This window comes from Jatrophihabitans sp. (genome assembly GCF_036389215.1).
Lineage (GTDB): Bacteria > Actinomycetota > Actinomycetes > Mycobacteriales > Jatrophihabitantaceae > Jatrophihabitans_A.
Genome location: NZ_DASVQG010000224.1, coordinates 1 through 40,402, shown reverse-complemented (window position 1 = coordinate 40,402; position 40,402 = coordinate 1). Strand labels below are relative to the sequence as shown.

Below are 40,402 nucleotides of genomic sequence, written 5' to 3'. Positions count from 1 at the left end.
TGGCGCCCTTGGACGCACCGTGCGTCAGCCAATGAGCCAGGAGCTCCTCGTGACCGTAGTCGACCATCAGCACGACAAAAGGACCGCGTCGCGGCCGACCGGAGTCGCCTGGCGGCGCCCCATCGGCCTTGTAACCGCCGGGGTGATCGGTCTGGCCGCACTGTCCGCCTGCGGTTCACCCTCTCCTGCCCAGCCCTCGTCGCCGTCCCCGGTCTCCTCGGCTGCCTCCGCCGCCGGCGGTGGCATGAATTCGACGATGCCCACGCCGTCGGGCTCTTCGACGGCTGCCGCCGCGCAGCCGTCTGCTGCAGCCGCGGTCATCACGATAAACAAATTTGCCTACAGTGTCCCGTCGTCCGTCAGGCCGGGCGCCACCGTCACCGTGCTGAACAAGGACGGCGAGGCCCATACGGTCACGGCGGATTCCGGTGAAGCCTTCGACGACAAGGCAAGCCCGGGTGCCAGTACCAGCTTCACGGCCCCGATGAAGCCCGGCAGCTATCCGTTCCACTGCACGTATCACTCCAACATGCACGGCGTGCTGGTCGTCACGTGACCGGGAGCTGGCGGGCCGGAGATACTCCGCGGCTCATTGATCCCGCGCTGCTGGTGCTGCGCTGACGGCTACCCGCACAGCAGGCAATCCATCCCGGCCAGCGTGGCGAATCACTGACACGTGTCACCCAATGCCGAGCAACTCGCCCGGTTAACGTCCCGGAGGAAGATCGTTATGAAGAAGTCCCTGCTCCTGTTCGCACCGGCGGTCGCCCTGGGCGCCGCAGCCCTGGCGATGCCCGGTGCGGCCTCAGCCGCCGACGGCACGCACTACCAGGCCGACCTGAACGCCCTGAATCATTCCTCGGCCTCAGGCAGCGTGATGATCTCGCTGAACGGCTCGCAGGCGACCATCACCGAGAACGTGTCGGGCCTGGCAGACAAGTTCGGTGGCAACCCCTACCCGCACGTGCAGCACATCCACATCGGCGCCAAGGGCACCTGCCCGACCGCTGACGCCGACGCAAACGGTGACGATGTGGTCAGCACCACCGAAGGCGCTTCCTTCTACGGCGGCATCGGCGCGACGCTGTCGAAGTCGGGTGACAGCAGCCCGGCCGCCGGGACCACCCTGACCGTCGCCCCGTCGGGTGCCTCGTTCAACTACTCCCGCACGATCACGCTGGACTCCAAGACGATGGCGTCGCTCAAGGGCGGTACCGCGGTGGTCGTGGTGCACGGGCTGGACCCGGCCACCCTGAGCAAGAAGGCACAGGCCGCCAAGAGCGACCTGGTTCCGTCGCTGCCGCTGGCCGCTACCTCACCTGCGCTGTGCGGGACGCTCGTCGCCTCGCAGATGTCATCGATGCCCGGCGGCGGCTCCGACACCGGTGGTGGCAGCACCTCCGGCATCGAGGACCAGGCCGTGCTCGGTTTCGGGGGGGCTCTACTCGCGGCCGGCCTGGGTGCCGGTGCGCTGGCGATGCGTCGCCGGACCGCGTCCGAGAGCTGATCGAGCGCGGCTAGCGGTATCTGATGTCTGATATCGCACCGCACGCTCGCCGCGGCAGGTTGTTCGCTGCCGCGGCGAGCGTGCTCGTGCTTGCCGGCGTCGCGCTGCTGGTGGCGGGCCTGCGCGCCCAGCGGCAGCCGCCGCAACCACCCGCCGCCGCGGCCATCCCGTACGCCGGCTCGCAGCAGCCCACCTCCCAGCCGGCGGCCAAGTCGCCCGCCAAGTCCAGCCGACCGGCCGGTGCCTCGCCGAAGGCGGCGACCAAACCGGTCACCGGTCCGGTGCTGAGCAGGTCGGTGCCGGTCCGGCTGGAGGTACCACAGCTCGGCATCAACTCTGATCTGCTGCAGCTGGGTCTCAATGCCGATCAAAGCCTGCAGGTGCCGCCGCTGGGCAAGAACTCGCCCGCCGGTTGGTACAAGTACTCCCCCACCCCGGGTCAGCTGGGGCCCTCGGTCCTGCTCGGCCATGTGGATTCCGCCGAGTACGGCCCCGGTGTCTTCTTCAAGCTCGGCGCGCTCCGACCGGGCAGCACGGTGAGCGTCACCCGGGCCGATCGGACAACGGCGGTGTTCCGGGTGGACCGGGTGGTGTCCTACTCCAAGGACGACTTCCCCACCCTCGAGGTCTACGGCAACACCGACAGCGCGCAGCTGCGGCTCATCACCTGCGGCGGCAAGTTCGATTCCAACTCGGGCCATTACGAGAGCAACATCGTCGCCTTCGCCACCCTGGTATCCAGCCAGCCGGCCTAGCCGCACTCGGCATCCGGCAGAAACGAGCACCCTTATGAAGACACGGCAAACGGCCATCGGTCTCAGCGCCCTGGCACTGATGCTCACCGGGTGCGCGTCCGGCGGAGGATCCAGCATGGTGGCTGCTGGTGGCGCGAGCGGGTCGTCGGCCCCGGGGCCCGCTATGGCCGGCATGTCTATGGCGCCGGGCCAGACAATGGCGGGCATGTCTATGGCGCCGGGCCAGACGATGGCGGGCATGTCGATGGCGCCGGGTCAGACGATGGTGCCTGGTCAGACCACGGCCGGCAGGTCCGTGGCACCCGCCGGCAGCACACCGTCGAAGGCGGCCCTCATGATCTGTTCCGACGACATCCAGGACCAGGTCGCGACGGTGCTGAAGCTGAACGCGCCGGCGCCGGTGCGATCGAGCTGGCAGGACCAGCTCTACACCTGCACGTACACGCTGCCGATGGGGACCATGATCCTGTCGGTCAAGCAGTCAGCCAGCAAGCCGGCCGCTCGCGGGTACTTCCTGGGCCTGCGTCCCGGGTTGGGCAGCACCGAGCCCCTGCTGGGACTGGGCGAGCAGGCCTACGCGACCAAGACCGGAGTCGCCGTCGTGCTCAAGGACGACATGACACTGCGGGTCGACACCACCAGGCTGCCCGTGGTGTTCGGCACCCAGCAGCAACGGCGCACCGACCTCGCCTACGAGATCGCATCCGCCGTCCTGGGCTGCTGGACCGGCCACGAATAGCGTGACCACCAGATGGTGGCGCGGGCAGTCCTCGTCCTCGGCTCGCTATGTTCCTGCCCTGCCATGTCATGATCTCCCGGTGGCCGCCGAATCGTGGATGCCCCAGCAGCTGGCCAAGCACTCCTCCGGTCCGCAGGCCCCGACGGGTCCGCAGGCCCCGACGAGCCCGCAGGCCCTGACGAGAGAGCCGGGCTGCCCCAAGCACATGGTGTTCGGGCCGTGCGGCGGGGTGCGCGCGGACCTGTCATGCGAGATGGCCCCGCACCGGTGCCCGTTCACCGAGCGGTCGGCCCCACCTGGCTGGCCGGAGCCGGATCAGGCGGCCGCGCCGGCCAGCGCGCTGCTGGACGCCCTGCGATCCCGGCCGGTGGTGGTCACCGACCTGACGCTGCCGGCCTACGACGCCGAGGCGGTAGCCCGGATCACCGCGGTGCTGGCCGGTTCATGTGACGCGCTGCTGGTCGGTGAGCACCAGAACCGCCCGGACTTTCCCCCGACGTTGATGGCCAGCCTGATCCGGCAGGCCGGCGGCACCGGATGGCTGACCCTGACCTGTCGGGACCGCAATCGGCTGGTCCTGGAACAGGAGCTGATCGGGCTGCGGACCGCCGGCGCCGACGGGGTGCTGTGCGTGACCGGTGACGGCCGTGCCGAGGGCGTCCGGCCAGGCGTCCCCCAGGTGTTCGACCTGGACGGCACCCGGCTGGCGGGGCTCGCGGCCTCGTTGGGGCTCCCGGTGGCGGTACCCGAGGCCCCCGCCGCGCCGCCGCGCTGGTTGCGGCCGGCGCGGTTGCTGCAGAAGCAGCGCGCCGGTGCTCAGCTGGCCTTCCTCAACCACGCCGGCAGTGCGGCCGAGCTGGCCGGATTCGTCCGGGCCAGCCGCGATGCCGGGGTCACGATCGCGCTTATCGCGGGGGTTGCCGTGTACACCGACCCCCGCTCGGCGCACGTCCTGCAGAACTTTCCCGGCCTGCACCTCGATCCGGAGCCGGTAGCACGGGTGCTTGCCGCCGCCGACCCGGTCGCGGCCGGAATCGAGGCCGCGGTCACCGAGGCCCATCAACTGCTCGCCATCGACGGCATCGACGGGGTCAACCTGTCGGGGCTTGCCTCCGGGCGCGGCGAATACCAGGCCGCCGAGGTGAAGGCCAAGATCGGGAGTCGGATACGGTCGCAGCTATGACCGACGCCGAGGCGATGGCCGACGAATTCGACACCATGGCGGCCTGGACCGCTGACGCGGTCGCCGAACTGGGCCAGAGCCACGCGATACCGGCGGCCTGCCGAGGCAGCGGAAGCCCGGCCGCCCTGGAGTGGCTGGCCGGCGAGTTGCGACTGCGCCCCGGGATGCGCCTGCTCGACTGCGGGGCCGGGGTGGGCGGGCCGGCCGAACTGGCCGCGCAACGGTTCGGAGTGGCGCCGGTGCTGGCCGAGCCGATGATCCATGCCTGCCGCGCGTCGGCCCGGCTGTTCGGCCGCCCGGTGGTGGTGGCCGGCGGGGAGCGATTGCCTTTTCGAAGCGGGGTGTTCGAGGCCGTCTGGAGCCTGGGCGTGCTGTGCACCGTGGCGGATCAGGCGGCCCTGCTGGCCGAGCTGCGTCGGGTCGCCGGACCGGCAGCGCTGGTCGGTCTGCTGGTGTTCCTGCGCACCGTGCCGCGGCTTCCCGAGCAACCCGAGGGCAATCACTTCCTCACTGCCGACGAGCTGGACGGCCTGCTGGCGAAGAGCGGGCTCGCGGTCCTCAAGCATGCCGAACTGGCCGGGTTCGCCGCACCCGAACCGGACTGGCAGGCGGCGGCCGATCGCGTCGAGGCGAGGATCGAGCGCGTGCACGGCAGCGACCACCGCTGGCAGAGCGCCCAGCACCAGGAGAAGATCATCGGTCAGCTGATATCGGAGCAGCTGGTGGCCGGCCGGCTGCTCGTCCTCGAACCGGTGGGCTGAGCCCGAGGCCTCGACCGCCTCCCTGGAAACCACCCGCCCGGCAGCTACCGCCCTGGCGCCGGCAGTGGCTGGGTGAGCGGCGGCCACCGAACGCCGTCCAGTGCCGACCGGAACGAGGCAACGGTGCTGCCCAATTCCAGCGGCGAGGCGCCGGCCAGCACGTCGCGCATCAGCGCCGAGGCCACCACCACCCCGTCCGCGCGATGGCTCACCTCCACCGCCTGGTCCGGCGAGGAGATGCCGAACCCGACCAGCACCGGCAGGCTGGTGTGGCTCCGGATGGCATCCACCGTGCGCTGCACGGTGTCCGATACCGCGTCGCGAAGCCCGGTCACCCCCATGTTGCTGACCGCATAGACGAATCCGCTGCTCAACTCGGCGATCCGGCTGACCCGGTGCGCCCTGGTGGAGGGCGCCACCAGCAGGATGAGTTCGATCTCAGCCGCCTGGGCCGCCGACAGCAACGGCTCGATCTCATCGACGGGAGTGTCGGGCACGATCAATCCGGAGATCCCCGAGGCTGAGAGCTTGTGGCAGAACGCCTCGTTGCCGTGCCGGCCGACGATGTTGCTGTAGGTCATCACGATCAGTGGAACCCCGCAGTCCAGGGCAGCGACCTCGTCGAGCAGCTCGGCGGTACGGACGCCACGGGCCAGCGCCTGGCCGGAGGCCGCCTGGATGACCGGGCCGTCCAGCATCGGATCGGAGAACGGCAGGCCGATCTCGATCGCGTCGGCGCCGTTGTCCGCGCATGCCCGGACGTAGGCAGTCCAGTCCGGGGTGATCCCCGCGGTCACGAACGGCACCAGCGACTTGCCGCCGGCCTCGCGCCGCCGGCGCAGTGCCGCTTCCACCGCGTTCGCGGGGAGTTCCGGCCGGCTCATGCGAGCAGGGTCATCAGCTGGCCGGCGTCCTTGTCGCCGCGGCCGGACAGGGTCATCAGAACCGTCGAGCCGGGTGCCAGGTCACCCGATCCGGCAGCCTGGATGATCCAGGCCAGCGCGTGGGCGGACTCCAGCGCGGCGAGGATGCCCTCCATGCGGGCCAGGGTGATCACCGCCTCGACCACCTGCTCGTCGGTCGCGGTGGTGTACTCCACCCGGCCGGACAGGCCGAGGCTCGCATGTTCGGGACCCACACCGGGATAGTCCAGGCCCGCCGAGATGGAATGCGCCTCCTTCACCTGGCCATCCTCGTCCTGCAGGACCTGGGAGTAGAAACCGTGCAGGATTCCCGGCGAGCCATCGGTCATCGCCGCTCCCCCGGCCGCCTCGACACCCACCATCCGGGCGGAGGTGTCGACGAACCCGGCGAAGGTGCCGGCGGCATTCGAGCCACCGCCCACGCAGGCCACCACCACGTCCGGCACCCCGCGCCGCAGCAGGCCGGCGCACTGGCGACGGGCCTCGGTTCCGATGACGCTCTGGAACTCCCGGACCATCCAGGGATAGGGATGCGGGCCCATCACCGAGCCGAGGCAGTAGTAGGCCTCGTCCACCTGGGACACCCATTGCCGCAGGGCCTCACTGCAGGCGTCCTTCAGCGTGCGGCTGCCGCTGGTCACCGGGACGACCTTCGCGCCCAGCAGTTCCATCCGGAACACGTTCAGTTGCTGGCGCTGGGTGTCGACCTCACCCATGTAGACCGTGACATCGAGGCCGAGCAACGCTCCGGCGGTGGCGGTGGCGACGCCGTGCTGGCCGGCCCCGGTCTCGGCGAGCAGCCGCCGCTTGCCCATCCGCTGTGCCAACAACGCCTGGCCGATCACATTGTTGATCTTGTGCGAGCCGGTGTGGGTCAGGTCCTCCCGCTTGAGCAGCAGGTTGATGCCCAACTCCTGCGACAGCCTGGTCGCCGGGGTCACCGGGGTGGGACGCCCGGCGTAGACCTCCAGGGTCTGGGCGACGGTGCGTTCGAAGCTCGGGTCCTTGCGGGCGTCCCGATAGGCCGCCTCCAGCTCCTCGCAGGCGGGGATCAGCGCCTCGGGAACGTAGCGACCGCCGAAGTTCCCGAACCGGCCGAGGGCGCCCGGATCGCTCATGACCGACCGATCGGGCGCGAGCAGTGTCGAGGAGTTCCGCAGTTCGGCGGTGGTGCCGGGACGCTCCTCGGGCGAGATGTCCATGTAATCACCGGATTCTGGCTGATGCGGTAGCAGTAGGACTGGCTTGTCGAAGGCCACCCTACCAGCTGGGCAGCCCAGACTCTTCTAGAAGTGTTGCATCAGCAGCCACAGGCTTGACCATGCGCTCCAGGACGCCCGGTACTAGGGTGGCCTGCGCGGCGGAGAGGCCGCGGACGGATGGAGGGCGCGGTGCCCAGGGCTGGGGACGCGAAGTACCGGCAGATCGGGCAGGACCTGGCTGCCCGGATCGGCCGCGGCGAGTTCAAGCCCGGCACGCCGCTGCCATCGCAGGCGTTGCTGAGCAAGGAGTACGGCGTCACCCTGATGACCTTCCGGCAGGCTCTGAGCCTGCTGGAGGGTGACGGCCTGATCGCGCAACTGCCCGGCCGGGGCACCTTCGTCACACCGGTCCCGACGCTGGACCTGCGCTCGCTCAACAGCCTGGCCGAGGACCTGCTGGCACAGGGTGTCGACCTGGTGACGGTGGTGCTGAGCAGCCGGCAGCGAGCGCTGCCCGCCGGGGTCGCCGGCGCTCTGGACCGGACCCGTGGCGAGCCCGCGCTGCGACTGGAGCGGTTGCGCCGGATCGGGCGCCGGCCGGCCGTCCATCAGGTGTCCTGGGTTCCGCAGCCGTGGTCGGAGCACCTGCTGGAGGTCGACTTCGAGGTTGCCTCGCTGTACCGCTCGTTGGAACACCGGTGCCAGCTGGCGATCGTCCGGGCCACCGAGAGCCTGCGCGCCAGGGCGCTCCCGGCGGCGATTGCCTCAGCGGTCAACAAGCCCGCCGGCCGGCCGGTGCTGGTCGCCGAGCGGATCACCTACGACGCCCGGAACATCCCGGTCGTGCATGACCTTGCCACCATCGTCGACGACACGATCGGGGTCCTCGCGCGCCGGGCACAGCGCGGCACCGAGCTTTCCTGGGCGGCCGAATCGCGAGGCGGATGAGCGGCCCGCGATCGCCGTCCAGCTCGGCCCGGGCGATGTTAGGGTGTGATTTTGGACCTTTCGCCGATGCGAGAAGAGGTGGCCGGGATGACGAACGACGAACCGGCAGCCGCCGGGCTCGAAGCGGGCATCCGGCTGGACTTTCGCGAAGAGATGTCCTACGGGGACTACCTGCACCTCGGCGAGCTGCTGGGCGCGCAGCATCCAAGGTCACAGCCCGCGGCCCACGACGAGCTGCTGTTCATCATCCAGCACCAGACCAGCGAGCTGTGGCTGAAGCTGCTGCTGCACGAGCTGGTCGGCGCCCGGGAAGGACTGCGCACCGACGACATCGGCCTGGCGCTGAAGCGGTTGGCCAGGGTGAAGAACATCCTGCACACCCTGACCGACCAGTGGGCGATCCTGGCGACGCTGACTCCCAGTGAATACCTCAGCTTCCGCGATTCCCTCGCCAGCTCGTCGGGCTTCCAGTCCTTCCAGTACCGGGCCGTCGAGTTCATCCTGGGCAACAAGAACTCCGGCATGCTGCAGATGTTCGTGCAGGACCCGATGGCCCACCAGCAGCTCACCGGGTACCTCACCTCGCCCACGCTGTACGACGAGTTCCTGGCCTACCTGTCCCGGCACGGGCAACCCATCCCGGCTTCGATCACCGAGCGCGACGTCACCCAGGCGCACCAGTTCAGCCCGGAACTCGTCGACACCTTCAAGGTCATCTACGCCGCACCGGCTGAGCACTGGAGCCTGTACGAGACCTGCGAGGCGCTGGTCGACGTCGAGGACGCCTTCCAGTTCTGGCGGTTCCGGCATCTGAAGACGGTCGAGCGGATGATCGGCAACAAGACCGGAACAGGTGGCTCCAGTGGCGCGGCCTTCCTGCGCAAGGCCCTGGACCGGACGTTCTTCCCTGAGCTCTACTCGGTACGGACGGCCTTGGATTGAGCACTGCCTGATCCAGCATCGCCTGATCCAGCAGCGCCCGATCCAGCACTGCTCGATCCAGCACTGCCTGAGCCGTTGCCCGAACTGGTCGAGTGCAGCCGGTTCACGACGCCGGCCAGCAGTTCACCCGGGCGAGGAGTGCGCGCCAGCAGGCTGGTGATCACACTGCGCCGCAGCACGTGACCGGGGTAGTTGCCGTGTACCTGTCCGGGGCCCTCCATGGGCGCGTCGACGTTGTCGCTGCCGTTGTCGGGCCGGTCGGTGGTCATGGTCTCCTTGCCGAACCGCCGGATCGACATCACCGCATCGGTCAGCGCCGGCGACATCCGCTGGCCCATGTAGAAGCCGATGGCGCTGCCGCCGACCGGAATTTCCCGAGTCGGGTGTTCGGCCGCCTGCACGATGGCCTCGGCGACGAGTTCGGGAGCGTACAGCGGCGGCGGCGGCTTCGGCATCGACCCGATCTTGCTCCTGCTGTGCTCGAAGAACGGCGTGTCGATGGAGGCGGGCAGGATCGTGGTGACCGCGATCGGGCTCCCCTCCTGGGCCAACTCCATCCGCAGGCTGTCATACAGCGCCCGCAGCGCCCACTTGCTGGCGGTGTAGGGGCCGTGCAGCGGCACCGCGCGGATGCCCTCCACCGAGGAGATGCCGATGATCACCCCGCCGCCGGCCCGGCGCAGGGCCGGCAGCGCGACGTGCACGCCGTACACCTGGCCGAGGAAGTTCACCCGCATCACCCGCTCGAACTCGGCGTCGGAGATGTCCTCGATGCGGCCCCAGACCGCGACCGCGGCCGCGTTGACCCAGGTGTCGATGCGACCGAACGCCGACTCGGCCCGCTCGCCGAGAGCGCGCACCTGGTCAGGCTCGGCGACGTCGGTGGGCACGGCGAGGGCGATGCCGCCCTGCTCAGTGATCTCGGCGACGAGCGAGTCGAGTGCTGAGACGGTGCGGGCCGCGACCACCACGGACGCGCCGCGGCGGGCGAATTCCAGCGCGGCGGCTCGGCCGATCCCGCTCGAGGCGCCGACGATGACAACTTTTTGCTCGGAAATGGGTTGTGGCATGACGATTTCCTCGTGCCGCCGGCCGGTGAGCATGTCATCCCAGCTGACCGGTACCTGAGGTGGCAGGCGGCTGTTTCCACCATAGGTCAGCTGGGTGTTCCGTCAGCCCGCAGGTGTCCCGTCAGCGCGCTGCAGGTGGGGGTGGCGCCCCGGATGGGCAGCCCTCGTGTCAAGTTCTTGTAAAGTGTCGGCCCTGAGTGCCGATATCTGCGGCGTGAGTGTCCTAGTCAGAACGCAGCGCAGCACGCTGCTCGTCTCCTCGATCGCGGTCCTGGCGACCCTCCTCGTGCTGCCGCTGGGCAGCCACCATATGGGCCCGACCACCAGTTTCGTGCCGGCGGTGCTGGCCACGGTGGCCTGCTTCGACATCATGTCGGTCTGGTTGCTGGCCGGGGAGTACCTGGACACCGGCGACCGCCGGATGCTGGGGATGACCTTGGCCTACCTGTGGTCGTTGCTGCTGATGGGCGGCTACGCGCTGGCGTTCCCCGGCGTCGTCGCCAGCCATCCGCCGCTGGCCGTGACCGCCTCAGTGGCGCCGTACCTCTACGTCGGCTGGCATGCCGGCTTTCCGGTGCTGCTCGGCGCCGCCTGGGCGCCGTGGTCCTACCTCGGCGGGATCGAACATCGCCGGCGGGCACCCCTGCTGGCCGGCGCCGTGGCGGCGATGAGCGCCGCGGCACTGCTCACCGTGGCCGCCTGCGTGCTGTTCGCCAGGCGGTTGCCGGTGCTGATCCACGGCCTGGACACCAGCAGCATGGCGAAGGTGACAGCGCCGGTGGCGCTGCCCCTGGTGCTGGCCAGCCTGCTGGTGTGCACCAGGGCGGTGCGCGGGCGAGCGGGACCGGAGCGCTGGAGCAGCGTGGCGATCCTGGTCTGCCTCTGCGACCTGTGCCTGACCTACTCCTCGCGCTACCGCTACAGCCTGGGCTGGTACACCGGCAGGACGCTGACCGTCGCGGCGTCGGCGGTGGTGCTGATCGCCATGCTGGCCTCGTTCCGCCGGCTGAAGGCCGCCGCGGAGTTCAACGCCGCCTACGACGGCCTGACCGCCCTGGCAAACCGGCGCAGCGCCTACGACTCGGCCGCCGCGCTGATCTCCCGGGCCCGGCGCCTCGGTACCCCGCTGAGCGTGGTGATGTTCGACCTGGACAAGTTCAAGCAGATCAACGACAGCTACGGCCACGCCGCGGGTGACGAGGTGCTGCGGTGCGTGGCCAGCACCGTGCGCGCCACCGTCCGCGACAGTGACCTCAGCGCCCGGCTCGGTGGCGAGGAGTTCGCCGTGGTGCTGCCTGACGCAGACCTGCAGGACGCCCGGCTGGTCGCCGAGCGGCTGCGGACGCAGTTGCGGGCCCGCACCATCCCGGCGATCGGGTGCAGCGTCACGGCCAGCTTCGGCATCGCCGAACTGCAGCCCGATGATGTCACCGCGGAGAACCTGCTGCACCGGGCCGATCAGGCCATGTACCGGGCCAAGGCGCTGGGTCGCGACCAGATCTCCGACCGGCCCGCCGACCTGCCGGCCGCCGGTGAGCGGACCGCCGGTGAGCGGACCGCCGCTGAGCCGGCCGCCGCTGAGCCGGCCGTGCCACTCGTCGGGGCCCGCTGACTCGCTGGTCTCGAGAGGTTTCGCTGGGCGGCTGCGAAACCCTCCCGTTGCACATGTCCGGCGCCGGGGTGGGGCATCGCGTGCGTTCGTAACTTCCGGTCCCGGAGCCTCGTTGGTCTTGTCAGAGGTCACATCCCGCGCTCCCGACAGGACAGTCTCGACAGGAGGACATCAGTGAGCATGCCGACCGTGTTCAGAAGCGCCATGGCCGTGCTGGCCGGCGGGGTCGCGATCGTTGCGGTCGCTGCCGTGCCGGTGGCCGAAGCCGCCACGGCGCCGCAGTGGGCCCCGGCCGCCACCGCGACGATCCACCCGGGTACCCAGATGTTCACCGACGGCGCGCAATGCACGGCCAACTTCGTCTACAGCGACGGCGTATCGACCTACCTGGGCTACGCCGCACACTGCGCGGGCACCGGCGCGGCCACCGACACCAACGGCTGCACCACCCAGTCGTTGCCGCTCGGCACTCCGGTCACCTTCAACACCGGAGCGAGCCTGATCAGCGAAGGCACCCAGGTCGGCACCGGCACGCTCGCGTACTCCTCGTGGCTGGCTATGCAGGCGGCCCACGAGACCAATGCCAACACCTGTGCCTACAACGACCTCGCGCTGGTCAAGGTCGACGCGGCCTATGTAGCCAACGTGAACCCGTCGGTGCCGTTCTGGGGTGGCCCCGTCGCGCTGGCGACCCAGGGCACGACCGTGGGCCAGTCGATCTACAGCTATGGCAACTCCCTGCTGCGCGGGGGCATCGAACTGCTCTCGCCCAAGCGCGGCGTCAGCCTCGGTGACACCGGCAGTGGCTGGAGCCACACGGTGTACACCGTGACGCCCGGCATCCCCGGAGACTCGGGCTCGGGCTTCATGGATGCCTCGGGACGCGCCCTCGGCGTGTTGTCCACGGTGGCGATCGCGCCGCTCGCGGGCTCCAACGGTGTCGGCGACCTGGCCAAGGAGCTGGCGTACGCCAACGCCCACGGCATGTCGGGTGTCGCGCTGGTCCCCGGCACCGAGGCCTTCGCACCGATCATCTGACCGATCTCAAGGACCCTCCAGCTGCAACGGCCCGCAACCTCACGGTTGCGGGCCGTTGCGGCTTGTCGGTCACAGCTTGTCGGTCACAGCTTGTAGCACCGAGCTTGGAGCGCTCGGGCCCCGGCAAGCGCCGAGAACAGCCCTTCACTAGCGAAGGTAGGATTCCGTGGGGCCGTCGAGGCCTGCCGGATCCTGGTAGGGGGCCACCATGACCATCGCCGCAAATCCGCTTCCCGACAGCCCACCGCCCGACGGCCCACCGGCCGGCAGCCCGCAACTCCTGCTCGGCCCAGCCCTGCGGCACGTCGGCCAGGACGACGCCACGGTGTGGGTCGAGACCGATCGGCCGTGCGTCGTGGAGATCCTCGGTCACCAGGAGGCCACCTGGTGCGTGGCCGGCCACCACTACGCCCTCGTGGTGCTCAGCGGGTTGCCCGCCGGCCAGAGCCTGGACTACGACGTCCGGCTGGACGGCCAGGTCGCCTGGCCGTCCATCGACGACCCCCGGCCGCGTCCCCGGATCCGCACCCTCGACACCGGTGCTCCGATCCGGATCACCTTCGGTTCCTGCCGGTACGCCACCTCCGCCGCGGTCGCCGACGACGACCACTTCGAACCGGATGCCCTGATGGTGCTGGCCCGGCAACTGGCCGGGCAGGACGAGGCCGACTGGCCGCACGCGCTGCTGATGCTCGGCGATCAGGTCTACGCCGACGAGACCAGCGAGGCGACCCAGCAGCGGATCCGCCAGCGGCGCGACATCACCGTCGGCTCGCGCGAACAGGTAGCCGACTACGAGGAGTACACCTGGCTCTACGACGAGTCCTGGAAGGACCCGGACGTGCGATGGCTGATGTCGGTGCTCCCCAGCTCGATGATCTTCGACGACCACGACATCTGCGACGACTGGAACACCTCCCGGGCCTGGCGCGAGGACATGGCGGCGACGGACTGGTGGGGCGAGCGGATCATCGGCGGGCTGTCCTCGTACTGGGTCTACCAGCACCTGGGCAACCTGTCCCCCGCCGGGCTGGCCGCCGACGAGCTGTATCAACAGGTCCGCGGCTACGGCCGGGACGTCGAGCCGTTGCTGCGCTCGTTCGCCGAGCATGCCGATGCCGAAGCCGACGGCGCCAAAGGCACCCGGTGGTCCTACCGGCGTGACTTCGGGCCGATCCGGCTGCTGATGATCGACTCGCGGTGTGGCCGGATCCTCGACGGTGACCGCAGCATGATCGGCAAGGACGAGCTGGCGTGGATCAGCGAGCAGGCCGAGGGGAACTATGACCACCTGCTCATCGGCACGTCGCTGCCCTGGCTGCTGGCGCGGGCGCTGCACGACATCGAATCGTGGAACGAAGCCCTGGCCGGCGGTGCTCGCGGCGCGCGGGTGGCCCGGTGGTCGGAGTCGTTGCGCCGGGCGGCGGACCTGGAGCACTGGGCGGCATTCCACACCTCCTTCCAGAAGCTCGCCGAGCTGATCCGCGAGGTCGCCGAGGGCAAGCGCGGCGAGCGCGCGCCGGCGACGGTGTGCGTGCTGTCCGGCGACGTCCACCATGCCTACGTGGCACGGGCGAGCTATGACGAGCCGGTCAGCGCGCAGGTCTACCAACTGACCTGCTCGCCGCTGCACAACTACGTCCCGACCGCGATGAAGGTGGCGTTCCGGCTGGCCTGGAGCCGTCTGGCCGAGCGAACCACCCGGTCGCTGCTCAGCGTCTTGACCAAGGTCCCGCGCACCGAGCTGAACTGGACCCGGCAGGCCGGGCCGTATTTCGGCAACGAGCTGATGACCTTCACCGCGGCAGGCCGGCTGGCCCTGGTGGAGCTGGCGAAGACCCGCTCCGGGGAGACCGAGTCGGCGCTGCACGTGGTGCAGCGGGTAGCGCTGTCCAGCGGCTAAGCTCCACGGCAGCCGGGCGCTGCCAAACAGACGCGGGCCGCCGGGACATGTCGAAGGCCGAGGCCGCCATGGACCGAATCGCTGACATCTGGGGTGACCGGACCCCGCACGACCGGGCAACGGTGTGGCCCGCGCGGGTGGACTCCTACCTCGCCGACGGGATCACCGAGGCGCAGGTCGACCGGTGGGTGATCTCGGCGTGCGTGCTGTGCAGCAACGGCTGTGGCTGCGACATCGCGGTCAAGGACGGCCGGATGGTCGGCATCCGGGGCCGAGCCACCGATGTCGTCAACCATGGCCGGCTGGGGCCCAAGGGCCTGTACGGCAGCATCCCGTTCGCGGCTTCAGGCGATCGGCTGACCCGCCCGCTGATCCGGCAGGACGGCGAGCTCGTCGAGACGACCTGGGAGGCCGCGATGGGCCGGGTGGTCGAGGTGTCGCAGCGGCTGCTGAGGGAGAAGGGACCGCTGTCACACGGCTTCTACACCAGCGGACAACTGTTCCTGGAGGAGTACTACACCCTGGCGATCATCGGCAAGGCCGGCATCGGAACGCCCCACATGGACGGCAACACCCGCCTCTGCACCGCCACCGCCGCCGCCGCGATGAAGGAGTCCTTCGGTTGTGACGGCCAGCCGGGAAGCTACACCGACATCGACTGGTGCGACGCGATCTTCCTGTTCGGCCACAACATGCCCGAGACCCAGACCGTGCTCTGGATGCGGATCCTGGACCGGCTGGCCGGCGACCAGCCACCGAAGATCGTCTGCGTCGACCCGCGCCGAACCAAGGTGGCCGAGGCGGCGGAGCGCACGGGTGGCGTGCACCTGGCGCCGCTCCCAGGCACCAACCAGGCGCTGATGAACGGGTTGATCCGGGAGCTGATCGCCAACAGCTGGCACGACCGGGAATGGGTCGATGCGCACACCCTGGGCTTCGACGACCTGGCGGCGACGGTGGAGCCCTACACCCCCGAGCACGTCGGGGAGATCTGTGGCATCGACCCCGCGGACCTGCGCCGGGCGGCAGCGATCTTCGGTGAGTCGGAGCGGGTGCTGAGCACCGTCCTGCAGGGTTTCTACCAATCGCACCAGGCCACCGCCGCCTCGGTCGCCGTCAACAACCTGCACCTGCTGCGCGGCATGATCGGCAAGCCGGGTGCCGGGATCCTGCAGATGAACGGCCAGCCCACCGCGCAGAACAACCGGGAATGCGGCGCCGACGGTGACCTGCCGGGTTTCCGCAACTGGGACAACGAGAAACACGTCCAGGAGCTGGCCGCGCTGTGGAACGTCGACCCGCTGGTCATCCCGCACTGGGCGCCGCCTACCCACGCGATGCAGATGATGCGCTACGCCGAGCAGGGCAGCATCTCCTTCCTCTGGATCTCGGCGACCAACCCCGTGGTGTCGATGCCCGAGAGCGCCCGGATCCGCCGCATCCTCGGTGGTGACCAGTGCTTCGTGGTGGTGCAGGACCTGTTCCTGACCGAGACCGCGCGGCTGGCCGACGTGGTGCTGCCCGCCTCGGGGTGGGGTGAGAAGACCGGCACCTTCACCAATGTCAGCCGTACCGTGCACCTGTCGGACAAGGCCGTCGACCCGCCGGGCGAAGCCAAGAGCGACCTGGACATATTCCTGCTCTACGCCGAGCGGATGGGGTTCACGGATAAGGACGGCGCGCCGCTGGTGCGCTGGCGCACTCCGGAGGAGGCGTTCGGCGCCTGGCAGGAGTGCAGCCGCGGCCGCCCGGTCGACTACACCGGCCTGAGCTATGACAAGCTGCGCGGCCCGACCGGGATCGCCTGGCCGTGCAACACCCAGGCCCCGGACGGTACCGACCGGCTCTACACCGACCCGGTCTTTCCCACCGACACCGACCAGTGCGAGAACTACGGTCACGACCTGCTCACCGGTGGCACGGTCACCCAGCAGGAGCACCTGGCGATGAACCCGGCTGGCAGGGCGTTCCTCAAGGGCGCGCCCTACCAGCCACCGCACGAGCAGGTCAGCGCGGAGTACCCGCTGCTCTACTCCACCGGCCGCACCGTCTACCACTTCCACACCCGCACCAAGACCGCCCGGGCCGCGGCGCTGCAGCAGGCGGCTCCGGATGCCTGGGTGGAGCTGTCGGAGACCGACGCCACCGGACTGGGCATCGGCGAGGGCGACCGGGTCGCCGTCGAGTCGCCACGCGGGCGGATCGAGGTGCGGGCCAGGATCGGCCGGGTCCGCCCCGGAGCCGTCTTCGCCCCGTTCCACTACGGCTACTGGGATCTCGACGCCGCCGGGCCGGACGGCGGCCCCGCGCGCGATGCGAATGAGCTGACCATGACCGTCTGGGACCCGGTCTCCAAGCAACCGCTGTTCAAGACGGCCGCCTGCCGGGTCACCAAAATCGGCGATGCCACCGGGCCGGCGTCGGCACCCAGCACCACGGCGTCCGCGCCACCGGACGGGCGGCAGCTGCCGGCCACCGCGGGCGGCGAGCCGACCATGTCCCGGATCGTGACACCGACCCCGGATTACCCCAACGACCCGTCGCTGGGCACCGACTCGCCGGCACCGACCACCACTATCGCCGGGAGCCAGTGATGCCCCATCTGGACACCTACCTCGGCCTGCTGCATCACGCCGAGCAGACGCTGACGGACTCCTTCGTCACCGTGGGGCACGGCCACCAGGCAGAGGCCGACGTCTATCACACCTGCGAGTCGCTGGCGCGGATGAGCCTGGAACACGAGAAACAGCTCGCTCCGGTCGTCGCCCGGTACGGCGAGCAGCGCCGGGGCGAGGACGTCGAGGAACCGGAGCGCTTGCACGCCGCCGGTGTCGCGCAAGTCCGCGCGGGCGCGGTGGGCCTGCTGCGCGACCTGCAGGACCTGTACCTGCTCGCCACCCTGGTGCACAGTTGCTGGACAGTGGTGCTCCAGGCCGCCCAGGGCGCCAGGGACCGTGAACTGATCGAGATTGCTCAGCAGTGCATGGAAGAAACGTCTCGACAGCTGACCTGGATCCAGACCCGGATCAAGGTCGGCGCGCCGCAGGCGCTGCTGATCGCACCGTAGGGCTGGCTCGGTCCGGCTGAGTTCCTGCTAGTCGGCCGGGACGCCGGCCAGCTCGGCCAGTGGCGTGGCGGGGTCGGCCAGCCGGTCAGCCGGGATGGCAGCTTGGGAGCGGATGAGTCCCTTGATGTCGTCGACGACATCCCAGACGTTGACGTTCATCCCCGCCAGCACCCGGCCGTCCTTGACCCAGAACGCGATGAACTCCCGGCCGGCCAGGTCGCCACGGAAGATCACCTGGTCATAGCCGCCCTGATCGACGTAGCCCACGTACTCCATCCCCAGGTCGTACTGGTCGGTGAAGAAGTAGGGCAGCTGATCATGGCTGGCGGGCTGGTCGAGCATCGAGGCGGCGGCCGTCACCGGCTGGTTCAGGGCATTGGCCCAGTGCTCGACCCGGATCTGCTTGTCGTAGAAGGCATTTCTGGCGTTGGCGACGTCACCGGCGGCGAAGATCCTGGAATCGCTGGTGCGCAAGGACGAATCGACGACGATACCGTTGTCCACGCTCAGCCCCGCGGCCTCGGCGAGTTCGCCGTTGGGCGCGATCCCGACCGCCACCAGTACCGCGTCGGCCTCGATCACCGTGCCGTCGCCGAGCGAGACGCCGGTGGCACGGCCGTTGCTGGTGCGGATCTCGGCAAGGCTGGCTTTGAACCGGAAATCCACCCCGCGCTGGACATGCAGGTCGGCGAAGACCCGAGCCACCTCAGGGCCCAGGACGCGCAGCAGCGGAAGCTCGGCGCTCTCGATCACCGTGACCTCGACCCCGGCCTGGCGGGCGGCCGCGGTGACCTCCAGGCCGATCCAGCCGGCACCGATCACCACCAGCCGCGAGATCCGGGCCAGCAGCTCGCGCAGCGAATCCGAGTCGTCCAGGGTCCGCAGCAGGTACACGCCGTCGGCGTCGGCACCCGGCAGCGACAAGGTCCGGGGGCGGGCGCCGGTGGTGAGCAGCAGCTTGTCGTAGCCGAGCTGGCTGCCGTCGGCCAGTTCCACCAGCCGTGCGTCTCGGTCGATCCGGCTGACGGTCTGGTTGAGACGCAGTTCGATGCCGTGCTCGGCATACCAGCTCTCCGGGTGCACGAAGACCTTCTCCCGCTGGGCGGAACCGGCCAGGTATCCCTTGGACAGCGGCGGCCGTTCGTAGGGCAGGTGCGACTCGGCGCCGATCAGCACGATGTGGCCGTCGAAGCCCTTGTCGCGAAGCGCTTCGGCGGCTTTGGCGCCGGCGAGGCTGGCGCCGACGATGAGATAGGTTTCCGTGGAGCTCATCCGAGCATGCCTTTCTGTGTGTTCTCTACCTCAGCGGTCCGGGATGTTCCGCGACCTCAGCGGTCCGGGATGTCTGTGACCTCAGCGGTCCGGGGGTTCAGCGGTCGCGGGTCAGGGCGAAGAACTCCTGCCGGGCCGCCGGGTCGGTGCGCAGGTGGCCGTGCAGGGCCGAGGTCAGGGTGCGCGAGCCGTGGGCGCGTACCCCGCGCAGTGACATGCACTGGTGCTCGGCCTCGATGACGACCCCGACACCGATGGGATGCAGGTGTGCCTGCAGGCAGTCGGCGACCTGCTGGGTGAGCCGCTCCTGCACCTGCAGGCCACGGGAGAACCGCTCGAGGACCCGGGCCAGCTTGGAGAGCCCGACGATGCGCTGGTCGGGCAGGTAGCCGACGTGCGCCACGCCGTGGAAGGGCAGCAGGTGGTGCTCACACAGCGACTGGAACGGGATGCCGCAGGCCAGCACCAGCTGGTTGTAGTTCTCGTCGTTGGGGAAGGTGGTCAGGTTGAAATCCCGCGGGGTCAGCAGCTCGGCGTAGGCAGCGGCCACTCGCCGCGGAGTCTGGTGCAGGTGCTCGGCATCGGGATCCTGGCCGAGGGCGATCAGCAGCGCTCGGACCGCACGCTCGGCGGCGGGAAGGTCGATCGGCGGCGTGGAGTTGACTATCCGCAACGTCTGGGGTGACGCGGCGGCGTCCGGATCGTCGAAGCTTTCCGGGGCCCTGCCCGACTGTGCCGGTGCTGCGAGGTTGACCATGACCGCCCTTTCTATCGGATCGTGGAATGGACGTTAGACCGCTCACATTCTTTCGTCAATAGGAGTACCTTTTAGAAATGAAGCGAGCGCCCATGACACCGTCGCGGCATCAGACCGCTATCCAGGCGCAACTGCGCAGCATCGCCTCCCTCGCCGAGCCGATACGTCAGACCCTCTACCGCTTCGTCGTCGAACACTCCCAGCCGGTGAGCCGGGAACAGGCTGCCAGCGGCGTCGGCGTCGCTCATCACGTGGCCAAGTTCCATCTGGACAAGCTCGAGGAGGATGGCCTGCTGGAGGTCGAGTACCGCCGCCCAGCCGGCCGCACCGGGCCAGGCGCCGGCCGGCCGGCCAAGTTCTACCGCCGAGCGGCCGGCGACATCGCGGTCAGCCTGCCCGAACGCCGGTACGAGCTGCCCGGACGGCTGATGGCCGAGGCGATCACGGCGAGCACCGACGGCGGCGGGCCGGTCTCTGCCACGCTGCAGGCGGCGGCGCCCGCGACCGGCGAGCGACTGGGGCGGCAGGCGTCCGAGCTCGCCGGCCCCGAAGCCGGCACCGACGAGCTGGTGGCGGCGGTGTGCGGCGTGCTGGAGGCCGAGGGTTATGAACCCCGGGCCACCTCCGACCAGATCACCCTGAGCAACTGCCCGTTCGCCAGCTTGGCGAAGGATTACACCGGCCTGGTGTGCGGGATGAACCTGGACCTGATGAGCGGGCTCGTCGAGAACTTGGCGAATGGTTCAGCCGACGCGCGGCTGCAGGCCCGCCTCGACCCGGCAGCCGGTCGCTGCTGCGTCACCCTTACCCACGGCTGAGGCTCGGCGGGTCGCCGGGTGGCGATCTAGTCGGGGCGTTCGGCATCGCCGGCCTCCCCAAGACCGCATGGCCGAAGAGCAGCACCGCGGCACCGCCACGAAGGCGATGCCGCGGTGCTGCTCTTTCTTGTCAGAGCAGATCTTGCCGTTGGCTGTCTTGCCTAGAAGACGATGCCTCGGTTGGCGAACGCGGTACGGACCGCATTGGCCGCCTTGACGCCGTCGCGAGCCAGCGCCTTGTTGTAGGTGGCCTTGGCCGCCGCGCTGAACGAGGTGTCCGGCGCGAAGTCGAACTGGGCGTCCACGATCGTGGTGTCGGCCCGGCGCGAGCCGAGGCCGAGGGAGATGTAGGCGTTGCGCATGTCCCACAGACCGCGGCTCCAGATCATGCCGTCGTGGTGCACCTCACCGGTCTTGTCGGCCACCGTCAGGTTGGTGTCCAACCGGCGGATGCAGTGCGGCACCTTGCTGGTGTAGGAGGTCGAGTCCCAGTCCATCGAGCAGGCCAGGTCGGTCTTGACCGGCCAGCCGTACTGCTGGGCGGCGTCCAGGCCGACCGAGATGCCGAGGTAGTCGCCCCACGCCTCGCCGATCGAGCCGGCTTCCTCGCTGGTGCCGTAGCCGGGGACCTGCGCGGCGTGCACCGCGTGGCCGTACTCGTGCACGATCACCTCGGCGTCCTCGGCGTCGTCCACCCCGCCCTTGCCGAACCGGAGCCGGAAGGGCTTGTCGGTCTGGTAGGAGTTGTCGCCGCCGTACTGGTCGATCTTGACCTGCTGCTGGTCGGCGTTCACCGGCCGCAGCGTGGAGCCGAAGCCGAGGGACTGCAGGTACTCCTGGGCCTGGTTGATCCAGAAGTAGGCCATCACCTGCTCGAACTGGTCGGCGTGCCGGTCATAGACGAAGGTGCCGGTCGCGGAGTAGGCCGGCGTGCCGGTGGCAGACTGCACGTTCACCCACTTGCCGCTCAGGTAGCCCGAGCCGTCCAGGTTACGCAGTGGCACGGTGGCGTACTCGCTGGCCGGCACCGCGGTGGCTGAGTCGTTGTCATCGGTCAGGCTCTCGTCGCCACTGGACTGCACCGGGTTGACCTTGAACACGCTGGCGGTGCCGGTGGTGGTCGCGTCAGGCCTTGCCGGCCCGGCATAGGCCGGGCTCAACTGCACCGTGAGGGCGGCCAGCGCACAGCCGGCCAGGGCTATGCGGGTAGTGCGATGTCCGAGCATATCTACCTCCGTGAGGACAGCCGGGATCGCCGGCTGTGCACATTTGTCTTTTCGGTCGGCCCCAGGTCGGGGTATGCGGATTCTGTCCGGTCCAGGCGGTCCGGTCAACAGCCACGGGGCTCACGAAGGACTGGCGCATGGCCGCAGGCGGCTACTTCGGTGATACAGCGAAGTATGCCTAGCCGTCGTGGTATGTAGCGGTGATCGACAGACGGGTCCGCGCGGCGCTGACCCTGCTCGCCTCGGACCCATCGACGTCATGACCGTCGGGCGCTCGCGAGCATAAGTTCAGCCGCTCGGCCCCGGAGAGTTACGGCTGCCCAGGCATGGCCGCAACGGTGGTCAGCCCCTCAGCGCAACAGGAAACCGGTCCCGAGCGGGTCGTCCGGATCGAGGCTGAACGCCGCCGTGCCGGTCTGGTAGGCCATGCCCTCGATCTCGGTGATGAGCCCGGCGCGGTCGTGGGCCCGCACCTCGGCCACCACCCGGCCGAGGAACGTCGTGCCGATGATCGACTCGTGGGTCAGGGTCTGCCCGATGGCCAGCCGGCCGTCGTCGGCGAGCACCGCGATCCGCGCCGACGTGCCGGAGCCGCAGGGCGATCGGTCCACCTCACCGTCGGCGAAGACGGTGACGTTGCGCTGGTGCGGGCCGTCCGGTCCGTCCCCCAGGTCGTCGACGAGGATGGTGCCGTAGATGCCGTCCAGGCGGCGATCGCTCGGGTGCCGGGCCCACCGGGTGTCGTTGAGGGCCCACTTGACCTCACGGCCGATCGCGATCAGCTCGGGATAGTGCGCGGCATCGACGGCGAGCCCCACCGACGAGGCGTCGACGCTGGCGTAGCTGGCTCCGCCGTAACTGATGTCTGCCAGCACCGGCCCCCGGCTGGTGTCGAGCGCCACCTTCCTTGCGATGACGTAGGAGGCGACATTGCGGAACGCCACTCGCTTGACCCGGCCGCCGGCACAGCTGACCCGTGCCGTGACCCGGCCGGACGGGACGTCGATGACCACGTCGGTGTCGCCGTCCGCGGCCGCGGGCACCCGGCCGGTGTTGACCGCCCAGGCGCCGAGGGCGATGGTGCCGTGACCGCAGGCTGTGGAGTACCCGTCCTTGTGCCAGAACAGCACCCCGAAGTCGGCGCCGTCATCGTCGGCAGGAACGAGGAATCCGCCGTACATGTCGGCGTGCCCCCGCGGTTCGTTGACCAGCAGCCGGCGCACCCGGTCGACGTCGGCCGAGGATCGCGCGAACTCCCGGCGTTCCAGGACGGTCGAGCCGGGGATCTCGGGCTGGCCCGCCGTGACGATCCGGAACGGCTCGCCCGCGGTGTGGTAATCGGTCACGCTCACCGTGGCCGTGGCAGTGTCCATCGCAGCGCTCGCAATCCAGGGCCGAGGCAGTGATATGTGTGTATAACACTGGCAGCACTCGCGGCCAGCCAGGAGGAGCGTCGTCCAGATGGAACTGCCCTTTCTCGACGCCGGCACGCTGCGATCGCTGGTGTCCTGGAGGGGAGCCATCGCAGCCCTGGAGACGGCGCTCGCCCAGGGCGCCCACCTGGCCGGCGGCCCGCCCCGGTTCGCGGTGGCGCAGGCGCACGGCGAGCTGCTGCTGATGCCGGCCCACAACGCCGGGCAGGTCGGCGTGAAGCTCACCAGCGTCGCGCCTGGCAACCCCACGCTGGGACTGCCTCGGATCCAGGCGGTATACGTCCTGTTCGACGCCGCCACCCTGACCCCGCGTGCGCTCGTCGACGGAACGGCGCTCACCACCCTGCGCACGCCGGCCCTGTCCGCGCTGGCGGTGCGCGGGCTGGCACGCCAGGACGCGGCGACGCTGCTGGTGTTCGGTTCCGGCCCGCAGGCCTGGGGCCACGTGCACGCCGTCGCCGCGGTCCGCTCGCTGGCTACGGTCCGGGTGGCCGGACGGGATCCCAGCCGCCAGGCGGCGCTGATCGACCGGCTCCGCTCCGAAGGCGTGGACGCGGTCGCCGGCACCGCCGCCGATGTGGCCTCGGCCGACATCGTGGTGTGCGCCACCACGGCGCGGCAGCCACTCTTCGACGGCCGGCTGCTGGCCGGGCACGCCTGCGTCGTCGCGGTCGGGTCGCACGAGCCGGCCGCGCGGGAACTCGATGACGCGGTCTTCGAGCGCGCCGGCCGGGTGGTGGTGGAAGAACGCGGGACGGCCCTGCGCGAGGCGGGTGACATCGTTCAGTCGATCGCGGCGGGAGTGCTGGACGCCGAGGACCTGATCGACCTCGCTGACCTGCCCGGCCTGCCGCCCGACCCAGGGATCGGGGTGTTCAAGAGCGTCGGGATGGGCTGGCAGGACCTGGCCGTCGCCGAGGCAGCCCACGCCGCGTGGTCCGGGACACCGGACGCGACCCGGCCCGGTTAGGCAGCCTCAGCGCCACGTGCGCCGCGGCTCATCGGTCACCGGCCAGCCTGTCCGCGAGGATCTGCGCATGGCTGAGCGTCAGGTCCTTGGTGGCCGTCAGCAGCGTCAGCCTGCCTTGTCCGGCGAGGGTGTCCAGGTGTGCCAGGGCCTCGGCGTGGTCGCTGTCCCGCAGCTCGTCGAGGTAGCGCCGCCGGAACTCGGCGAATCGTTCCGGGCGGTGGGCGTACCAGCGGCGCAACTCAGTGGTCGGGGCGATGTCGCGGCACCACTCGTCCCACCGTGACTGAGCCTTGCTGATCCCGCGCGGCCAGATGCGGTCGATGAGAACCTGCCGACCGGGACGTGCGGGCGGGGCGTCATAGACGCGTGCCACCTCGATGCCACCGCCGGTCATGAGCGCTCCCGCCCGCGCCGCGACGATGGATCGCCCGGTCGGTCGGCCGGCGCGGGCGTCCGGTACCCGCCTTCAGTCCGTTGCCGCCCGATTGACCTCGGCGTCCCACACCTGGCCGAGTTTCCATTCCCGCTCGGCGACTTCGCGGTAGACGGCGCGGGCCTCCGGTGTCGCCGGGATGTCGGCGCGGATCAGCGCGAGCCGCGCCTCAGTGGCCGCGATGTAGTCCTGGGTGAGCTGAGCGAATTCTTCATCGGTCATATCGATGCTCCGTAGCAGTAACGGCGCCGAAAGCCCGACAGAGCAAGCCACAACAACTGGTAGCCGGTACGGGATCACAGCCCCACCAAGCTGACTGCCCAGCTATTGGCAGACGCTAACCACCACACATCCCGCATGCAAGCCGTTCGTGCTCCCGGCGTGCGACGTCAGGGATATTGGGCACGTATGCACCTTCATACCGTCGGTCCGACACCGCACGGACGTACGCGCCAGTCACCCGTCGGAACCACGGTCACATTCGCTGCGGAGGTGGAAGCTTGTGCAGACGCCACGCCAGGGCTATGAAGTTAATGAGTTTTCTGGAAGCGATAACGGCACCACAGGCTTCACTTCGGGAGGAGACTTGATGTCTCATAAGCCGCGCTACGCCCTCACAGCCCTACTTTCGGCCGGACTGCTCGCCGCCGGCCTCGTCAACGCAGCCGGAGCCGCCCCTGCTGGTCGCTCCACGGCTGCCGGCCAGGCCTGGTCAGTCATGGCTCGTGACTCGTTGCGCGCGGCACTCACCAAGGAACGCTTCTACTTCTTGATGCCGGACCGCTTCGCCAACGGCACAACCTCCAACGATCGAGGCGGCCTGACCGGCCCTCGTGAGGTCACCGGCTTCGACCCCACCCGCAAGGGCTGGTACCACGGCGGCGACCTGAAGGGCATGATCTCCAAGCTCGACTACATCAAAGGTCTCGGCACGACCGCGATCTGGCTGACGCCGAGCTTCAAGAACAAGCCGGTCCAGGGCCTGGGCACGCCGTATCCCTCGGCCGCCTACCACGGGTACTGGATCACCGACTTCACCCAGGTGGACCCGCACCTGGGTACCAACCAGGAGCTTGAGAAGCTGATCGCAGGCGCCCACGCGCGTCACATGAAAGTTTTCTTCGACATCATCACCAACCACACCGCGGACGTCATCACCTACACCCAGAAGCCGGGCGGGCCGGCGCCGTTCGACTATGTGTCGAAAGCGGCGGTTCCGTACCGCAACGCCAACGGCACGGTGTTCGACGACCGAGCCTATGCAGGCACCAACGCCTTCCCTCCGCTGAGCGCCGACGTCAGCTTCCCCTTCCGTCCGGTCCTGCCAGCCGGCGATGAGAAGGTCAAGGTGCCCAACTGGCTCAACGACGTCACCCTGTACCACAACCGTGGCAACACGACCTTCTCAGGTGAGAATTCAACCTACGGCGACTTCTTTGGCCTCGATGACCTGTTCACCGAGAACCCCAGGGTCGTGCACGGCATGGAAGGCATCTACGACTACTGGATCCGGAACTTCGGAATCGACGGCTTCCGCATCGACACGATGAAGCACGTCAACATCGAGTTCTGGCAGAAGTTCCTCCCGCACATCCGGGCCACGGCACGCTCGGTCGGCAAGCCGGACTTCTTCGCCTTCGGCGAGGTCGCCGAGGGCGTCTCCGTCCCGTTCCTCTCCCGTTTCACCACCACCGGACGAGCCCAGGCGGTGCTCGACTTCCCCTATCAGCAACAGGCACGAGAGTTCGCGGCCTCCCACCCGACCGATCAGCTGCGCACGCTCTTCGAGCAGGACGACTGGTACACCGACGCGAACTCGAACGCCTACGAACTGCCCACGTTCCTGGGCAACCACGACATGGGTCACATCGGGATGTTCCTGCGCGACGACAATCCGGGGAACTCCGAAGCGCAGCTGCTGCAACGCGACAAGCTCGCCCACGAATTGCTGTACCTGACCCGTGGCAACCCGGTCGTCTACTTCGGCGACGAGCAGGGCTTCACCGGAGCCGGCAACGACCAGGCGGCCCGGCAGGACATGTTCGCCAGCAAGGACAGCGAATACAACAACCTCGACGACGACGGAATCGACCCCCTCAACGGGCAGAACCTCAGTGACGCCGGCAAGAACGACAACATCGGCTCCGACGTCACTCCCGCTGCGAACAACTTCGACCGGTCGCACCCGCTCTACCGGACCATCGCGGCGCTGGCGAACCTGCGCAAGCACAACCGAGCACTGGCCGACGGTGCCCAGCAGATTCGCTACTCCTCGTCGACGCCGGGCATCTTCGCCTTCTCGCGAACCGATGCCAAGCAACAGATCGAGTACGTCGTCGCCTTGAACAACTCCACCGCTCCGGCGACCGCGGACATCCCCACGTACTCGGCGGGCATGGCCTTCAAGAACGTGTGGGGCGGTGCGGTTGCGTCGGTGACCACCTCTGCTGACAAGAAGCTGAGCCTCACCGTTCCCGCGATGTCGGCGGTCGTCTACCGCGCCACCCATCGGATGCAGCGCTCCGCCGCCGCGCCGACCATGACGCTGAGCGCGCCGGCGCAGGCGAGCGGACGGATCCAGGTGCAGGCCAACCTCGCCGGCGACTCGCTGTACCAGGTGTCGTTCTACATGAAGAACTACGGCGGGCACTGGACGCCGCTCGGCACCGATGACAACGCTCCGTACCGGGTGTACCCGGACGTCTCGGGCTTCAAGCCCGGAACAGCGCTGCAGCTTCTCGCCGTCGCCAAGGACAACGCCGGCCACATCTCCACAGCGCGCACCGAAACCACCGTCGTCGCGCCCTCGGGCGCCGGGGCGGGCATCGCCACCATCCATTACCACCGCGCCGACAACAACTACGCCGACTGGGGCCTGCACCTGTTCGGCGACGCCATCGGCGAAGGTGTCGGCACGAGCTGGGACAAGCCGCGGCCGCCGACACGCTTCGACGCCTTCGGCGCTGTCTTCGAGATTCCGCTGGCCGACGCGGCGGCCTCGCTGAACTTCATCATCCACAAGCCGTCGGGCGACAGCGTCCCGACGACTCGAGAACCGGGTGGCGACCGGGCCTTCGTGCCCGATCTCAGCCGGGAGGTGTGGATGATCAGCGGCGATCCGACCATTCATACGTCCAAGCCGTAACCGGATTCCGGCTCGACGAGGGCTGACGCGCCACCGGCCGATCACGGTCGACCAGCGTCAGCCCTCGTCTACGTCTGGCTGCAGGACTGGGAAACCGGTTCCCGGACAGGCGAATCCGAGACGGCGACGACCGCATCCTGGCGATTCCCGGCGAACTGAGCAATCATCTGCCCGCCGTCGCCCGGGGTGGGACAGGCACCTGCGAAGGCCAGCCGAAGGTCGTCCGGACACCGGGTGACCACAGCGGGCGGAGCAGCTCGGCGCCGGTGATGTCTATTCCGCAGGCGGCCACGAGTGTGCTGTCCAGATCGAGGAGTTCGGCCGAGCACAGCGGCCACGGCCCGTGCTCGTTGGGCACCCAGATGGTGCGCCCGGCGACCCGGGTGTGCAGTCCCCAGCGGGAGGTCAGCCAGGTCTCGGTCGGCGTCGGTGTCACCTCCGCGCCGATCCGGATGCGTACCGTTGCGCCCGCGCCGCTCCCCCGGTCCGGCCACCGGCGCCGGCTGGCGTAGCTGACGGTGTCGCCACGGCGGGTCACGCTCATCGCCGACCAGGTGTAGGGCAGGCCCAGGCTGGCGCGCGCCAGCACAACGGTGGCCAGCCGCGAGGCTTCCAGGGTCAGGAACACGATGCCGTGGCGATCCTGCTCGTCGACGGAGTAGAGGCGCACGTTCGTCTCGGCGAAGCTGCCGAAGTAGGGCACCGGCACGCGGCCTGGGCCGGCACCGCGCATCCGGAACGGGACCAGTCCGACGTAGCTGACGCCGTCGAACACATCAGGCCGGACACCGGGCGGAAAGAACCGGGTGATCCGGCCCGGGTCGACCGGCCAGTGCAGGAACGTCAGATCGTCCCAGTGCTGCGCCGACAGGGCCCGGCCGTGCAGCGCGGGCGCGACGGCGTCGAAGGGCATCACCCATCATGGCTCACACCATCCCCGTCGTCGACGCGGTCATCGGCTCGTGCCAGCACAACGACAGGGCGGTAGGCCGCGAGCTCCTGCTGGCAGAGGCGACAGGGACGATGGCGGCCAATTCCAGGGCGCCGGTGATAATGCAGTGGGACGGGCCGCTCCGCCGCTGAATGGTCTGGGGTCGAGGATGGGCCATCAGTGGCGCCAGGGCCCGGTGAGGGTTGCAGGGGAGGACATGGCGGCATGGCCGGGCAGGCGACAATCAGAGCGGCCGAGCCGCAGGACCTGGGCGCAATGCTGGAGCTGGCAGAGGCCCGACGCCGGGAGTACGCGACCTACCAGCCGATCTTCTGGCGGCCAGCACCCGATGCGCCCGCCCGCCAGCGGCCCTACCTGGCCGGCTTGCTGGGCGAGCACGACGTGGTGGCAAGGGTGGCGGTAACTGACACCGTCGTCGGCTTCGCGATCGGGCGACTCACGCCGGCGCCCCCGGTCTATGACCCGGGCGGCCCGACCTGCCTGATCGACGACTTCACCGTCACCGCTCCCGACTCGTGGCCGACCGTCGGACTGGACCTGTTGCGGGCCGTGTCCGACGCCGCGCGCGAGCGCGGAGCCGTTCAGGTCGTCGTGATCACCGCATTCGAAGACATCGCCAAGCGTTCGGCCCTGCAGGCTGCTGGCCTGGACATCGCCTCGGAGTGGTGGACCCGCCCGCTCAACTCCCGGGCCGGCGACCCCGCGTAGTTGCTCCCGCTGGCCGTCGCGAACGACTGCTGTTGCAGCATGTCCCCCAAAGCCGGGGGACATGCTGCACGCATCTCGGTCAGGGTGTCTGGCCCGTGCCGTTGTCGTCGAACGGGGTCGCCGCGTCGGCCTGTTCGGAATTGCCGAGCGCGAGCCGCGTGAACATGGGAGACGTCGCGGTTCCCGCCTGGTAGGTGGCGAGCCCGGTGATGGAGTACAGCCCGGCCCCGGGCTTGATTCCGAGCGATGACACATCCACGGTCATGCTGATCGTGCACCTACCCTGCGGCGGCGGTGTGGCGAAGCAGGTGCCGCCGAGCGTCCCGAACGTCCTCGGATCGAACTCCAGGGAGGTGGTCGTCGCATTGACCTTGTACACCCGGCCGCCCTCGACCCGTGCCGCGCCGTCTGGCGGGTTGTCGCGATAGGCCAGGTAGAAGTTCTCCGCCGGAGCGTTGTCGCCCGACGCGGCCGCCCAGAACTCGGCACCCCACAGTCCTCCTGTGGTCGGCGGACCGCCGCAGGCAATCGCGTTGCCGGCCGACGGGGGCGCGTTCAAAGTCAGCGTGATCGTCACCAGGGAATCCGAGCGGTTCTCTGACGTCGCGAGCACGTCCATCCCGGGGCAGCTGGCCTTGGGCAGGCCGGCCGAGTCGAAGACGTCGCCGGCCCGGTCGGTGACCGCGTGGTCGGTGATGCCCCACGTCTTGTACAGGTTGATGCTGGTGTTCTTGTAGACACTCGCGCCGGACAGCTGCCGGGAGAACTTGTTGCGGGTGTCGCTGGTGGCCGAGGTGTAGTCGTCGGCCCAGATCACATTGGCCGCGCCCAGGTGGTCAAGGTCGACGGTGAAGAAGTCCAGCAGGTCCCGGTCACCGGAACAGGCAAGGCCGGCCGTGCAGATACCGCCGACGTGCATCGGATGATCGGTGACCTGCACATTCTTGAAGTTCGACCCTGTGTTCAGCGCATTCTGTGATTGGCCGAAGATGACGTTCCACACGCCGGTGTCGTCGACGTTGGAATTCAAGCCGTCGCTGGAGCGGTAGTACACCAGGTCGACCTGTCCGGGGTCGCCGGCCACCATCCACGGCATGATTGCGGAGTCGCCGGTCTCCTGAGTGAGCGGGATCGGGGGCGCCCACGTGAGTGCTCCGTTGGTCGAGAACGTGTAATAGACGTCCTGCTCGCCGAGCAGCCCGGAGTCATCCGATTCGGGGCCCTGGGTCTGGGACCAGGTGTAGTAGAGGTTGCCGCCGCGGTCGATCGTCAGCCGCGGGAACAGGTTGACCGGGTTGTGCGCGCCAAGATCGGCTACCTTGCTGCGCGTCCAGGTCGTCGCCCCGTCCGTGGACTTCGCGACCCACAGCGAGTACGGCGGCCCGGCCGCCAGCCCCGGGGTGATCGTCGTGCCGCGGACGAACGGGATGTACAGGTTGTGCGTCGCGGTGGGCCGGCCCGAGTAACCTTCCCGATCCGCGACCACCGGGCCGGCGATCTGCAAATCCTTGTCGGCCGGGTCCGGACAGGCGGTGGGTTGGCTGTCCCCGGCGCCCACTGTCGGCAGCCCGTTGATGATCGGGCCCGTCGGGGACTGGGCGTTCAGCGTGTTGCAGGTGGAGTCCGTGACGAAGGTGCCAGGGCTTCCGTCGTGCAGGGACCGGGCAAGCGACAGCGACGGAGCCGCGAGGTTTGATTCGTTGATGAAGGAGATGTAGACGTTCTTCGACCCCGGGAATGTCTCGTCCGCCTCGACCCACTGGCGGTCGTCAATGACACCCGGGCTGGAACCGCAGCCGACGTTGTCGGCGACGAACGTCTCGCCCTGGTCGTCAGAGACGTTGTTGGTGATACAGCCCGGGCCGGGCAGGTCCACGAAGAAGAGCCGGTGCGTGAGCTCTCCGACCGCCGTGTGGCTGTCGCCGCCCCCGCCTCCGGTGGCGCACGGTTGGCCCTGCGCCGGCGTGTGACACGGCACCCGGAACGTTCGGCCAAGATCGTCGGACTTCCAGAACGGGCTGTAGTGCGGATAGGCGAACCCGTTGGGCGACGAGGCGTAGACGATGTCCTTGAAGCACTCGGTGGTGGTGTACCCGCCGGGGCAGTTCGTGCTGTTGGGAGAACTGACGCCGGTGAACGGGTACCGGTCGACGGTGACCGTCGGCTCACCGCCGAAGCGCTTGTAGTCGACGTACGCTGCCGGCGAGAAGATATTCGTATTCGACGAGGTCGAACTCAGCGCGCCGCTGCCGCTCGTACTCAACAGCACCGCTGTGCCTGGCACGGTGATGAGGTTTGTGTTTGCGAACGCGGCGCACGGCAGCGCCAAAACCGTGGCAGCGGCACCGATAACGATTAGTCGGGAACGGCGGTGAGAGCCCATCGACGGCCTCCATTCGTGGGAGAGCAGCGACGCCATGCTGGCGTCAATCGATTTGCGACACACAATTTAGTTAGCGCGCCATCTCGCCGTTGTCAAGAGCGCCGTACCGTCATTTGCATGTTAAAGAGGCTGTGTTATCGGTATCAAATAAATCGCCATCCGAGACGCGGCGACAGAGAGCCAGCACCACGTATTAGATAGACGTTAGCAAAGCGCGTAGATGATGTTCGAGGCCTCGCGTACTCGCACCTTTGGCGTTTGCGGAACCCTGCGGATACGAATGGAAGCGACACGCTGGCTAAGTGGTGGGCCCGTACTGATCATGCAATGACGGCCAGCGCTGGGACGCCCACTGCGACCAGGTCGCATGCCCGGGCGGTACCGGCGGGATCTCGGTGTCTCGCAGTTCCGCCTGGTCCGGTGCTTGGAACTGTACGTGCCACTGCTTGAGTTCGGCGTCGCTCATCTGGAACTGACCCGGCTCGGTCTCGTACCGACTGGTAATGCGTCTGCGCTGCTCCTCGAAGTTGATCGGCAGGTAGACGACCTGGGCGTGGACGCCCAGCGTGCCTGCGATCCAACGGAGCGCTGATCGTTCGTCCTTGCCCCACAGGCCGAAGTCGAAGACGACGTTGATGCCCAACTGGGCAGCCCGCATACCGACCGCCACGAGCTTGCCTTCGATCCGGTCACGCTGATCAGCCCGGTCCTTCGACCGCCACCGCCTCGAGTCGTCGCCACGAAAGATCGCTAGCTGCCAGTCGTCGGGGGTCAGACGAAGAGCGGACTCGCTGTTCTCCAACTCCTTGGCTCGGGTGGTCTTCCCCGCCCCGGGGAGGCCCACAACAAGGTAGATAGTCACCGTCATCCATTCAATTCATTGACGAATAGTTGATATTCGACCCGGATCGCTGATCATGATGAGAGGTCAAGGCACGTGGGGTCGAGCATGTGCGTCGGTGTGACGCCAGTTCGCCGACTGAATCGACCCATACTGATGCGCCAGGATGAACGTGTACGCGGCGGCTGCTGAAAGAGGACGGGCTGAACAGCGCGGAACGGCGCCCAGCTAGAAGCGGAGCCCAAGGAACGTGACTTCAGACTGCCCCGTTTCGTCAGCGGAAACGACAGGGACGAGCAAGCACACATGGCGGAAGTCTATCGATAATCCGCACGGCAATAACGGCACGGAGGGTTAAACCGCGCAATATTGAACAAATGCTTTTCTGGAGCGCTGGTTCCCTAACTGGCGTGGACTCCTTTGGCTCAGGTCAGGCATGCCAGCCTCGCGGGTGCTGTAGGCAATCCGTTCAGCAGCGGCCACCGGTTCGCGGGCATCTGAGGTCTAGAACACACGAGCCGCCTTGACGTCCTGGTATGCCTGCTGCACGAACCAACCCCAGGCCGCCGAGCGGACGTCGTCGGTCCAGGCTCGCGACGTGTAATACATCCCGAGCGCGCCGATGTTGTCCTCTGGCCACGCTGACGACGGGTTGGCATAGGCAGGCAGATCGATGCCGGGAAAGGCCGCCTGGGTGCGGGGCAGCGCGGCGATGCTGCGCCGCGAGCCGTCGTCGGCCAGAATGCGTGCATAGCGCGCCACCGCCGCAATATTGGTTTCGTCCGAACTCAGCAGCCATGCCATCTGGGCCGGATTGTTGGCACTATGCCGAGCAGTAGTTGCCGCGAACGGCGATGGCTGCTCCGTCAACATATCGGCGAAGAGGTCGTGACGCTGTGCGGTAGAGCCGGTCACCTGCCCCAGGCCGATGGAGGTGTTGCGGCTGAAGACAAGTGCGCCGATGAAGTCTCGGGCATCCTCGACCAGGGACTGATCCCGCTGCTCGGCCAGGATGATCGCCGTGACCAGTTCTGGCTCAAGTCGGTGCGCGGCGGCTACCGCCCGGATTACCTGCAGTCGAGATGGCAACTGCCCGGCGTACGAGTCGCCGAAATTGGTGCTGATCGGCTGGTTGACCAGTAACTCGACCTGCCGTCGCCGCTGGGCGGGCGTGAGCGAGGACAGGTAGCGGGACAGGCTTCCGACCGGATTGATGTGGTCGTCGAATGCGCTGGTACCGGCGCGCGCCCAGTCGATGTATCCACGATCAGATGGATTCACCCCGGTCGCACCCGAGCCCGTGAACGCGGTCATGGATCCGCCGATCAGGTCGTTGTAACTCGCGCGGTTGAACGGCGCGGCACCTCCACTGACTCCGAGACGGCCGAGGTTGTACTGGATCTGCGCCCCTTGCGTCGCTCCAGCAGAAGCATTCAGGTCCTGGATGATCGGCTCGACGACCGCTCGAGCCGCGGCGTTCAACCCGGCGCCGAGTAACCGGAGCAGGTCGCGCCGGTTCGCCGGCTCGTCGATGCGCTCCAGCATCGCCCGCAGCATTCCGGCCGCATTCAGGTCGATGATCGTCGTTGACAAATTGGGATCAGCCCTCAGCAAGGCAACTACCTGCTGTTCCTCCGCCGCAGTTACCTCCCAGTCGGTCGCGGAATAGGAAATCAAGGGGGTTACTTGGTTGCTGACAGGAGTCAATGCCACCGTCGACAGTGGCGCGCGAATCCGCCCGGTCGGCAGCCCCAGGCCTGCCAGCACACTCGCCCTGTGCGCCTCTGCCTCTGCCTCTGCGTGGCCACCGGAGCTGTCGACACCATGCGGCTGCGCCGCGGACCGGCCGCCGCTTTGCACTACATGAGCCAGTTCGTGTGCCAGCAGCCGCCTACCTTCCGAGGTGTCGGGTTGCCATTGGCCCGCACCGAATCTGACGTGCACGCCGTCGGTAAACGCTCGGGCCGAGAGGGCAGCTGCATCAGCCGCGGCGGCGGTGTCGGTGTGCACTCGTACAGCCGAGAAGTCCTGCCAGAAGAGTGCCTGCATCGGCGCCCGGAGGGTTTGAGGCAGTGGCTGGCCGGTCCCGCCGGCCCGGGATCCGGGCGCTTTCTGACCGGACCTCGACGACGGGGCGGGTTCATCCGCGGCGTTACTCGTTATCTGGCTCGACGAGACGGCCGTTTCGGTCAGTCGGAAACGCTGCCTGCGCTGTGGCCCCACCTCTGCCCCCTGGTACGAAGGTGCATGCCCGACCAGCTTGCGAAGGACCGCGTCACAACGTCGTCACTGAACCCGCAGAACTCGAGGCCGCCTACTACCGTCACCAGGGACCTGGAACCAGCCGAGTTCTCAAACAAGTAAGTCTCCGGACGCGCCGTCACGATTCACCAGCCTCAGATATCGAGAGCTATTGCCGATATGAAGGGGATGGCCTTTGTGGCCTCACCGATGTTTGGAGTAATACATGAGAGCACAGCACTTGGTACGCAATATGACGGCAGCTGGCGCGATGGTGGCGGGACTTGTCACGGTCGGGGCGGCAGCGCCGGCGCTAGCGGCAACGTCACCGGGTACGGCTACCGCGACGGCGAACGTGCAGGCCTCGATCACGCTGTCGGGATTGACGCCGGCGTTCACTCTGACCGGTGCGCCAGGAGCGACCGCGACCGGCTCGGCCGCTGTCACGATGAAGGTCACCACGAACAACACGTTGGGCTACACGGTCGGGGTGCAGGCAGCCGCTGCGACGATGCCCGGCGCGACTGCCGGCAACACCGACACCATTCCGGTGTCAGCACTGACGGTGAAGGAAAACACGGGCGCGACCTACACCGCGCTGAGCGCCACTGCCGCGGTGACGGTGCACAGCCAGAACGGCAAGTCCCTGTCTACCGGTGACACCATAACCAACGACATGCAGATGGCCGTACCGTTCGTCAACTCCGACAGCTACAGCGTCGCGTTGAACTACATCGCGACCACGAAGTAGAAGCCAGGTGACCCGGCAGCTCCCCACACCGCGGCGGCTGCCGGGTCTGCGGCGATTCGCACTGCTCCTCGCGGTACTCACCGCTGTCGGCGTTGTGCTGCCCGGGGCTGCCGCGCGAGCGGCCGACCCGCCGCTCGTTCCCTTCTCACTCACTCTGGCCCCGACCCGCCTTGTCGTGCCGGCCACCGGGAAGCCCAGCACCCAGATCATCACGCTGACCAACAACGGCGCCAGCATGGTGCCAGTCAACGCGCTGCGCTACGACTTCACCCAGGCACCCGACGGTGCCATCCAGTTCGTCCCGGCGAGCCCGCGGTCGGCAGCGTCCTGGCTCACGGTGACACCCACCACCTTCGTGCTAGCCCCTGGACAGCGCCAGCAGATCCGCGTCCGCATTGCCATTCCGCCCCGCCCGGACCCGGGCGAACACCAAGTCGGGCTGGTCTTCTCGGTACCCAGCGGCAAGACTGACGACAACGTCGCGATCAACCGCGGCGTCGGTACCCAACTGCTGATCTCCGTACCAGGACCTGTCGTGCATGGCACCGCGCTGACCGGGCTGACCGTGCCCCGCTTCGTCGACGGCCGCTCTGCCCAGCTCACCGCGAGCATCCACAACACCGGCACCGTGCACCGCGACTACCTCGCAGCAGCCCCGCTGTACGCCTCCGTCCAGGGCGCTCAGGTCACCTTTCCCGACTTCACCGTGCTGCGCGGTGCCACCCGGATCATCGGCAGCCGAGCCCAGCTACCGCTGATCTGTGTCTGCCGAGTCACCGTCACCACTGACGACGGAACGGGACACCCCACCAGTCTTAGCCGACGTTTCATCGTGTTTCCACTAAGGGCCGCCATCGGCATGCTGCTACTCACCATCGCACTGAGCGTGCTGCTGCGCCGTCGCCGCATCCGGCGGCGCCGCCGCACCAATGAACAACTCGAACGCACCCGCCAAGCCGGTTACGAGCAGGCGCGCGAAGAACTCGCCGCCAAAGCCCCCTGATCACGCCGCCTGCCGAAACCGACCACGGGTCACATGTCGGATCCAACAAGGCCGCGCTGACCCTCAAGTGCTCTACCGCAGGCCTCCTGGGGTAGGAACTGTGGGCGATACTGGGATTGAACCAGTGACCCCTACCGTGTCAAGGTAGTGCTCTCCCACTGAGCTAATCGCCCGTACTCCAACCACGCGCGGCGAACCGCGAGTAGTCGGCTACGAGGTGGAGACGGGATTTGAACCCGTGTACACGGCTTTGCAGGCCGTTGCCTCGCCTCTCGGCCACTCCACCAGGGACCGGCTGCCCGGCCTGGGGAACGCCTATGGCGTCCACCGAGCGGACGACGGGATTCGAACCCGCGACCCCAACCTTGGCAAGGTTGTGCGCTACCAGCTGCGCTACGTCCGCATGGTGTCGACCCGATGTTCCGCCTCGGACGACTAGTCCCCGAGGCTGCCAGCACCGGCACCGTGCGAAACTTTAGCCGATGGCTGTTGCCCGCTCCAAACCGGGTGGACCCGCTCCGAACCCGCGCCGGCCTCGCTCCCAGGCACGGACGCCGGGCTCAGCCACCACCCGAAGCGTCCCCGACCAGCCCCGACCAGGCCGCATCCACCTGCGCGCCGAGCTCCGCCACCGACCCGGAGTTGTCCAGCACGATGTCGGCCACCGCCCGCCGCTGCTCATCGGTGGCCTGGGCCGCGATCCGGGCCCGGGCGGTCTCTTCGTCCAGGCCCCGCCCGGCCAGCCGCTGTAACCGCAGCTCAAGCGGCGCCTCGACGACGATCACCGTGTCATAACCAGCCGCCAGCTTGTTCTCCACCAGCAGCGGGACGTCATGCACCACCGCCACAGCCCCGGCGGCGGCCGCCTGCGAACTGAGGGCCTCACTGCGGGCCCGGACCAGCGGGTGCACGATCGCGTTCAGATCGGCCAGCGCCGCCGGATCGCTGAACACCAGCCGGCCGAGCCGGGGCCGGTCCAGGCTGCCGTCCGGCCCGAGCACGTCCGCCCCGAAACGCTCGACCACCCGCGCCAGGCCGGGGCTGCCCACCTCGACCACCTCACGGGCCAGCCGGTCGGAGTCGATCACCACCGCGCCGAGCTCGGCCAGCCGGGCGGCGACGGTGCTCTTACCGCTGCCGATCCCGCCGGTCAGCCCGATCCTGAGCACCACGCAGCCGTCCTGGGATGTCAGCCGGTGGAACTGGGCGACGCGCCGGCCGAGCCCAGCGTGTAGTGCGCGGTCGCGTCCAGCGCCGCCTTGGCCAGCGCGGCCAGCTCCGCGGTGGCGCCCGTCCCGAGCAGCTTCGGCGTGACGGTGACCGCGACCGTCCTGGGGCCGGCGGCCACCACCAGCGTCGGCAGGCCGTAGCCGGTCAGCAGCGTTCCTTGCGCGCTGCCGACCCGGACCGCCCGGTCCACGGCGTTGTGGGCGCGGTAGTAGTCGATGGTGGCCTGCACCCGCCGGTTGGCCTGGGCCGGTGAGTTGTACAGGCTGATCCCGACCTCCACCTGCGGCACCGGCGCCGGCTTGCCCTTCACCGGCGCGGCCAGGCCGTACCGGCAGTTCAGGTAGGTCAGCCGGCCGATGTCGGGCTCGGCGACCCCCAGCACGAAGGCGGTCCGGCCGATCACGGTGCGGCGCAGCGCGATGTTCACGGTGCCGACCGGCAGCAGGTCCTCACACCGGCCGCCCAGTGACGGCTCGCCGGTGGCGGCGGCCGTCGGTGAGGGCGAGGCCGGCCTGCTCGCCGAGGTCGGCGCGCTGCTCGACGCCGGCCCGCTGGACGCCGACGAGCCCGCACCGCCGTTCGGCGCCGCCGCCTGGGAACAGCCTGCGAGCAGCAGCACCCCGACCGCCAACCCGGCCACGGCCGCGGGTGCCGATGCGGATGCGGATGCGGGTCTGCCTGCCACGCCGTCAACGGTAACCGCCGGACAGCATGAAGCCCGGGAGGCGAACCTCCCGGGCTTCATGTGTGGTACGGACGGGCGGTGCCCGCTGGTGAACGCAGGCCCCGCCGCGGCGTCAGAGCAGGCTCAGCGGCCGGCCAGCTTCTCCCGCAGCGCCGCCAGGGCCTCGTCCGACGCCAGCGTTCCGCTGGTCTCGGCCGGCACCTCGGAGGAGTACGAGGTCGCCTCGCCGCTGTCGCTGGCGGCGTCGGCATCGGCCTTCTGGGCGCCTTCGAGCTGCCGCTTGTGCGCCTCGAACCGCTCGCGGGCGGCCGCGTAGCGCTTCTCCCACGCCTCGCGCTGCTCCTCGTAGCCCGGCAGCCACTCCTGAGTCTCGGAGTCGAAGCCCTCGGGGTAGATGTACTCACCCTTCTCGTTGTACTGGGCCTCCATGCCGTACTGCGAGGGGTCGAAGTTCTCCTCGGCCAGCGCGCCCTCGTTGGCCTGCTTGAGCGACAGCGAGATGCGCCGCCGCTCCAGGTCGATGTCGATCACCTTGACCAGCAGCTCGTCGCCGACGTTGACGACCTGCTCCGGGATCTCGACATGGCGCTCGGCCAGCTCGGAGATGTGCACCAGGCCCTCGATGCCGTCCTGGACCCGTACGAACGCGCCGAACGGAACCAGCTTGGTGACCTTGCCGGGCACGACCTGGCCGATCGCGTGGGTCCGGGCGAACTGCCGCCACGGGTCCTCCTGGGTGGCCTTGAGCGACAGCGACACCCGCTCGCGGTCCAGGTCGATGTCGAGCACCTCGACGGTGACCTCCTGGCCCACCTCGACCACCTCGGACGGGTGGTCGATGTGCTTCCAGGACAGCTCCGAGACGTGCACCAGGCCGTCGACGCCGCCGAGGTCGACGAAGGCGCCGAAGTTGACGATCGAGGACACCACACCGGTGCGGACCTGGCCCTTGGCCAGCTTGTTCAGGAAGTCGCTGCGGACCTCGGACTGGGTCTGCTCCAGCCAGGCGCGGCGGGAGAGCACCACGTTGTTGCGGTTCTTGTCCAGCTCGATGATCTTGGCCTCGAGCACCTTGCCCACGTACGGCTGCAGGTCACGGACGCGGCGCATCTCCACCAGCGAGGCGGGCAGGAAGCCGCGCAGGCCGATGTCGATGATCAGGCCGCCCTTGACGACCTCGATGACCGTGCCCTCGACGACCTCGTCGTTGTCCTTCTTCTGCTCGATCGTGCCCCAGGCGCGCTCGTACTGGGCGCGCTTCTTGGACAGGATCAGCCGGCCCTCCTTGTCCTCCTTCTGCAGGACCAGGGCCTCGATCTCATCGCCCACGGAAACGACCTCGGACGGGTCGACATCGTGCTTGATGGAGAGTTCGCGGGACGGGATGACGCCTTCGGTCTTGTAGCCGATGTCGAGCAGGACCTCGTCACGGTCGACCTTGACGATGGTGCCTTCGACGATGTCTCCGTCATTGAAGTACTTGATGGTGAGATCGATTGCCGCCATGAAGTCTTCGGCGGAGCCGATGTCGTTCACTGCAACCTGCGGGGTGGTGCGAGTCGGATCGATTGTGGACGTCATGTAGTGGGTAGGTCCTGGTTTCTAGAACGGCGCGGGGACGAGTCCGGGTTCGAGCCAGTCCCGGGCCGGCTTTGACTGCCAGCAGAGAGTGGACGAGTGGCCTACTCCATGTCGAGGCCACAGACCTGTACCGCAGGCGCCTAGCCTACTCCAGGGGTCTGTCCCGGCGAAATCCGCTGATTCGGCGCACCCTCCCCGCCAGGTGCGCGGTTTAGATTCTCCAGGCATGGGCACCGAATCGGAACTGGGAACGGTCGGCGTCGCCCGGCGGTGGGTCGATGCCGCCGAGTCCGCCCGGGCCAACCGGCGCTGGTGGGACGCCG

The 40,402-nt window shown here is 68.6% G+C and carries 35 protein-coding genes and 3 tRNA genes; 19 read left to right on the top strand and 19 right to left on the bottom strand.

All coding sequences use genetic code 11. The features are described 5' to 3' along the window. The 6 genes from VF542_RS12470 to VF542_RS12445 all read left to right on the top strand — a co-directional run. Positions 1–556 (top strand): cupredoxin domain-containing protein (locus VF542_RS12470; protein ID WP_408652026.1); only part of this gene is annotated, 556 nt, incomplete at its 5' end. A 174-nt stretch (positions 557–730) separates the two neighbouring features. Further along, positions 731–1,507, top strand: a complete 777-nt coding sequence (locus VF542_RS12465) for a hypothetical protein (protein ID WP_408652025.1) — start codon at positions 731–733, stop codon at positions 1,505–1,507. Between the two features lie 23 nt (positions 1,508–1,530). After that, a complete protein-coding gene (locus tag VF542_RS12460) occupies positions 1,531–2,262 on the top strand; it encodes a class F sortase (protein ID WP_408652024.1) in 732 nt (243 codons plus the stop codon). Positions 2,263–2,467: 205 nt separating this feature from the next. Then, positions 2,468–3,001 (top strand): hypothetical protein, encoded by a 534-nt coding sequence (locus VF542_RS12455; protein WP_408652023.1) that lies wholly within the window; start codon positions 2,468–2,470, stop codon positions 2,999–3,001. Between the two features lie 205 nt (positions 3,002–3,206). Then, positions 3,207–4,184 (top strand): methylenetetrahydrofolate reductase, encoded by a 978-nt coding sequence (locus tag VF542_RS12450; RefSeq protein ID WP_408652030.1) that lies wholly within the window; start codon positions 3,207–3,209, stop codon positions 4,182–4,184. Continuing rightward, positions 4,181–4,945, top strand: a complete 765-nt coding sequence (locus VF542_RS12445; protein ID WP_408652022.1) for a class I SAM-dependent methyltransferase — start codon at positions 4,181–4,183, stop codon at positions 4,943–4,945. Before VF542_RS12450 ends, VF542_RS12445 begins: the two co-directional genes overlap by 4 nt. A gap of 44 nt (positions 4,946–4,989) precedes the next feature. On the opposite strand, the gene trpA is transcribed toward VF542_RS12445, so the two are convergent. Both trpA and trpB read right to left on the bottom strand, forming a co-directional pair. After that, positions 4,990–5,829 (bottom strand): tryptophan synthase subunit alpha, encoded by an 840-nt coding sequence (trpA, locus tag VF542_RS12440; RefSeq protein WP_408652021.1) that lies wholly within the window; start codon positions 5,827–5,829, stop codon positions 4,990–4,992. After that, complete coding sequence (trpB, locus tag VF542_RS12435; RefSeq protein ID WP_408652029.1) at positions 5,826–6,986, bottom strand: tryptophan synthase subunit beta; 1,161 nt, start codon at positions 6,984–6,986, stop codon at positions 5,826–5,828. Before trpB ends, trpA begins: the two co-directional genes overlap by 4 nt. A 273-nt stretch (positions 6,987–7,259) precedes the next feature. On the opposite strand from trpB, the gene VF542_RS12430 reads away from it, so the two are divergent. Both VF542_RS12430 and VF542_RS12425 read left to right on the top strand, forming a co-directional pair. After that, positions 7,260–8,018, top strand: coding sequence for a GntR family transcriptional regulator (locus tag VF542_RS12430; RefSeq protein ID WP_408652020.1), 759 nt, complete (start codon positions 7,260–7,262; stop codon positions 8,016–8,018). Between the two features lie 87 nt (positions 8,019–8,105). After that, entirely contained in the window at positions 8,106–8,960 is an 855-nt protein-coding gene (locus tag VF542_RS12425) for a tryptophan 2,3-dioxygenase (RefSeq protein WP_408652019.1), read from the top strand. On the opposite strand, the gene VF542_RS12420 is transcribed toward VF542_RS12425, so the two are convergent. After that, positions 8,933–10,030, bottom strand: a complete 1,098-nt coding sequence (locus VF542_RS12420) for an SDR family oxidoreductase (protein WP_408652018.1) — start codon at positions 10,028–10,030, stop codon at positions 8,933–8,935. The two genes, VF542_RS12425 and VF542_RS12420, sit on opposite strands and share 28 nt — an antisense overlap. A gap of 214 nt (positions 10,031–10,244) precedes the next feature. Here VF542_RS12420 and VF542_RS12415 point away from each other — a divergent pair, with 214 nt between their 5' ends. The 5 genes from VF542_RS12415 (at position 10,245) to VF542_RS12395 (ending at position 17,650) form a co-directional block, all read left to right on the top strand. After that, the gene (locus VF542_RS12415; RefSeq protein WP_408652017.1) at positions 10,245–11,642 is read left to right on the top strand and encodes a GGDEF domain-containing protein; all 1,398 of its coding nucleotides are present in this window, start codon (positions 10,245–10,247) and stop codon (positions 11,640–11,642) included. Positions 11,643–11,822: 180 nt separating this feature from the next. Continuing rightward, complete coding sequence (locus tag VF542_RS12410; RefSeq protein ID WP_408652028.1) at positions 11,823–12,680, top strand: serine protease; 858 nt, start codon at positions 11,823–11,825, stop codon at positions 12,678–12,680. Between the two features lie 208 nt (positions 12,681–12,888). Further along, entirely contained in the window at positions 12,889–14,583 is a 1,695-nt protein-coding gene (locus VF542_RS12405) for an alkaline phosphatase D family protein (protein WP_408652016.1), read from the top strand. Positions 14,584–14,651: 68 nt separating this feature from the next. After that, on the top strand, positions 14,652–17,177 hold the full coding sequence (locus VF542_RS12400) for a molybdopterin oxidoreductase family protein (RefSeq protein ID WP_408652015.1): 2,526 nt from the start codon (positions 14,652–14,654) through the stop codon (positions 17,175–17,177). After that, positions 17,177–17,650, top strand: a complete 474-nt coding sequence (locus VF542_RS12395; protein WP_408652014.1) for a hypothetical protein — start codon at positions 17,177–17,179, stop codon at positions 17,648–17,650. Before VF542_RS12400 ends, VF542_RS12395 begins: the two co-directional genes overlap by 1 nt. Positions 17,651–17,677: 27 nt before the next feature. Here VF542_RS12395 and VF542_RS12390 read toward each other — a convergent pair whose 3' ends face one another. Both VF542_RS12390 and folE read right to left on the bottom strand, forming a co-directional pair. After that, on the bottom strand, positions 17,678–18,922 hold the full coding sequence (locus VF542_RS12390; protein ID WP_408652013.1) for an NAD(P)/FAD-dependent oxidoreductase: 1,245 nt from the start codon (positions 18,920–18,922) through the stop codon (positions 17,678–17,680). A 97-nt stretch (positions 18,923–19,019) separates the two neighbouring features. Then, positions 19,020–19,679 carry a GTP cyclohydrolase I FolE gene (folE, locus tag VF542_RS12385; RefSeq protein WP_408652012.1) on the bottom strand — a complete coding sequence of 220 codons (660 nt, stop codon included), beginning with the start codon at positions 19,677–19,679 and terminating at the stop codon, positions 19,020–19,022. A gap of 77 nt (positions 19,680–19,756) precedes the next feature. On the opposite strand from folE, the gene VF542_RS12380 reads away from it, so the two are divergent. After that, positions 19,757–20,497 carry a helix-turn-helix transcriptional regulator gene (locus VF542_RS12380; RefSeq protein WP_408652011.1) on the top strand — a complete coding sequence of 247 codons (741 nt, stop codon included), beginning with the start codon at positions 19,757–19,759 and terminating at the stop codon, positions 20,495–20,497. A 161-nt stretch (positions 20,498–20,658) separates the two neighbouring features. Here the strand turns inward: VF542_RS12380 and VF542_RS12375 are convergent, their stop codons facing one another. Both VF542_RS12375 and VF542_RS12370 read right to left on the bottom strand, forming a co-directional pair. After that, positions 20,659–21,723: a M36 family metallopeptidase gene (locus tag VF542_RS12375; protein WP_408652010.1), complete on the bottom strand. Its 1,065-nt coding sequence runs from the start codon at positions 21,721–21,723 to the stop codon at positions 20,659–20,661. 350 nt (positions 21,724–22,073) lie between these two features. Next, positions 22,074–23,096 (bottom strand): proline racemase family protein, encoded by a 1,023-nt coding sequence (locus tag VF542_RS12370; protein WP_408652009.1) that lies wholly within the window; start codon positions 23,094–23,096, stop codon positions 22,074–22,076. A gap of 88 nt (positions 23,097–23,184) precedes the next feature. On the opposite strand from VF542_RS12370, the gene VF542_RS12365 reads away from it, so the two are divergent. Next, the gene (locus tag VF542_RS12365; protein WP_408652008.1) at positions 23,185–24,126 is read left to right on the top strand and encodes an ornithine cyclodeaminase family protein; all 942 of its coding nucleotides are present in this window, start codon (positions 23,185–23,187) and stop codon (positions 24,124–24,126) included. 28 nt (positions 24,127–24,154) lie between these two features. Here the strand turns inward: VF542_RS12365 and VF542_RS12360 are convergent, their stop codons facing one another. Both VF542_RS12360 and VF542_RS12355 read right to left on the bottom strand, forming a co-directional pair. Further along, positions 24,155–24,520 carry a DUF488 domain-containing protein gene (locus VF542_RS12360; protein ID WP_408652007.1) on the bottom strand — a complete coding sequence of 122 codons (366 nt, stop codon included), beginning with the start codon at positions 24,518–24,520 and terminating at the stop codon, positions 24,155–24,157. A 72-nt stretch (positions 24,521–24,592) separates the two neighbouring features. Beyond that, on the bottom strand, positions 24,593–24,781 hold the full coding sequence (locus VF542_RS12355; RefSeq protein WP_408652006.1) for a hypothetical protein: 189 nt from the start codon (positions 24,779–24,781) through the stop codon (positions 24,593–24,595). A gap of 367 nt (positions 24,782–25,148) precedes the next feature. Here VF542_RS12355 and VF542_RS12350 point away from each other — a divergent pair, with 367 nt between their 5' ends. Beyond that, positions 25,149–27,704, top strand: coding sequence for an alpha-amylase family glycosyl hydrolase (locus VF542_RS12350; protein ID WP_408652005.1), 2,556 nt, complete (start codon positions 25,149–25,151; stop codon positions 27,702–27,704). A 163-nt stretch (positions 27,705–27,867) separates the two neighbouring features. On the opposite strand, the gene VF542_RS12345 is transcribed toward VF542_RS12350, so the two are convergent. After that, positions 27,868–28,617, bottom strand: a complete 750-nt coding sequence (locus VF542_RS12345; protein WP_408652004.1) for a YqjF family protein — start codon at positions 28,615–28,617, stop codon at positions 27,868–27,870. A gap of 243 nt (positions 28,618–28,860) precedes the next feature. Here VF542_RS12345 and VF542_RS12340 point away from each other — a divergent pair, with 243 nt between their 5' ends. Next, entirely contained in the window at positions 28,861–29,364 is a 504-nt protein-coding gene (locus tag VF542_RS12340) for an N-acetyltransferase (protein ID WP_408652003.1), read from the top strand. A gap of 79 nt (positions 29,365–29,443) precedes the next feature. Here VF542_RS12340 and VF542_RS12335 read toward each other — a convergent pair whose 3' ends face one another. The 3 genes from VF542_RS12335 to VF542_RS12325 form a co-directional block, all read right to left on the bottom strand. After that, entirely contained in the window at positions 29,444–31,783 is a 2,340-nt protein-coding gene (locus VF542_RS12335; protein WP_408652002.1) for a hypothetical protein, read from the bottom strand. A gap of 262 nt (positions 31,784–32,045) precedes the next feature. After that, the gene (locus VF542_RS12330; RefSeq protein WP_408652001.1) at positions 32,046–32,615 is read right to left on the bottom strand and encodes an AAA family ATPase; all 570 of its coding nucleotides are present in this window, start codon (positions 32,613–32,615) and stop codon (positions 32,046–32,048) included. Between the two features lie 477 nt (positions 32,616–33,092). Further along, the gene (locus VF542_RS12325; RefSeq protein WP_408652000.1) at positions 33,093–34,811 is read right to left on the bottom strand and encodes a DUF4157 domain-containing protein; all 1,719 of its coding nucleotides are present in this window, start codon (positions 34,809–34,811) and stop codon (positions 33,093–33,095) included. Positions 34,812–35,055: 244 nt separating this feature from the next. On the opposite strand from VF542_RS12325, the gene VF542_RS12320 reads away from it, so the two are divergent. Together VF542_RS12320 and VF542_RS12315 are read left to right on the top strand one after the other, a co-directional pair. After that, complete coding sequence (locus VF542_RS12320; RefSeq protein WP_408651999.1) at positions 35,056–35,580, top strand: hypothetical protein; 525 nt, start codon at positions 35,056–35,058, stop codon at positions 35,578–35,580. Between the two features lie 7 nt (positions 35,581–35,587). Beyond that, entirely contained in the window at positions 35,588–36,583 is a 996-nt protein-coding gene (locus tag VF542_RS12315; protein WP_408651998.1) for a hypothetical protein, read from the top strand. A gap of 101 nt (positions 36,584–36,684) precedes the next feature. Here the strand turns inward: VF542_RS12315 and VF542_RS12310 are convergent. From VF542_RS12310 to rpsA, 6 genes are all read right to left on the bottom strand, one after another. Continuing rightward, positions 36,685–36,756: transfer RNA gene (locus tag VF542_RS12310), tRNA-Val, on the bottom strand. Positions 36,757–36,798: 42 nt separating this feature from the next. Next, positions 36,799–36,869 (bottom strand) — tRNA-Cys (locus tag VF542_RS12305). 44 nt (positions 36,870–36,913) lie between these two features. Beyond that, positions 36,914–36,986, bottom strand: a tRNA-Gly gene (locus tag VF542_RS12300). Between the two features lie 157 nt (positions 36,987–37,143). Beyond that, complete coding sequence (gene coaE / locus VF542_RS12295) at positions 37,144–37,752, bottom strand: dephospho-CoA kinase (RefSeq protein ID WP_408652027.1); 609 nt, start codon at positions 37,750–37,752, stop codon at positions 37,144–37,146. 20 nt (positions 37,753–37,772) lie between these two features. Then, the gene (locus tag VF542_RS12290) at positions 37,773–38,498 is read right to left on the bottom strand and encodes a hypothetical protein (protein WP_408651997.1); all 726 of its coding nucleotides are present in this window, start codon (positions 38,496–38,498) and stop codon (positions 37,773–37,775) included. Between the two features lie 123 nt (positions 38,499–38,621). Continuing rightward, on the bottom strand, positions 38,622–40,079 hold the full coding sequence (gene rpsA, locus VF542_RS12285) for a 30S ribosomal protein S1 (RefSeq protein ID WP_408651996.1): 1,458 nt from the start codon (positions 40,077–40,079) through the stop codon (positions 38,622–38,624). Positions 40,080–40,402 lie beyond the last annotated feature (323 nt).

Excerpts from the sequence above, each read along its gene's own strand:
- VF542_RS12345 (WP_408652004.1), bottom strand. The coding sequence starts at position 28,617 with ATGCCCTTCGACGCCGTCGCGCCCGCGCTGCACGGCCGGGCCCTGTCG.
- VF542_RS12425 (WP_408652019.1), top strand. The coding sequence starts at position 8,106 with ATGACGAACGACGAACCGGCAGCCGCCGGGCTCGAAGCGGGCATCCGG.
- VF542_RS12455 (WP_408652023.1), top strand. The coding sequence starts at position 2,468 with ATGTCTATGGCGCCGGGCCAGACGATGGCGGGCATGTCGATGGCGCCG.
- VF542_RS12320 (WP_408651999.1), top strand. The coding sequence starts at position 35,056 with ATGAGAGCACAGCACTTGGTACGCAATATGACGGCAGCTGGCGCGATG.
- rpsA (WP_408651996.1), bottom strand. The coding sequence starts at position 40,079 with ATGACGTCCACAATCGATCCGACTCGCACCACCCCGCAGGTTGCAGTG.
- VF542_RS12370 (WP_408652009.1), bottom strand. The coding sequence starts at position 23,096 with ATGGACACTGCCACGGCCACGGTGAGCGTGACCGATTACCACACCGCG.
- VF542_RS12330 (WP_408652001.1), bottom strand. The coding sequence starts at position 32,615 with ATGACGGTGACTATCTACCTTGTTGTGGGCCTCCCCGGGGCGGGGAAG.
- trpA (WP_408652021.1), bottom strand. The coding sequence starts at position 5,829 with ATGAGCCGGCCGGAACTCCCCGCGAACGCGGTGGAAGCGGCACTGCGC.
- VF542_RS12380 (WP_408652011.1), top strand. The coding sequence starts at position 19,757 with ATGAAGCGAGCGCCCATGACACCGTCGCGGCATCAGACCGCTATCCAG.
- VF542_RS12410 (WP_408652028.1), top strand. The coding sequence starts at position 11,823 with ATGCCGACCGTGTTCAGAAGCGCCATGGCCGTGCTGGCCGGCGGGGTC.
- VF542_RS12405 (WP_408652016.1), top strand. The coding sequence starts at position 12,889 with ATGACCATCGCCGCAAATCCGCTTCCCGACAGCCCACCGCCCGACGGC.
- VF542_RS12395 (WP_408652014.1), top strand. The coding sequence starts at position 17,177 with ATGCCCCATCTGGACACCTACCTCGGCCTGCTGCATCACGCCGAGCAG.
- VF542_RS12340 (WP_408652003.1), top strand. The coding sequence starts at position 28,861 with ATGGCCGGGCAGGCGACAATCAGAGCGGCCGAGCCGCAGGACCTGGGC.
- VF542_RS12460 (WP_408652024.1), top strand. The coding sequence starts at position 1,531 with ATGTCTGATATCGCACCGCACGCTCGCCGCGGCAGGTTGTTCGCTGCC.
- trpB (WP_408652029.1), bottom strand. The coding sequence starts at position 6,986 with ATGAGCGATCCGGGCGCCCTCGGCCGGTTCGGGAACTTCGGCGGTCGC.
- VF542_RS12400 (WP_408652015.1), top strand. The coding sequence starts at position 14,652 with ATGGACCGAATCGCTGACATCTGGGGTGACCGGACCCCGCACGACCGG.
- VF542_RS12450 (WP_408652030.1), top strand. The coding sequence starts at position 3,207 with ATGGTGTTCGGGCCGTGCGGCGGGGTGCGCGCGGACCTGTCATGCGAG.
- VF542_RS12365 (WP_408652008.1), top strand. The coding sequence starts at position 23,185 with ATGGAACTGCCCTTTCTCGACGCCGGCACGCTGCGATCGCTGGTGTCC.
- VF542_RS12390 (WP_408652013.1), bottom strand. The coding sequence starts at position 18,922 with ATGAGCTCCACGGAAACCTATCTCATCGTCGGCGCCAGCCTCGCCGGC.
- VF542_RS12350 (WP_408652005.1), top strand. The coding sequence starts at position 25,149 with ATGTCTCATAAGCCGCGCTACGCCCTCACAGCCCTACTTTCGGCCGGA.
- VF542_RS12375 (WP_408652010.1), bottom strand. The coding sequence starts at position 21,723 with ATGCTCGGACATCGCACTACCCGCATAGCCCTGGCCGGCTGTGCGCTG.
- VF542_RS12335 (WP_408652002.1), bottom strand. The coding sequence starts at position 31,783 with ATGGCGTCGCTGCTCTCCCACGAATGGAGGCCGTCGATGGGCTCTCAC.
- VF542_RS12445 (WP_408652022.1), top strand. The coding sequence starts at position 4,181 with ATGACCGACGCCGAGGCGATGGCCGACGAATTCGACACCATGGCGGCC.
- VF542_RS12355 (WP_408652006.1), bottom strand. The coding sequence starts at position 24,781 with ATGACCGATGAAGAATTCGCTCAGCTCACCCAGGACTACATCGCGGCC.
- VF542_RS12465 (WP_408652025.1), top strand. The coding sequence starts at position 731 with ATGAAGAAGTCCCTGCTCCTGTTCGCACCGGCGGTCGCCCTGGGCGCC.
- VF542_RS12420 (WP_408652018.1), bottom strand. The coding sequence starts at position 10,030 with ATGCCACAACCCATTTCCGAGCAAAAAGTTGTCATCGTCGGCGCCTCG.
- VF542_RS12360 (WP_408652007.1), bottom strand. The coding sequence starts at position 24,520 with ATGACCGGCGGTGGCATCGAGGTGGCACGCGTCTATGACGCCCCGCCC.
- folE (WP_408652012.1), bottom strand. The coding sequence starts at position 19,679 with ATGGTCAACCTCGCAGCACCGGCACAGTCGGGCAGGGCCCCGGAAAGC.